The organism is Promicromonospora sp. NPDC110617 (assembly GCF_055598465.1).
In genome coordinates, this window is sequence record NZ_JBVKBM010000002.1 from 513,007 (window position 1) to 569,720 (window position 56,714).

The 56,714-nt window shown below is 72.8% G+C and carries 51 protein-coding genes and 1 pseudogene (2 of these 52 only partly in view); 18 read left to right on the plus strand and 34 right to left on the minus strand.

Features of this window, described 5'->3' with window-relative positions:
- The 4 genes from ACZ7LE_RS13035 to ACZ7LE_RS13050 form a co-directional block, all read right to left on the minus strand.
- On the minus strand, window positions 1-1,796 hold the 5' portion of the coding sequence (locus ACZ7LE_RS13035; protein ID WP_470403692.1) for an amylo-alpha-1,6-glucosidase. It extends 799 nt beyond the left edge of the window; only the first 1,796 of its 2,595 coding nucleotides appear in the window; the start codon lies at window positions 1,794-1,796; its stop codon lies off the left edge, out of view.
- A gap of 126 nt (window positions 1,797-1,922) precedes the next feature.
- Window positions 1,923-3,164 (minus strand): DUF4190 domain-containing protein, encoded by a 1,242-nt coding sequence (locus ACZ7LE_RS13040; protein ID WP_470403693.1) that lies wholly within the window; start codon window positions 3,162-3,164, stop codon window positions 1,923-1,925.
- Window positions 3,165-3,307: 143 nt separating this feature from the next.
- Window positions 3,308-3,760 (minus strand): GNAT family N-acetyltransferase, encoded by a 453-nt coding sequence (locus ACZ7LE_RS13045; RefSeq protein ID WP_470403694.1) that lies wholly within the window; start codon window positions 3,758-3,760, stop codon window positions 3,308-3,310.
- Window positions 3,761-3,909: 149 nt separating this feature from the next.
- On the minus strand, window positions 3,910-7,305 hold the full coding sequence (locus tag ACZ7LE_RS13050) for a CARDB domain-containing protein (protein ID WP_470403695.1): 3,396 nt from the start codon (window positions 7,303-7,305) through the stop codon (window positions 3,910-3,912).
- Window positions 7,306-7,597: 292 nt separating this feature from the next.
- Between ACZ7LE_RS13050 and ACZ7LE_RS13055 the strand changes: the two genes are divergently transcribed.
- On the plus strand, window positions 7,598-8,026 hold the full coding sequence (locus ACZ7LE_RS13055) for a hypothetical protein (protein ID WP_470403696.1): 429 nt from the start codon (window positions 7,598-7,600) through the stop codon (window positions 8,024-8,026).
- A 115-nt stretch (window positions 8,027-8,141) separates the two neighbouring features.
- Window positions 8,142-9,266 (plus strand): class I SAM-dependent methyltransferase, encoded by a 1,125-nt coding sequence (locus tag ACZ7LE_RS13060; protein ID WP_470403697.1) that lies wholly within the window; start codon window positions 8,142-8,144, stop codon window positions 9,264-9,266.
- A gap of 48 nt (window positions 9,267-9,314) precedes the next feature.
- On the opposite strand, the gene ACZ7LE_RS13065 is transcribed toward ACZ7LE_RS13060, so the two are convergent.
- Complete coding sequence (locus ACZ7LE_RS13065; protein WP_470403698.1) at window positions 9,315-12,413, minus strand: alpha-mannosidase; 3,099 nt, start codon at window positions 12,411-12,413, stop codon at window positions 9,315-9,317.
- Window positions 12,414-12,506: 93 nt separating this feature from the next.
- Between ACZ7LE_RS13065 and ACZ7LE_RS13070 the strand changes: the two genes are divergently transcribed.
- From ACZ7LE_RS13070 to ACZ7LE_RS13080, 3 genes are all read left to right on the plus strand, one after another.
- On the plus strand, window positions 12,507-13,145 hold the full coding sequence (locus tag ACZ7LE_RS13070) for a TetR/AcrR family transcriptional regulator (RefSeq protein WP_470403699.1): 639 nt from the start codon (window positions 12,507-12,509) through the stop codon (window positions 13,143-13,145).
- Between the two features lie 125 nt (window positions 13,146-13,270).
- Window positions 13,271-14,563, plus strand: a complete 1,293-nt coding sequence (locus tag ACZ7LE_RS13075; RefSeq protein ID WP_470403700.1) for an MFS transporter — start codon at window positions 13,271-13,273, stop codon at window positions 14,561-14,563.
- Between the two features lie 76 nt (window positions 14,564-14,639).
- On the plus strand, window positions 14,640-15,164 hold the full coding sequence (locus ACZ7LE_RS13080) for a 2'-5' RNA ligase family protein (protein ID WP_470403701.1): 525 nt from the start codon (window positions 14,640-14,642) through the stop codon (window positions 15,162-15,164).
- Between the two features lie 96 nt (window positions 15,165-15,260).
- Here the strand turns inward: ACZ7LE_RS13080 and ACZ7LE_RS13085 are convergent, their stop codons facing one another.
- From ACZ7LE_RS13085 to ACZ7LE_RS13095, 3 genes are all read right to left on the minus strand, one after another.
- Window positions 15,261-18,053 (minus strand): glycoside hydrolase family 30 protein, encoded by a 2,793-nt coding sequence (locus tag ACZ7LE_RS13085; RefSeq protein WP_470403702.1) that lies wholly within the window; start codon window positions 18,051-18,053, stop codon window positions 15,261-15,263.
- A 205-nt stretch (window positions 18,054-18,258) separates the two neighbouring features.
- Window positions 18,259-19,032, minus strand: a complete 774-nt coding sequence (locus tag ACZ7LE_RS13090) for a hypothetical protein (RefSeq protein ID WP_470403703.1) — start codon at window positions 19,030-19,032, stop codon at window positions 18,259-18,261.
- A gap of 115 nt (window positions 19,033-19,147) precedes the next feature.
- Window positions 19,148-20,149, minus strand: coding sequence for a squalene cyclase (locus ACZ7LE_RS13095; RefSeq protein ID WP_470403704.1), 1,002 nt, complete (start codon window positions 20,147-20,149; stop codon window positions 19,148-19,150).
- 99 nt (window positions 20,150-20,248) lie between these two features.
- Between ACZ7LE_RS13095 and poxB the strand changes: the two genes are divergently transcribed.
- A complete protein-coding gene (poxB, locus tag ACZ7LE_RS13100) occupies window positions 20,249-21,982 on the plus strand; it encodes a ubiquinone-dependent pyruvate dehydrogenase (RefSeq protein WP_470403705.1) in 1,734 nt (577 codons plus the stop codon).
- A 346-nt stretch (window positions 21,983-22,328) separates the two neighbouring features.
- On the opposite strand, the gene ACZ7LE_RS13105 is transcribed toward poxB, so the two are convergent.
- Together ACZ7LE_RS13105 and ACZ7LE_RS13110 are read right to left on the minus strand one after the other, a co-directional pair.
- Entirely contained in the window at window positions 22,329-23,108 is a 780-nt protein-coding gene (locus ACZ7LE_RS13105) for a tetratricopeptide repeat protein (RefSeq protein WP_470403706.1), read from the minus strand.
- Between the two features lie 289 nt (window positions 23,109-23,397).
- Window positions 23,398-23,910: a cupin domain-containing protein gene (locus ACZ7LE_RS13110; RefSeq protein WP_470403707.1), complete on the minus strand. Its 513-nt coding sequence runs from the start codon at window positions 23,908-23,910 to the stop codon at window positions 23,398-23,400.
- 97 nt (window positions 23,911-24,007) lie between these two features.
- On the opposite strand from ACZ7LE_RS13110, the gene ACZ7LE_RS13115 reads away from it, so the two are divergent.
- A complete protein-coding gene (locus ACZ7LE_RS13115; protein WP_470403708.1) occupies window positions 24,008-24,970 on the plus strand; it encodes an ArsR/SmtB family transcription factor in 963 nt (320 codons plus the stop codon).
- A gap of 119 nt (window positions 24,971-25,089) precedes the next feature.
- A complete protein-coding gene (locus ACZ7LE_RS13120) occupies window positions 25,090-25,572 on the plus strand; it encodes a cold shock domain-containing protein (RefSeq protein WP_470403709.1) in 483 nt (160 codons plus the stop codon).
- A gap of 33 nt (window positions 25,573-25,605) precedes the next feature.
- Here ACZ7LE_RS13120 and ACZ7LE_RS13125 read toward each other — a convergent pair whose 3' ends face one another.
- Window positions 25,606-26,361 carry an SDR family oxidoreductase gene (locus ACZ7LE_RS13125; RefSeq protein ID WP_470403710.1) on the minus strand — a complete coding sequence of 252 codons (756 nt, stop codon included), beginning with the start codon at window positions 26,359-26,361 and terminating at the stop codon, window positions 25,606-25,608.
- Between the two features lie 206 nt (window positions 26,362-26,567).
- On the opposite strand from ACZ7LE_RS13125, the gene sigJ reads away from it, so the two are divergent.
- Window positions 26,568-27,503, plus strand: coding sequence for an RNA polymerase sigma factor SigJ (gene sigJ / locus ACZ7LE_RS13130; protein WP_470403711.1), 936 nt, complete (start codon window positions 26,568-26,570; stop codon window positions 27,501-27,503).
- Window positions 27,496-27,987, plus strand: a complete 492-nt coding sequence (locus ACZ7LE_RS13135) for a hypothetical protein (RefSeq protein ID WP_470403712.1) — start codon at window positions 27,496-27,498, stop codon at window positions 27,985-27,987. Before sigJ ends, ACZ7LE_RS13135 begins: the two co-directional genes overlap by 8 nt.
- Before the next feature lie 8 nt (window positions 27,988-27,995).
- Here ACZ7LE_RS13135 and ACZ7LE_RS13140 read toward each other — a convergent pair whose 3' ends face one another.
- From ACZ7LE_RS13140 to ACZ7LE_RS13150, 3 genes are read right to left on the minus strand one after another with little or no spacing between them, the layout of a single operon-like run.
- The gene (locus ACZ7LE_RS13140; RefSeq protein WP_470403713.1) at window positions 27,996-28,358 is read right to left on the minus strand and encodes an L-rhamnose mutarotase; all 363 of its coding nucleotides are present in this window, start codon (window positions 28,356-28,358) and stop codon (window positions 27,996-27,998) included.
- Between the two features lie 40 nt (window positions 28,359-28,398).
- Window positions 28,399-28,941: an NUDIX domain-containing protein gene (locus ACZ7LE_RS13145; RefSeq protein ID WP_470403714.1), complete on the minus strand. Its 543-nt coding sequence runs from the start codon at window positions 28,939-28,941 to the stop codon at window positions 28,399-28,401.
- A 48-nt stretch (window positions 28,942-28,989) separates the two neighbouring features.
- Entirely contained in the window at window positions 28,990-29,985 is a 996-nt protein-coding gene (locus ACZ7LE_RS13150; RefSeq protein WP_470403715.1) for an AraC family transcriptional regulator, read from the minus strand.
- Between the two features lie 80 nt (window positions 29,986-30,065).
- Here ACZ7LE_RS13150 and ACZ7LE_RS13155 point away from each other — a divergent pair, with 80 nt between their 5' ends.
- Entirely contained in the window at window positions 30,066-30,983 is a 918-nt protein-coding gene (locus tag ACZ7LE_RS13155) for an NAD(P)H-binding protein (protein ID WP_470403716.1), read from the plus strand.
- 17 nt (window positions 30,984-31,000) lie between these two features.
- On the opposite strand, the gene ACZ7LE_RS13160 is transcribed toward ACZ7LE_RS13155, so the two are convergent.
- The 5 genes from ACZ7LE_RS13160 to ACZ7LE_RS13180 form a co-directional block, all read right to left on the minus strand.
- A complete protein-coding gene (locus ACZ7LE_RS13160; protein ID WP_470403717.1) occupies window positions 31,001-31,780 on the minus strand; it encodes a DUF899 family protein in 780 nt (259 codons plus the stop codon).
- A 91-nt stretch (window positions 31,781-31,871) separates the two neighbouring features.
- Window positions 31,872-33,587 carry an ABC transporter transmembrane domain-containing protein gene (locus ACZ7LE_RS13165; RefSeq protein WP_470403718.1) on the minus strand — a complete coding sequence of 572 codons (1,716 nt, stop codon included), beginning with the start codon at window positions 33,585-33,587 and terminating at the stop codon, window positions 31,872-31,874.
- A complete protein-coding gene (locus tag ACZ7LE_RS13170; RefSeq protein ID WP_470403719.1) occupies window positions 33,584-34,282 on the minus strand; it encodes an ATP-binding cassette domain-containing protein in 699 nt (232 codons plus the stop codon). The genes ACZ7LE_RS13165 and ACZ7LE_RS13170 overlap by 4 nt, the downstream gene beginning before the upstream one ends.
- A gap of 9 nt (window positions 34,283-34,291) precedes the next feature.
- Window positions 34,292-35,344 (minus strand): ABC transporter transmembrane domain-containing protein, encoded by a 1,053-nt coding sequence (locus tag ACZ7LE_RS13175; protein WP_470403720.1) that lies wholly within the window; start codon window positions 35,342-35,344, stop codon window positions 34,292-34,294.
- Window positions 35,345-35,690: 346 nt separating this feature from the next.
- Window positions 35,691-36,347, minus strand: a complete 657-nt coding sequence (locus ACZ7LE_RS13180) for a GntR family transcriptional regulator (RefSeq protein ID WP_470403721.1) — start codon at window positions 36,345-36,347, stop codon at window positions 35,691-35,693.
- A gap of 43 nt (window positions 36,348-36,390) precedes the next feature.
- Between ACZ7LE_RS13180 and ACZ7LE_RS13185 the strand changes: the two genes are divergently transcribed.
- The 3 genes from ACZ7LE_RS13185 (at window position 36,391) to ACZ7LE_RS13195 (ending at window position 39,854) form a co-directional block, all read left to right on the plus strand.
- Window positions 36,391-37,656 carry an amidohydrolase gene (locus tag ACZ7LE_RS13185; RefSeq protein WP_470403722.1) on the plus strand — a complete coding sequence of 422 codons (1,266 nt, stop codon included), beginning with the start codon at window positions 36,391-36,393 and terminating at the stop codon, window positions 37,654-37,656.
- A gap of 127 nt (window positions 37,657-37,783) precedes the next feature.
- Window positions 37,784-39,163, plus strand: coding sequence for an enolase C-terminal domain-like protein (locus ACZ7LE_RS13190; protein WP_470403723.1), 1,380 nt, complete (start codon window positions 37,784-37,786; stop codon window positions 39,161-39,163).
- Window positions 39,150-39,854 carry a FadR/GntR family transcriptional regulator gene (locus tag ACZ7LE_RS13195; protein WP_470403724.1) on the plus strand — a complete coding sequence of 235 codons (705 nt, stop codon included), beginning with the start codon at window positions 39,150-39,152 and terminating at the stop codon, window positions 39,852-39,854. The genes ACZ7LE_RS13190 and ACZ7LE_RS13195 overlap by 14 nt, the downstream gene beginning before the upstream one ends.
- Window positions 39,855-39,888: 34 nt before the next feature.
- Here the strand turns inward: ACZ7LE_RS13195 and ACZ7LE_RS13200 are convergent, their stop codons facing one another.
- The 4 genes from ACZ7LE_RS13200 to ACZ7LE_RS13215 form a co-directional block, all read right to left on the minus strand.
- Complete coding sequence (locus ACZ7LE_RS13200; protein WP_470403725.1) at window positions 39,889-40,872, minus strand: substrate-binding domain-containing protein; 984 nt, start codon at window positions 40,870-40,872, stop codon at window positions 39,889-39,891.
- Between the two features lie 70 nt (window positions 40,873-40,942).
- Window positions 40,943-41,932, minus strand: coding sequence for an ABC transporter permease (locus tag ACZ7LE_RS13205; RefSeq protein ID WP_470403726.1), 990 nt, complete (start codon window positions 41,930-41,932; stop codon window positions 40,943-40,945).
- On the minus strand, window positions 41,929-43,488 hold the full coding sequence (locus ACZ7LE_RS13210; RefSeq protein ID WP_470403727.1) for a sugar ABC transporter ATP-binding protein: 1,560 nt from the start codon (window positions 43,486-43,488) through the stop codon (window positions 41,929-41,931). The genes ACZ7LE_RS13205 and ACZ7LE_RS13210 overlap by 4 nt, the downstream gene beginning before the upstream one ends.
- 149 nt (window positions 43,489-43,637) lie before the next feature.
- Complete coding sequence (locus ACZ7LE_RS13215) at window positions 43,638-44,669, minus strand: aldo/keto reductase (protein ID WP_470403728.1); 1,032 nt, start codon at window positions 44,667-44,669, stop codon at window positions 43,638-43,640.
- Between the two features lie 121 nt (window positions 44,670-44,790).
- On the opposite strand from ACZ7LE_RS13215, the gene ilvD reads away from it, so the two are divergent.
- The 3 genes from ilvD to ACZ7LE_RS13230 all read left to right on the plus strand — a co-directional run bounded on the left by ilvD (window position 44,791) and on the right by ACZ7LE_RS13230 (window position 48,861).
- The gene (ilvD, locus tag ACZ7LE_RS13220; RefSeq protein ID WP_470403729.1) at window positions 44,791-46,500 is read left to right on the plus strand and encodes a dihydroxy-acid dehydratase; all 1,710 of its coding nucleotides are present in this window, start codon (window positions 44,791-44,793) and stop codon (window positions 46,498-46,500) included.
- Window positions 46,501-46,559: 59 nt separating this feature from the next.
- Window positions 46,560-47,786, plus strand: a complete 1,227-nt coding sequence (locus ACZ7LE_RS13225; RefSeq protein ID WP_470403730.1) for an MFS transporter — start codon at window positions 46,560-46,562, stop codon at window positions 47,784-47,786.
- 85 nt (window positions 47,787-47,871) lie between these two features.
- Window positions 47,872-48,861, plus strand: a complete 990-nt coding sequence (locus tag ACZ7LE_RS13230) for a hypothetical protein (protein WP_470403731.1) — start codon at window positions 47,872-47,874, stop codon at window positions 48,859-48,861.
- A gap of 51 nt (window positions 48,862-48,912) precedes the next feature.
- Here the strand turns inward: ACZ7LE_RS13230 and ACZ7LE_RS13235 are convergent, their stop codons facing one another.
- The 11 genes and pseudogenes from ACZ7LE_RS13235 to ACZ7LE_RS13285 all read right to left on the minus strand — a co-directional run bounded on the left by ACZ7LE_RS13235 (window position 48,913) and on the right by ACZ7LE_RS13285 (window position 56,201).
- Window positions 48,913-49,356: a hypothetical protein gene (locus ACZ7LE_RS13235; protein WP_470404566.1), complete on the minus strand. Its 444-nt coding sequence runs from the start codon at window positions 49,354-49,356 to the stop codon at window positions 48,913-48,915.
- Window positions 49,357-49,368: 12 nt separating this feature from the next.
- Window positions 49,369-49,449: pseudogene (locus ACZ7LE_RS13240) on the minus strand (MerR family DNA-binding transcriptional regulator); the annotation flags it as partial.
- 172 nt (window positions 49,450-49,621) lie between these two features.
- Window positions 49,622-50,203: an AAA family ATPase gene (locus ACZ7LE_RS13245; protein ID WP_470403732.1), complete on the minus strand. Its 582-nt coding sequence runs from the start codon at window positions 50,201-50,203 to the stop codon at window positions 49,622-49,624.
- Window positions 50,204-50,259: 56 nt separating this feature from the next.
- Window positions 50,260-50,892, minus strand: coding sequence for a LysE family translocator (locus ACZ7LE_RS13250; RefSeq protein WP_470403733.1), 633 nt, complete (start codon window positions 50,890-50,892; stop codon window positions 50,260-50,262).
- 53 nt (window positions 50,893-50,945) lie between these two features.
- Complete coding sequence (locus ACZ7LE_RS13255; protein ID WP_470403734.1) at window positions 50,946-52,490, minus strand: peptide MFS transporter; 1,545 nt, start codon at window positions 52,488-52,490, stop codon at window positions 50,946-50,948.
- A 64-nt stretch (window positions 52,491-52,554) separates the two neighbouring features.
- On the minus strand, window positions 52,555-52,941 hold the full coding sequence (locus ACZ7LE_RS13260; RefSeq protein ID WP_470403735.1) for a VapC50 family PIN domain-containing toxin: 387 nt from the start codon (window positions 52,939-52,941) through the stop codon (window positions 52,555-52,557).
- Window positions 52,938-53,102 (minus strand): PIN domain-containing protein, encoded by a 165-nt coding sequence (locus ACZ7LE_RS13265; protein WP_470403736.1) that lies wholly within the window; start codon window positions 53,100-53,102, stop codon window positions 52,938-52,940. The genes ACZ7LE_RS13260 and ACZ7LE_RS13265 overlap by 4 nt, the downstream gene beginning before the upstream one ends.
- Before the next feature lie 4 nt (window positions 53,103-53,106).
- Window positions 53,107-53,625 (minus strand): helix-turn-helix domain-containing protein, encoded by a 519-nt coding sequence (locus ACZ7LE_RS13270; protein ID WP_470403737.1) that lies wholly within the window; start codon window positions 53,623-53,625, stop codon window positions 53,107-53,109.
- A gap of 94 nt (window positions 53,626-53,719) precedes the next feature.
- Entirely contained in the window at window positions 53,720-54,391 is a 672-nt protein-coding gene (locus ACZ7LE_RS13275) for a cytochrome b (protein WP_470403738.1), read from the minus strand.
- Window positions 54,392-54,401: 10 nt separating this feature from the next.
- Entirely contained in the window at window positions 54,402-55,514 is a 1,113-nt protein-coding gene (locus ACZ7LE_RS13280; RefSeq protein WP_470403739.1) for a GlxA family transcriptional regulator, read from the minus strand.
- A gap of 33 nt (window positions 55,515-55,547) precedes the next feature.
- Window positions 55,548-56,201 (minus strand): HD domain-containing protein, encoded by a 654-nt coding sequence (locus tag ACZ7LE_RS13285; protein ID WP_470403740.1) that lies wholly within the window; start codon window positions 56,199-56,201, stop codon window positions 55,548-55,550.
- A 142-nt stretch (window positions 56,202-56,343) separates the two neighbouring features.
- On the opposite strand from ACZ7LE_RS13285, the gene ACZ7LE_RS13290 reads away from it, so the two are divergent.
- Window positions 56,344-56,714, plus strand: partial view of a TetR/AcrR family transcriptional regulator gene (locus tag ACZ7LE_RS13290; protein ID WP_470403741.1) — the 5' portion only. The gene runs 304 nt beyond the window's last position; the window shows 371 of its 675 coding nt (coding positions 1-371); the start codon lies at window positions 56,344-56,346; the stop codon falls past the right edge of the window.

Sequence of the window (56,714 nt, forward strand, 5' to 3'; positions counted from 1 at the left end):
ACCGTGCCCGTCACCACGTCTCCCCAGCGGCCGTCGAGGTGCCGGTCGAGGTACATCCCCCGCTCCTCGTTCCACAGGGTCTCGTTGGCGGCCCGTTTCACGTCGTCGAACAGCGCCTGGTACCGCTCCGCGTCCGCGTCCCGGCCCAGGGCGTCGGCGAGCTCGGCCATCGTCTGCGCCATCAGCGCGTAGTACGAGGTCAGGGCGACGTCGGTGAGGTCGGTGTTGTCCCGCTCGTCGCCGCTCCCGCCCTCCTTGGGGATCCGGTTCGCCGACCAGTACGACGGCAGGTCGTCCAGGCCCAGGTGGTTGCCGACCTTGCTCGGGTCGGCGTCGTAGGGCGCCTCCAGGAGCCCGTCGCCGTCGACGTCCCACTCCGGCAGCTTCTGGATGAAGTCGGCGAGCGCCGGGTAGGCCTCGCGCACCAGGTCGAGGTCGCCCGTGGCCCCGTAGATCCGCTTGACGGCGTACGCATGCATGGGCCCGGAGTGCAGCTGGTCGTAGCGCGGACCGCCGGTGTCGAAGAGGTCGCGCTCGTGCTCCCGGGCCAGCTCGGGGTCGACGGTGAGCGCGATGATCGCGTCCCACGCGGAGTCCCAGCCCGTGAAGATGGTGTCGTTCTCGGCGCCGCCGCGCCCCCAGCCCCACACGAGGAACCGCTGACGGAACCGTTCGTCGTAGTTGGCGTTCAGCCCCATGGCGGTGCGCATCGCCGTCGCCGACCGCCCGGCGGGTCCGCTCCCGCTGAGCGTCCCGACGTCGGCCCGGGCCCTGCCCCGCGCGAGGGCCGCGAGGATCGCTCGCTCACCGGCCCCGCCGGTCGCGGCGGTGCTCGCCGCGGCGCTCGCCGGGGTGTCCGAGACGGTGCTGGTGAAGGTGATGGTCTCGTCCTCGTCGAGCGTGTAGCGCAGCGCCGCGGCGGCCGAGCCGGCGGCGGCGTCCTCGCCCTGCATGCCCGCGACCAGGTCGCTGACCGAGGCATAGGACGCGCCGGCATCCGGGCGTCGCGTGGGGGTCAGCGCGAAGTGGCCGGTCAGGTCCGGGTCGTCGAGGCCGGGGCTGGAGGCGCGGATGCCCTGGTCGGTGACGCGGTAGCTGCTCGGCTCGCCCCACGGCGGGGCGGCCTCGAGGAACACCGTGGTGTCGTCCTGCAGTGCGGTGACGGCGCCGACCAGCGTGTTGGGCGCGGTGCGCGCGAACCGGACGACGATCTCCTGCTCGTCGCGCCGTGTCTGCTCGTACCGGGACTCCAGGGATGGCAGGAGCTCACGCGCCTGGTCGACCTGCTCCTGCGGCCAGTCGGCGGGGTGGGCGAGGATCTCGCGCATCGCCCCCAGCCGGTCCGGGGTGATGGTCCGGTCGTCGCTGCTGATCCGCACCTCGTAGTACGAGCCGTCCACCGTGACGGGCCCGACGTCCGCCACGTGGGCCAGCAGGCCCTGGTTCTCGCGGATCAGCGTGCCGCCCGTGGTCCGCAGGTTCACGCGCAGCGCGAACCGGCTCTCGCCCTCGCCCACGTACAGCGCGCCGTTGTCGTCGCGCTCGACGTGGCCGGGCAGGGCGAACGGGCGCTGGAGCCCGGCTTGGCTGTCGCCGGTGGTGTCGTTGTCGCTGCCGGCGCCGCCCGCGTCCGCGTCGGACGCCGCCGTGCGCACGGAGCCGAGGCCCGTGCCGGCGAGCCCGGCCGGGGGCACACCTCCGGCAGGGACCATCGACGCCGCCAGGACGGCGGCCGCGAGGCCGAGGACGAGCGGGCTTCGGCGTGCTGTCCGGATCACGCCGCTGTGATCGGTCATGGCTGCTCCTTCATTGTGAGCGCTAACATGCCTGGCCGACACAGACTAGTAAGATGTATGACGAATGACAAGATGGCGCTGCGTGGGCGCCACGGAACCCGGCCCCCGCAGCGTCCGGCGGGTCTGCTACCCGGGGTACCGCTCCACCAGCTCGGCCCGGACGACGGCGTCCGCCGGGAGGTCCACGAAGAAGTCGACGGTCGTCTCGGCCGTCCGTCCGGGCTTGACGCCCTCGACCACGGCCATGCTCGTGTCGTACGTCGTCTTGCCGTCCTTGCTCTCGACGACCACGTCGATGAAGTAGTCGAACGTCCGCGCGCCGCTGTTCGTCACGGTGACCGGAACCCGGTTGATACCGGGTGCCATGGGGTCGATCGCCCCGAACTCGACGTCCTTGCTCAGGTCGGCCATACCCACGTCTTCGAGCTTCGCGACGGTCAGCGCCGGCACCGTCGAGACGCCACCGATCTGGTTCTCGTAGGTGAAGCCCCCCTGCACCACGGCGTGGATCTTCAGCACGTCGCCGGACTCCACGCCGTCGAGCAGGGCCTCCTCGCCGATGAAGACGGCCTTGGTCTCCAGCTCGTACTCGGTGCCCGGCTGGTTCACGCCCGCGCCGGCCAGGAACCGGTCCGGACCCGTGCTGTTGTCGAACTGCACGACCACGGCGTACAGCACGACGGCCCGCCCCTCGGCCTCGTCGGGGTTGTCCGCGACGGCCGCCCACTGCGCCGCGTCGAGCCGGACGAACTCCTCCAGGTCGGGGGTCGTGGCGCCGTCCTCCTCGTCCGTCGGGGTAGTGGCACTCTCCTCGACGATCGTCCGCGCCGTGTCGGACACGAAGTCCGTCACGGCCGCCGCGGCGAACACGCCGAGCACCGCTCCGGCCAGCGAGAGCACGATGCCGGTGATCGCCACACCCCGCCCGACCGGCGGGTCGGTGCGGCGCGAGCGCGCGACCCCCACGATCCCGAGGATCACGCCGAGGATCGACGGCACGAAGAGCAGGCTGAGGAACAACGAGACGATCCCCAGCACGAGGCTCGCCGTCGCCTGCGGGTTGGTCGGCGCCACCGGCCCGGCGCCGTGCGCGCCCGGCGACTGCACGTACGGGGCCTGCGGATACGGCGACTGCACGTACGGGGCCTGCGGATAGGGCGCCTGCTGGTGGGGCGACTGCGGGTACGACTCGTACGGTCGCGGCACCACGGACGGCGGGGCGGACCCAGGGGCGGCGGACGACGGCGGCGCCATCGGCCGCGTGTCCCCGATCGGCGGCTCCGGCGCGGTGAACCGCAGGTCCTGAGTCTCTTCCGACTCCCGCTCGTCCACCCGTGTACCCCCGTCGCCGTGTCGCACGTCTGTCACCGGCACCCGCCCCGTCGGAGCGACCGGCGCCCTCTCTGGCTCAACATCGTATGGGTCAAGCCCGGACAAATGTCGGAAAAAGCCCGGTCAAGACCGAGCGGCCGGGGTGAAATCCCCGGTCGGCTCACGCCCGTCCGCCCGCCTCACGTCCGCACGTCGAGCTCCCCGACCACCTCGCCCAGCAGCTCACCCGTGGGCCGGAACCCGCACCTCAGGTAGAACTGCTCGGGGCTCCTGGCGTGGGTCGCGTCCCAGAGCACCGTGATCCGGTCCACGCCGCGGCGTCGCGCCTCGGCGGCGACCTGCTCGACGGCGAACCGCCCCACGCCGCGCCCGCGGGCATCCGTCGCGACGTTCAACCGCCAGATGCCCGCGCGGAAGGCCGGCTCCGGCTCCTCTGGGCTCCAGTTGGCCATGACGAAGCCGACCACCACGCCGTCGTCGGTCACCGCCCGGGGCCACGCCGTCGGGTGGACGTACGCCTCGGCGACCGACCAGACCGTAGGGGCGACCGGCTCGTCGTCACCGGCCTGCGGCGGCAGGCGCAGGACGTCGCCCAGGTTGTCGACGCTCAGTTCCTCGAGTCGCAGCACCATGGTTCCTCCCGTCGCAGGGCCGTGGTTCCGAAGGTACGCGGAGCCACTGACACCGCCTGCCGCCGACCGACCAGGGCGGGGCGCCGGCACGTCGTGCCGACACCCCGCCGTCGTCGTCTCCGCTCAGGGCGGCGAACCAGCCGGGCGACCTACTGCCCGGTGAACACGAACTGCGAACCCGGCTCCTTCTCGACGTCCCCCTCACCGGAGTTGGTGACGGTCACGTTCGACAGGATCGCGTTGCCGCGGGCGCCGCCCATCGCAAGGATGCCGGAGCCGTTGTTCGACTGGTCGATCCGCACGTTCGTGATGCGGACGTCGGGCATGTTGCCGCCGCCGTTCTTGAACTGGATGCCGTCGTAGGTGGAGTCGACGATGTCCGTGTCGCGGATGGTGACCCCGGTGATGTCGTGGGTCTGCGGGAAGATCGTGATCGCCCCGAACTCCTGGTCCTCGTTCCAGAACGCCCCGCCCGTGCGGTACAGGCCGTTGTTGGCGATCAGCGTGGTCCCCGAGAACGGCAGCGGGTCGTGGTCGGTCGCCAGCATGATGCCGGGGTAGTTCATCGTGTCGTAGACCAGGTTGTTCTCGATGGAGTTGTCGTAGCCGCCGTAGATGGCGATGCCGTTGGCGCGCCACGGGAGCTGGACGGTGTTGTTGCGGAACGCGTTGTCGTGGCCGATGTCGACGGTGCGGTCCTTGACGTACGGGTTGGCCCAGACGGCGAGGGCGTCGTCGCCGGTGTTGCGGAACGACGAGTTGAACACGAGCGAGTTGCGCGTGCCGTTGCTGAAGTTGATGCCGTCCGCGTAGGTGTTGCGGATGCGCATCCCGGAGAACTCGACGCCGTCGCCCGGCCCCCACAGCTCGGGGATGTTGGTGTAGTCGCGACCCACCCACACGCCGACGTTCGCGTGCTCGATCCACACGTTGGTGATCTTGGTGTTCTGCCCGAACCGGCCGTTCAGGCCGACGCCGCCCTCCTCCTGGCCGTTGTTGCCGCGGATGTCGCCGGAGCCGAAGATCGCGATGTCGGAGATCTGGACGTTGTCGTCGATGTCGAACCCGAAGTTGCCCTCGTGCGGGTGGTTGATGACGCCTGGGGCGAGGTGCGGCTTGATGAGGCTGTAGAGCTGGGAGTGCCACATGCCGGCGCCACGGATCGTGACGTCGCTGATGCCCACCTGGTTGTGCGTGCCGCGGTTGAGCGGGTCGTCGGTGAGGATCTTCTTCTCCTGGCGCCACTGGCCTGCCGGGATCCACACACAGTCGATCTCGCCCTCCTGGTTCGCGGTGACGGCGGCCTGGATGGCGGCCGTGTCCTCGAGCCCGTCGTTCGGGATCGCGCCGTACTCGGTGATCGACGTGCACTGCGCGGGCTTCGAGGTGGGCGGTGCCACCTGCTCGAGCTCGACCAGGTCGATGATGTAGAACGCGGCGTCGTCCCCGGCGTCGCGCTGGAGCTTGAACACCGTGCCTGCCGGGAAGGACCGGTTCAGCAGCGCGTGCGACTCGTCGAACAGGCGGCGGGCGTCGCCGCCCGGGGTGTTGACGAGGCCCTCGGGCTGGTCGGTGGTCCCGTACAGCCAGGAGTGCTTCGACGACAGCGTCAGCTTCTGCGCGAACTGGCCGTCCGCGTAGAGGCTGATCGTCTTCTCCTGTCCCCCGCCGCCGGCGGCGTCGGGGATGGAGTTGCGCACCACGATCGAGTTGGTCGGGTTGGTGGACGTGAACTGCACGTACTGGCCCGTGCTGTTCAGCCGCACCGACTCGCGGCCCGACGACTCGGTCGCGAAGTTGGTGTGCCCGAACGTGCGCAGCGGGTCGGTCTGCAGCAGCGCGCCCGTGTACTGGCCGGCCTCGGCCTCGTAGGTCGTGTACGGCACGGCGGCGCCACGGCCCACGGTCACCGCGAGCGTGCCGGTGTTGTTGTCCTCGTTCGTCTCGTCGACGACGTCGGTGGCGTCGGCCGTGGCCGTCACGGTGACGCCGCCGTTGGTCGCCGTCCACGTCGCCGACGGGGTGACGGTGACGGTGCCGCCCGCCGGGACGGCCGGCGTCGTGCCGTTCAGGGTGGTCGAACCCGCCACCACGCGGGTGACGGAGCCGGCCGCGACCGCCTGGTTGCCGCGGTTGCGCACCTGGACGCTGAAGGACACGGCGGCGCCGACGGCGGGGTTGGCCGGGGTGGAGGAGACCGAGACGACCTCCAGGTCAGGCCCGGGCGCCTCGCCGACTACGAGCTTGGCCGTGGCCGTGAACGCGTTGTCGGTCTCGTTCTGCTCGGCCACCGTGTCGGCAGGGTCGACGACGGCGCCGACCGTGTACTCACCGGCGGGCTTGGTGCCGGCCGCGACCTGCACCTGGGCGGTCGCGCCGGGCTGGAGCGCGGCGACGTCCGCAGAGCCGGCCGTGCTGCCGCCGATCTTCCCGTCCAGCGACGTGGCCGCCGAGGCCCGGTCGCCCGTGTTCTTCACGGTCGCGGTGAGCGTCAAGGGCGTGGTCGCGGTCGGCGACGCCGGGGACGCCGTCACGGCGGTGACCGTGAGGTTCGGGTTGGGCGCCGGGGCGCCGTAGACCTCCAGCTCGGCCACCTGGCCGTTGCCCGCGCCGGTGTTGGCCGTGAAGCGCAGGCGGACGTCGGTGACGGTGCCCGTGACCGGGATGTCCACGAGGTTGCCGCTCGCGGGCGCGAACGCGTACCCGGCGGACGCCTTGAGCTCCTGCCACGCACCCGTCCCCGAGCGCCCCCAGACGGAGAACGTCTGCGTGCGCGCACCCCAGGCGGCGTCCGGGTTGACCCGCACCCGCACGCTGCTGACCTGCGTGGGCGCGGCCAGCGAGGCGTCGAGCGTCGACGGGTACTGCCCGCCGGCGCCCTCCCAGTACGTGCCGGTCTGTCCGTCCACGGCGTTCGCCGCGACGTAGGTCCACTCGGTCGACGACGCCGCGGCCGGACGGTTCAGGGCGTAGTTGGTGCCGGTCGGGTCGGTCGGATCGGTGGGGTCCGGCGGATCGGTCGGGTCGCCCGTGGGCGTGCCCCAGACCTGCAGCTCGGAGACCTGGCCGTTGCCCGCGCCGGTGTTGGAACTGAACGCGAGGCGCACCTCGTCGGCCTCGCCGTCGAGCGGGATCTCGACCGTGTTGCCGCTCGCCGGGTCGAAGGAGTAGGCGGCGGAGGCCTTGAGCGTCCGGTACGACGACTCGCCGTCGGACCGCCCGAGCACGCTGAACGTCTGCGTGCGCGGGGACCATGCGGCGGGCGGCGGCAGCTTGACGACGACGCGCTCGACGTCGGCCTCCTGCCCGAGGTCGACCGTGAGGTGCGCCGGGTACTGCCCGCCCGCGCCCTCCCAGTAGGAGCCGGTGCTCCCGTCGTTGGCGTTGCCCGCGACGTAGTTCTGCGTCACGGACGAGGCCGTGATCGGCTTGCCGAGGGCGAGGTTGGTGGCGTCCGCGGCGTGCGCCACGGCGGCCAGGCCGAGCGGCGCGACGAGCGCCAGCGCGGCGCCCGTCACGACCGTGTGCTTCCAGGGGATTCTCATGAACGTCCTCGTTCTCCCGCTCGTGGCGGGCTCGGCCACCCGCGGGCAACGGCGCCCGACGACGGCGCGACCGGCTGGTGCGTCGACGTCCTGGGTGGGTCGGGTCGGCGCCACCGAGGCAGCCCGAGCAGGGCTGCGTGCCGGGGGCGAGAGTGCAGAGTTGCAGTACGTGCACTGCTTTGTGCTCGTTGTCTGTCAAGTTCTTGCAGTCTTGCGGTTCGGATATTACGAGGGCGAAACCTGGGACGTCAAGGGTCCGCAGCCACCCGGAAGCGCTGGCATCATGTCCGGCATGTCCGACGCCGCACGCCTCACCTGCCCGTTCTGTCACCGGGCCGTCTCGCGGGCCTCGCTCCGCCTGCACAAGTGGTGGCACCTGCGGCGTCGCCGGGACGGCCAGCAGAAGGAGCACGTGACCCTGACGCCGGACGCCCGGTACGAGGGCTCGCTCGACGGCGTCCCCCAGGCCTACCGCCACCTGGTCTGCGGGGCGGGCACCGGCATGCCCGAGGAGATCGTCCGCAGCTACCTCGCCAACCCGTTCCTCTACGGCGACCGCTCGTTCTGCACCGGCTGCGGCGACTACGTGTCCAAGGCGGAGCTGCGCTGGATCGAGACCGGCCAGCCCCTGCGCGAGTACTTCGACGCGCTCCGCGCGGCGGCGACGCCGGAGCTACGGGCGCGGGCGCACGCGCACCACCGGGGGTCGGCGGGGCGGTAGGACGTCAGGGGTTCGCCGCCGACCGAGACCTGACAACCGTTGACCTGCCGCACGTCCCGAAAAATCCCCCGCTCCCGCAGTGGTGCGTCCGACCGAGCGGGCGGACCGTGGAGACGTGGACCCCAGCACCAACCCAGCGCCGACCGGCCCGGCACCGACCGACACTCCCTCCGCCGACGCCGTGGCCGAGCGCCTCTTCGGCGCCGTCCTCGGCACCGTCGACCTGCTGTCGGTCTTCCTCGGCGACCGCCTCGGCTGGTACCGCTCGCTCGCCGACGACGGCCCCGCGACCGCGCCCCAGCTCGCCGGGCGCACCGGCACGGACGCCCGCTACGCCCGCGAGTGGCTGGAGCAGCAGGCCGTCACCGGCCTGCTGCGCCTCGACTCCGACGGCACCCCCGACGCACGGGTCTTCAGCATCCCGCCGGGCACTGCCGAGATCCTGACCGACCCGCACCACCTCGACCTGCTCGCTCCGGTCGCCCGGATGTTCGGCGCGGTCGGTGCCGCGCTCCCCCGGCTGCTCGACGCCTACCGCACCGGCGGCGGCGTGAGCTGGGACGACCTGGGCGACGACGCGCGGGAGGGGCAGTCCGACATGAACCGGCCGTGGTTCGAGCACAGGCTGGCCGACGCGCTCACCGGCGTCGCCGACCTGCACGAACGGCTCGCGCGGCCCGGCGCCCAGGTGCTCGACGTCGGCTCCGGCGGCGGCTGGTCGAGCATCGCGCTCGGCCGGGCGTACCCCGGCGCGACGGTCCACGGGATCGACATCGACGCGCCGTCGGTGGCCATGGCCACGGAGAACGCGCGCGCCGCCGGCCTCGGCGACCGGGTCCGCTTCTCCCACGGCGACGCCGCCCACCTGCCCACCGGGCAGTACGACGCGGCCTTCGCCTTCGAGTGCGTCCACGACATGCCCCGGCCGGTCGAGGTGCTCGCCGCCGTCCGCCAGACCCTCGCGCCGGGCGCCCCGCTCATCGTGATGGACGAGGCGGTGGCCGAGACGTTCGCGCCGGACGGCGACGACGTCGAGCGCCTCATGTACGGCTACAGCATCTTCATCTGCCTGCCCGACGGCCGCTCCAGCCGGCCGAGCGCGGCCACCGGGACGGTGCTGCGGCCCTCCCTGCTGCGGGAGTACGGCGCGGCCGCCGGGTTCAGCGAGTTCGAGGTGCTGCCGATCGAGGACTTCGCGTCCTTCCGCTTCTACCGGCTGAAGGAGGCGGGGACGTCCTAGGGAGCCGCGCGCCGGACGGCGTTCCGCTTCTCCCCGTGGTCCGACGGCTCAGGACGCCGGCCGCACGCGGACCGTCACGATCTGGAACGGGCGCAGCTCCAGGCCGATCGCCTCCCCCGCCTGCCAGGTCTGCTCGCCCAGGTCGTGCTCCAGGAGGTCGGTGCGCCACGCCGCCGAGAACGGCGTGCCGAGCCCGAGCGTCACGGCGGTCCGCGCACCGCGCGCCTCGTACAGCCGCACGACGAGGTCACCGGACCGGTCCTCGGCGAGCTTCACCGACTCGACCAGCACCCCGGGCGCCGAGACCGTCACGACCGGGTCGACGACGGCGCCGGAGGCACCCTCGACGACTCGCGCCGGGAGATTGAGCCGGTAGCCGGCGGCCGCGGCGTCCAGCACCGTGGCCGCCGGACCGATCGTGGTCCGGAAGACGTGGGTCCCCTGGTCGGCCTCGGGGTCCGGAAACTTCGGCGCCCGCAGCAGGGACTGCCGGACCAGGGTGGTCGTGCCACCGTCGGCGCGCGTGGAGCGGGTCACGTCGTGCCCGTAGGTGGACGCGTTGGCCACGACCACCCCGAACCCCGGCTCCCCGACGTGCACCCACCGGTGGGCGACGGTCTCGAACCGCGCGGCGTCCCAGGAGGTGTTCGTGAAGGTGGGGCGCATGACGTGCCCGAACTGGATCTCGGAGGCGAAGTCGTCGGCGCGCACGTCCACGGGGAAGGCGAGCTTGAGCAGCTTCTCCTGCTCGTGCCAGTCGACCTCCGTCTCGACCCGCAGCTCCGCGGCGTCGGCGGCCAGCCGGTAGCGCTGGACGATCGTGGAGCCGCCGTGGGTGTGCGTCACGGTCAGGACGTCACCCTCGAGCCGGACTGCGTCGGGGGTGCGCAGCTCGGTGACGACGTTGGCGTAGGAGCGGTCGATGTCCCACGCCTCGAACATGTTCGGGCGGTCCCGGAAGACCTGCAGCAGCGCCGCCGTCTCGCCGGGAGCGACGAGGTCACGGCCCGACGCCAGGTCCACCAGCGAGACCAGCAGCCCCGCCGCGTCGAAGCGTGCGGCGACGCGGCCGTTCTCGAGGCGGTACCCGCCGGGGACGGCGACCGGGGTCACGTCCGGCGTCGCGCCCTGCCCTGCGCCGTCCGCCTCCGGGGCGCGGACTGCGGCGCCCAGCGCCGGCGTGTCCCGGTGGGCGAAGGGTGCCGCGTTGAACACGACCGTGGCTTCCCCGTCGCCGGCGAGCGCCCGCTGGGCGGTCGCGATGATGCCCTCCAGCTCCTCGCCGACCTGCCGGTAGGCCTCCTCGGCCTCCTCGTGGACCCACGCGATCGCCGAGCCGGGGAGGATGTCGTGGAACTGCTGCAGCAGCACCGTGCGCCAGATCGTGTCGAGCCGCTCGTAGGGGTAGTCGAGCAGGCCGCGGACGGCGGCCGTCGCGCTCCACAGCTCGGCCTCCCGCAGCAGGTGCTCGCTGCGCCGGTTGCCGAGCTTGGTCCGGGCCTGGGAGGTGTAGGTGCCCCGGTGGGTCTCCAGGTACATCTCCCCGGTCCAGACGGCGGGCGCGGGCAGGTTCTCCCTGGCCGCCGCGAAGAAGTCGGCCGGCGAGCCGAGCGTGACCCGCGGGGAGCCCTCGAGGTCCCCGGTGCGGCGCGCCGCGGCGATCATCTCGCGGGTGGGTCCGCCACCGCCGTCGGACCAGCCGAACAGGGTGATCGAGGTGTTCGACGTCGCCTTCTCGGCGTGCTGCCGCTGCGCCTTGGCGAGGTCGGCGGCGCCGAGGTCCGACCCGTAGGTGTCGTTCGGCGGGAAGTGCGTGAACAGCCGGGTGCCGTCGAGGCCCTCCCACAGGAAGGTGTGGTGCGGCATGCGGTTGGTGTCGTTCCAGGACATCTTCTGGGTGAGGAAGCTGTCCGTGCCGGCCGAGCGCGCGATCTGGGGGAACGCCGCGGTGAACCCGAAGGAGTCGGGCAGCCACGCCTCCCGGGAGAGCGTCCCGAACTCTCGGAGGAAGAAGCCCTGCCCGTGCAGGAACTGGCGCACCAGCGCCTCGCCGCCCGGCATGTTCGTGTCGCTCTCCACCCACATGCCGCCCACAGGGACGAACCGCCCGTCGGCGACCCGGGCCCGGATCCGTTCGAAGAGCTGGGGGTAGTACTCCTTGACCCATGCGAGCTGCTGCGCGCTGGAGCAGGCGAAGACGAAGTCGGGGTCGGCGTCCATCAGGTCGAGCACGTTGGAGAACGTGCGGGCGGCCTTGCGCACGGTCTCCCGCGTGGGCCACAGCCAGGCGGAGTCGAGGTGCGCGTGGCCCACGGCGACGATCGAGTGGGCGGTCGCGTGGGCGGGGGCGCCGAGCACGGCCGCGAGCTCGCGCCGGGCGGCGACGACGGTCGCCGCGACGTCGTCCGGGTCGATCGCGTCGCACGCCCGGTCCAGCGCGCGGACGATCTCGGCCCGGCGCGGGAGCTCCGGCTCGAGCTCGCGCACGAGCCCGACGAGGGCGGTGATGTCGCTCAGCAGCGCGTCCACGTCGAGGTCGCGCTCGACGAGCGTGACCTCGCGCAGCGTGTAGACGGGCTCGGAGCCGGCCGTCGCCTTGTGCCCAAGGCGCGCGATGCGCGAGGTGCCGGCGGGCAGGAAGGTGCCCGGGAGCGCCGCCGCCATCCCCGCCGCGGGGGTGGGCGGGGCCGAGGCGAAGAAGTGCTCGAGCATGTTCGGGTTGGACGCCGCCTCGACGTAGAGGTCGACCGTGTCGCCCTCCACCTCGACGACGTGGTTGAAGGGCTCGACCCCCTTGATGATCGAGCCGTCCGGCCGGTACAGGAGGCCCTCGGCCTGGAAGGCCGGCATCAGCCGCGAGAACCCGAGGTCCACGAAGAGCTGCACGACGGCGCCCGCACGGCCCCAGCCGTCCGGGACGGTGCCCGTGACGTGGAACCACGTGGTGCCCCAGGGCTTGCTCCACGGCTGCCCGACCTCGAACGGCGTGAACTCGTGCCGCACGGCCTCCGCGAAGGGGACAGGCTCGTCGGGCACCTCCCAGGCCGTGATGCGGACGGGCGCCCTGCGCGGGAACAGGGCAGGCACGAGGAGGTCGCGGACCGTGTTGTTCACCCGGTGCTCCACCTGGACGGCGTTGTCGTTCATGGGTGAACCGTAACAGAAAAGCTCCACGTGGAACTTTTAGCGCTGATAGGTTGAGGTCCGGCGAGCAACGTGCGAACAACCTGGAGGTAGGACGTGTCGCAGAGCGAGCGCGCCGAGGCGCCCGTGAGCACGGAACCGGAGACCCGGTCACGACCGCGCGGCAGGTATCCCAAGGGGATCCTGCGCCGGCAGCAGATCCTCGACCGCACCATCGGGGTGTTCGCCGAGCTGGGCTCCGAGGGCACCAGCCTGCGCGCCATCGGCGAGGCGATCGGCGTGAGCCACGCCGCTCTGCGGCGGTACTTCGACACCCGCGAGGAGCTCTTCCTCGAGGTGCTCCGCGAGAAGGACCGCCAGGCCCTGGCCGACGCCCGCGAGAGCGGTGCCGCCCCGACCGACTTCACCGCGCACCTCGAGGCCTACGCCCGGCGGACGCCGGGCCTCATGGCACTCCGGCACAGCATGGTGGCCCGGGCGCTGGAGTCCGACCACGGGCACTCCCGCACGTTCTTCGTCGAGCGCTACCGGTCGCTGCGCGACGAGGCGCTGGCGATCCTGCGGGTCGCCCAGGCCGCGGGCACCGTGCGGTCCGACATCTCGCCGCAGGTCGCAGCCTCCCTGGTGATCGCCGCCATGGACGGGCTCTCGACGCAGTGGTTGCTCGACCCGGACGTGGACATGCTCCAGGGCATGGCGCTCCTGGAGGAGCTCCTGAGGCCGGTCGACGGGTAACACCCGACGGGGGACGGGACGAGCGACGAGGTCCGGCACCAAAAAGTTCCACGCGGAACTTTTTGGTGCTACGTTGACGTCTGCCCGGGCACCGCAGCCCGGAACGCTCGCAGAGAGAAGTCGACGTGGACGAGAACCCCCATCCCGTGCCCACCGACGCCGGCCCGACCGCCGTCGCCGCTCCCCCGACCCCGGCGTCGAACGTCGGCGGGACACTGCGCTCGCGCTATCCCCAGGTCGCGATCCCGCTGGCCATCCTCGGATTCTCGATCGCCCTGGTCCCGCCGCTCGTCGTCACCATCGCGCTGCGGCTGCGCGAGCTGGACCTGGACAACGCCGCCGCCGACCTCGGCCTGATCCTCGGCGTCGGCGCGGTCTTCTCGCTGATCGCCAACCCCCTGGCGGGGCGGTTCTCGGACCGGACGACCAGCCGCCTCGGCATGCGCAAGCCGTGGATCTTCTCGGGCGCCGCCGTCGGCTACGCCGGGATCGTCATCATCGCCTTCGCCCCGAACGTGCCGCTGGTGCTCGTGGGGTGGAGCGTCGCGCAGGTCGGCCTCAACTTCGCGCTCGCGGCGCTGGTGGCCATGCTCCCGGACCAGGTCGGCCCCGAGCGGCGCGGCCGCACGGCGTCCTTCATCAGCCTGGCGCAGAACGTCGGCGGCGTCGCCGCGACCTTCCTGGTGCAGCTCTTCCCGTCCGGGCTCGTGCAGTACCTGCTGCCCAGCCTGATCGGTGTGGTCCTGATGGTCGTCATGGTGGCGCCCGTCAAGGACCGGGTGCGGACGGAGCGGACTCAGGAGCCCTTCGGCCTGCGCGCCATCCTCGGGTCGTTCGTCTTCGACCCGCGCAAGAACCCGGACTTCGGCTGGGCGTGGCTGACGCGGTTCTTCCTGACCACCACGCAGTTCACCGCGACCAGCTACCTCACCTACTTCCTCATCGCCCAGTTCGGGGTGTCCGACGCCGAGGCACCCACCCTGGTCTTCCAGGCCATCCTCGCCAACGCGGTCGGGATCGTCCTTGTCGCGCCCCTGCTCGGCTGGCTCTCCGACCGGCTCCGGCGCCGCAAGCCGTTCGTGATCGTCTCGGCCGCCATCGCCATCGTGGGGCTGACGGTGATCGCACTGGCGCCGTCGATCGAGGTGGTGCTGCTCGGCGAGCTCGTGCTCGGTGCCGGCCTGGGGGCGTTCTTCGCCGTCGAGCTGGCCCTGATCGCCGACGTGCTGCCCAGCTCGGACACCGCGGGCAAGGACCTCGGCGTGGCCAACCTCGCGCAGTCGCTGCCCCAGTCGCTGATTCCCGTCGCGGCGCCCAGCCTGATCGCCGCGTTCGGCTATCCGGGCCTGTTCCTCAGCGGGGCCCTCCTCGGCGTCCTGGGCGCGCTCAGCGTCACCCGGGTCAAGCAGGTGCGGTAGCGCCCGCGGCGGGCATGGCCCGCGCCAGACGGACGGCGGGCGCGGCCGCGCGGCGGCGTCAGCCTAGGCTGTCCTCGTGGCGCTGGCCGTCTGCCTGCTCTTCGACAGGCCCACCGAGCGGGTCCTGCGACGGCTGTGGCAGCGACTCGAGGACCAGGGCGTGCCCACGCTCGCGAGCCACACCCACCGCCGGCACGTGCCGCACCTCTCCCTGGCGGTGCTGCGCTCCTGGGACCTGGACAAGGTGCGCGCGGCCCTGGAGACGCTGCCCGACGCCGGCCCCACGACCGTGCGGTTCGACGCCGTCGCCGCGTTCCGCCGGGGCCGGATGAGCCTGGTCCCGGCGGTCACGAGCACGCTCGCGGCCCGCCAGGAGCGGGTCGTCGAGGCGCTCGGCGCGACCGACGACGAGCTGCACAAGCACTACGTGCCGGGCGTCTGGACGCCGCACGTCACCGTGGCGACGCGTGCCCGGCTCGACCAGACGCCGCTGGTGCTGGAGGCCGTCTACGAGATCGTGCCGCTCACCGGCACGCTGAGCCGGGCCGCTCTGGTGGACGCCGGGACGGGGATCGCGTACCCGCTCAGCAACGTCCCCTGAGAGGTCAGGACCTCCGAGCTCGGTCGGTCGCGTCGAGACCGGTCGGTTGTCCGACCGATCTCGACGCAACCGACCGAAGTCACTCCGTAGCGCCGTTCACGACCGCCCCCGGGTCAGCACGTCCACGCCGTCCAGGGTGAACGTGCCGCCGACCACGCGGACCGTGACCGTGTGCGACCGCTGCTGCAGGTCGCGCAGCCAGTACGACGTCTCTCGGGTGCCCACCGGCCCGACCTGCACCGTCGTGGGCGTGCCGCCGTCCACGACCACCTCCAGCGTCGCGGCCGCCGTCGCGCCGAACAGGTCCAGGCCGGTGCCGGTGAACGCCACGTCCACCGACTGCCCCGTGCGGAGCACGTGCTGCGTCCGGTTGAGGTGCGCGTAGCCCGCCTGGGTGAACGTGAAGCCGTCCGGGTAGGCCAGGCGTGCGTCCGAGTCGTCGATCTTCTCCGACGCCCAGGACTGGCCGGGCACCGCGGTGACCGCGAGGTTGTCGTACTGCGTGTTGTAGAACCCGCTGGTCAGGGCGATCCGGCCGGTCAGCACGGGGTTGGCCGCGGCGTCGGTCCACCGGGCGAGCCGGCTGCCGTCGAGGGTCGCCGTGACGACGTTGCCCCGTGCCTCGACCCCGAGCCGATGCCACCGGCCGCCGTCGAACCCGGCCACCGTGCCCGAGGCCACGACCTGGTCGAGCTTGCGGAGCTGCCAGCGGCCGTCCTCGTGCACACGGACCGCGTAGGTGGCCTGGTCGCCGCCGCGGGCGTAGACCTGGCGCACGCCGAGCCCGGCGAAGTTCTCCAGCGCCGCGTCGCGGTCCACGGCGTCGAGCCGGAAGTCCACCGCCGCGGTGTAGTCGGCCCAGCGGTGGTCGCCCAGCACGGTCGACGGCGCCGCCGTCTGGAGCACGTCCTGGCGCCCGTTGCCCCAGACGTTCCAGGTGAACCCGCGGTTGCCCGCGTTGATCTGCTGCTGCAGCACGTGGCCGCGCCGCCGGTCGGCGTCGACCACCTCGAACGCGCCGTCCTGGTCCGCCGTGTACCGCGGGGTGCCCCCGCGGCGCTCCAGGTAGGTCATCTTCTTGCCGCCGACCTTCGTCACCGGGTACCCGGCGTACTCGAAGTCGTCGCGGTACGGCAGCGGCAGGATCGTGTCCTCGGTGTCGGGCGCGAGGTCGCCCGGCTCGTACGCCTCGGTGGCGCCCTCGACGCCGTGCGCGAGCGTCGACAGCGTGACGATCGAGTACGCCGGCACCTTCACGCGGTAGACGTCATGCTCCACGCCCCCGACCGTCTCGGTCCGGACCGGCTCGTAGACGCCGGTGTTCTGGAAGTAGTTCGCGTCGTAGGCCTCACCGGCGTCCGGGCCGCGCGTCTCCCACGCGTACAGCGGCCGGTCGGCGGGGCCCAGGTCCGCGACCTTGACCTCGAAGTACCGGGCGGTGCGGGTGTTGTTGGCGTGCACCTGCGACCACTGCGCCGCGCCGTCGGCGTCGGCGGGCGTGCGAGTGGTCAGGACCGTGCGCGTGGAGGTGTCCACGTTGGTGCCGCCGTCGCCCTTGGTGCCGTCGCCGCCCGTGGCGCCCTCGACGTACTCCCAGCCGTCGCCGACGAACTGGTGGAAGTGCCGCACGGCGACCAGTCCGACGTCGCCCTCCCAGTAGCCTGACCACGGGTCGGAGGCCCGCACCAGGTGCTTGGGCGAGTACTGCGTGCCCTCGTACATCGCGCTGACCGCGGGCTGGAACAGGAACGTGGTCATGTGCGCGGGGTCGCTCCCGGCGCCGCTCCAGCGGTAGGCGTTGATGAACCGGTCCGCGATGTCCGCGGCCGAGACCGTGCCGCCCACGCCGCCGCGCGACGGGTCGGCCGCGACCCGGTACTGCGGGTCGATCATCGGCGCAACGCCCTCGGAGTACAGGATCTCCTTGCCGAACTCCTTGTTCAGCCGCGTGACGTTCGGCCCGCCCACGATGTCGTAGTGGTAGGCCAGAGCGTCGACCTGCTCCAGCGCCGCCGGGTCGGCCAGGATGCGCGCCGCGACGGCGTCACCCTCCCGGTACGAGTCCAGCGCCACGATCTTGATGTGCGAGTAGTCGTACCGGGCGTCCGGCGCCGCGGCATCCCGCTCCAGCCACTGCGCGAACGTGACCGTCCACGCCAGCTCCGAGGCCTGATAGGTCGCGCCGCGCACCTCGTTCTGCGACGGGCTCAGCCAGTCGAGCTCCACCCCGTACGTGTCGTACGCGGCGTCGATCGTCTCCTTGTACCACTGGTACCGCTTCACGGGGTCGTTCCCGGTCCAGGACGGCTCGCCCCAGCGCAGCGCCTCGGTCTCGATGTCCGGATTGATCGTCAGCGCGTCCGCGATGAAGTGGAAGCCCGCGCCGCGCAGCACGTTCGCGGGCTCGTCGGCGCTGCGCTTCGTGGCGGGCTCCGCCCCCGACGAGCTGTTGCTGTCCGCGCCCAGCTCCACCTTGATGTGCTTGAGCCCCGCGCCCGTGACCGGGTCGAAGAGCATCCGCATGATCCGCCAGTACGCCTCCGGCTGCTCCTCCTTGTAGTCGAGCAGCAGGTTGGAGGTGTTGTTGCAGGACACCGACCCGAACCCGCCGAACGTGTTGTACGCGTCGCCGTCGGCGCGGCGCTCCACGTCGTCGCCGTCGACCAGGAGCTCGCGCCAGTCGATCGAGGGGTCGTCCAGCCGGAGCACCGGCAGGGCCGGTTGGCCGGCGGTCGTGGCACGGGCGGCTTCGGTGGCCGACGACGGCGTCGTGGTCGCGTCGCGCGGTGCGCTCGCGCTCGCGCTGGGGGCCAGCAGGCCGCCCGCGGCGAGAACGAGGACCGCGGCGACCGCGGTGGATCTGGCCGTGCGGCGGTGGGGACGTGGCATGGGGCACTCTCCGTCGTCGATGTCGTCGTTGACTGGACCGGGCGCACGGGGCGACGATCAGCGATGATCGTTCGTGATCGTTTTGCACGACCACTTCGCGCCCTGCTCAGGCCGAACGTAGGCCGGGGCGCCCGGTGGGGTCAACATTCTGATCGATAATGATCGAATCGGCGGCGCGGGCCGACGCAGCAGGCGGTGTCCGGGGTCAGCCGCGGATCTCCAGCCACGAGAAGTCGCCCAGCCAGCTCTCCACGGTGACCTCGATCGCGCGCACGCCGTCCATGCCATCGAGATCGCAGGTGAACACGTTGCCGGCCCGCAACGCAACAGTGCTCGGGCAGTGCGCCTCGACGGGCGTGCCCTCGCTCGCGTAGGTGTCCTCGATGATCGACTCCGCGTCCGGTCCGGGGATCTCCAGCCCCTGGCCGAACAGGATGGTGAGGACCGCGACGGCACCGCCGACGATCAGTGCCCCGACCCAAGCGGCCAGCAGCCACCACGACCGACGCGTCATTCGGATCCGCAGGATCAGGTAGAGCGGAACGATCAGGAGTCCGCTGATGTACAGGTACCAGGGCACGCGGTACCCCGCACGGCGCAGTACCACTACATCGACGGCGAAACAGACAAGGTTGACCAGGCCGGCGGTGGCACCAGTGATCGCCGGGCTGTCGACCGGCATGATCGTGTCGAGCAGGCTGATGAAGAACGCGGCACCGACGAACATCCAGAGCGGCCAGACAGGTGCGACCAGCGCCGGCGCGCCGTGCTGACGTGGAACCCAGGGCCCCTCGACGGGACGACCGGCGCCGTCGGCCCAGAAGGCCCAGTTCTTGGGCGCGGTCGGCCATCCTGGCTGCGGCTGCCAACCGGCGGGCGGTGTCCAGCCCTCCGGTGGCGTGGGCCAGCCAGGAGGCGAGCGGAAGATCAACGGGGCGGCCCCATCAGGGGCAGTCGTGCTCGTGGCCTCAGCGTTCACGACGGTGAAGATACGGCGCGCACCAGGCTGGAATCCCCAGAACCGGCCGGGACGTAGGAGTCACCCGGGTGAAGTCCGGCGGCGGCGAAGAGATCGTGGCGGGGATGACGGAGTCTCAGCAGCTCCCGTGGGCCGCGTCGTCCCACCAGGCCAGCACCCGCGCGGCGTGGAACGTGAGCCACTTCGACGGCTGCCCCGCGTCGACGTCGACCTCGAACCACACGCGGCCCGGGTGCCGCCGCGCCTGCAGCCAGGTGCCGTCCGGCTGCCGCTGCGCGCGGACCAGCTCGACCGCCTCCGCGACCCGCGCGTCGGGCGGCGTGCCGCGGAGCTCGGAGGCCGCGCGGAAGTAGTCGGTCGCGCTGAGCACGTCGTAGAACGACCGGAACGGGTAGGCGAGCCGGAACACCCAGTCGGCGACGGGCTCCCCCGTCGTCAGGCGCCGGATCAGGTGCCGCTCCAGCAGGTACTCCTCCGCCCGCTCCTGCGCCTGGCGGACGGCGTCCGTGCCGCCGGTGACCTCCTCGTAGGCGAGCAGACCCTTGAGGGAGTTGAGCGTCGACCTGACCGAGGCGCGGGTCGACCCCTCGACCCACTCGCAGTTCCAGCCGCCCTCCTCCATCTGGTGCGCCACGAACCAGTCGGCGATCCCCTGGACGTCCGCCCCGAGCCACACGCCGTTGGCCAGCGTGAACCCGTTGATGCAGGCGTCGACCTCGCCGCCCCAGTAGGGCAGGTCGTCGTACTCCCACCGGGCGTTGGCCGAGATCAGCGCCACGGTGTCCCGGTCGTGCAGCACCGCGGCGTCCAGGCCCCACTCCCGCAGCGTGTTGAGCGACCACGTCGTCGCCGTCCACGGCTGCCCGGCACCGGGCTGGGCCTCCGGTCCGGAGAAGTCGAACCCCGCGGGGAAGAACGCCCCGCCGGCCCACGTCCCGGCGTCGTCCTGCCGGGCCAGCAGGCCGGCCCCGAGGCCCTCGGTGGCCACGCGGTCCCGGGTGGCCCGCCAGACGGCGTCGGGGGCGCGCACCAGGTCCCGCTCCACCTGCCAGCGCAGCGCCGGGTCGCTGTCGAGCAGCCAGGCCAGCACGTCGTCGGACACCCGCGAGGAGGTCATACGCCGAGACTAGAGCGCGACGGTCGCGCGTTCCGGGCAAGTGCGGGTGACCTGCCGCCCGGCGTTGCGACGTCATTCGACCCGGCATACGTTCGCGCCATGACCAACGTTGCCGAGACCATCGTCGAGATCATCGAGGACGCGGGGGTCGAGCGGGTCTACGGCCTGCCGGGCGACTCGCTGAACGGGTTCACGGACGCCATCCGGCGCAACGACGCGGTCACCTGGCAGCACGTGCGGCACGAGGAGGCCGCGGCGTTCGCGGCGGCCGCCGAGGCAGCGCTGACCGGCGAGCTCGCGGTGTGCGCGGGAAGCTGCGGGCCCGGCAACCTGCACCTGATCAACGGGCTCTACGACGCCAACCGGAGCCGGGTGCCCGTGCTCGCGATCGCGGCGCACATCCCCGGGGCCGAGATCGGCAGCACCTACTTCCAGGAGACGCACCCGCAGGAGCTGTTCCGCGAGTGCAGCGTCTACACCGAGCTGGTGAGCATGCCCGAGCAGCTCCCGCGGGTGCTCGAGATCGCGATGCGCACCGCCGTGGAGCGGCGCGGCGTCGCCGTCGTCGTCGTGCCGGGCGAGGTGTTCCTCGCCGAGAGCGCAGGCCGCAAGAAGTCGGCGCCGATCCGGGCGACCCAGCCGGTGGTGCGCCCGGGCGAGCACGAGCTGGGGATCGCGGCACAGATCCTGAACGAGGCGAAGAAGGTGACCATCCTCGGCGGCGCCGGCACGGAGGGCGCGCACGAGCAGGTGGTCCGGATCGCCGAGAAGCTCAAGGCGCCGGTGGTGCACGCGCTGCGCGGCAAGGAGTTCCTGGAGTACGACAACCCGTACGACGTCGGCATGACGGGGCTGCTCGGCTTCGCCTCCGGCTACCGGGCCATGGAGAGCTGCGACGCCCTGCTCATGCTCGGCACCGACTTTCCCTACCAGCAGTTCTACCCGTCCAAGGCGCAGATCGTGCAGGTCGACCTGAGGGGTGAGCAGCTCGGCCGGCGCACGCCGATCGACCTGGGCCTGGTGGGGGACGTCGGCGACACGATCGAGGCGCTCCTGCCGCGGCTCGACGATCGCGGCAACCGCCGGCACCTCGACTCCTCGCTCAAGCACTACGCGCGGGCCCGCAAGAGCCTCGACGAGCTCGCCGACAACGACCGCAACCGCGAGCCGATCCACCCGCAGTACGTCGCGCGGCTGGTCAGCGAGCTGGCGAGCGACGACGCGGTGTTCATCCCCGACGTCGGCTCCCCCGTGGTCTGGGCGGCCCGCTACCTGACGATGAACGGCCGGCGCCGGCTCATCGGGTCGTTCAACCACGGGACCATGGCCAACGCCGTGCCGCACGCGATCGGCGCCCAGTCGGCGTTCCCGGGGCGCCAGGTGGTCGCGCTGGCGGGCGACGGCGGGCTCGCGATGCTGCTGGGCGAGCTGCTGACGATCCGGCAGAACAAGCTGCCCGTGAAGATCGTGATGTTCAACAACTCGTCGCTGAACTTCGTCGAGGTCGAGATGAAGGCCGCCGGGTTCGTGAACTTCGGCACCCACCTCGACAACCCGAACTTCGCGGACGTCGCGAACGCCATGGGCATCCACGGCCGGCGGGTCGAGAAGCCTGACGACCTGGAGGGCGCCCTCCGCGCCGCCTTCGAGCACGACGGCCCGGCGCTCGTCGACGTCGTCACCGCGCAGCAGGAGCTGTCGATCCCGCCCGCGATCAGCGCCCAGCAGGTCAAGGGCTTCACGCTGTACGCGATCCGCACGATCATGTCCGGCAAGGGCGACGAGCTGGTCGACCTCGCCGACACGAACGTGTTCCGGAGGCTGTTCGACTGAGTGCCGGGCGCGTCGCGGGGCCGGGCGCGTCGCGGGGCGGGCGCGTCGCGGGGCGGGCGTGCCCGGCCACCGTCCTGGACCGTCGTGTACTGGTAGGCCGAGGACTCCCAGGTGCCGTCGAAGGTGCGCCAGTGGAACTTCCACGGGATCTCGTGGCCCTCGGGAAAGTTCTTGTTGCAGGCGGTCCAGCCCGCGTCCACGCTCTGCCGCTTGGTGCAGTTGCCCCACCGGTCCCCGTCCATGTCCTTCCAGCTCACGTACGGCGAGTAGGGCGCTCTCAGCGCCCGGTCACACCGTAGGAAGGCCCGGTTGCAGAAACCTTGTGCGTCGCTTGTGGGACGACGCCTCAGGGCCGAGCGCCCGGCTCCGTGCCCGGCTCCGTGCCTGGCTCCACGCCTCGCTCGACCGCGAGCGCCAGCGTCTCCCACGGGTCCAGGCCGGCCCCGGCGCTCTGCTCGGCGTCGGCCCGTGCCGGGCCGAGCGCGGCCCGGACGGCCTTCTCGACGGCGGCGAGCTCCTCGGCGTCGTCCGGGTCGGGCACCTGGCCCAGGTCGTCGAACGCGCGCCGGGCGAGGCCGAGCAGGCGGGCCGCCCGGACCAGGTCGGTGTCGGCCACGGCGGTCGCGGCGGCCCCGACGTAGGCGTACGGGACGAAGTCGCGGTACCGGCCGCCGACGATCCGGGACCGGCTCGTCGCGAACCGCGCGCGGGCCGCGGCGGTCTCGCCGAGGCTCAGCTCGGTGAACGCCAGGTTGTGCAGCTCGGAGGTGACGGTGTCGTCGTTGCCCAGCGCCTCGTTGAGGTCGATGCTCTCCTGGTAGAGCTCGCGGGCGCGGGGCAGGTCGCCCGCCATGCGGGTCACGCCGGCCAGCACGTGCCGCGGGCGTTCCTCCAGGCGGCGGTCGCCGGTGCGGACGGCGACCGCCAGCGCCTCCGAGGCGATCCGTGCCGCCGCGGTCAGGTCGCCGCCGCGGATCGCGAGCCGGGACCGCATGTAGAGCGCCTCGACGAGCGCGGGCAGGTCGTCGGCCGCGCGGGCCCGCTCGGCCTCGTCGTCCGCCAGGCGCGCGACGGCGTCGTCGTCCCCACGCCGGAACGCGGCGCGCGCGGTCTCGCTGAAGCTCATCCGGGTTGCCTCTCTCGTAGCCCCGGCGAGCCTAGCCGGGCGACGTCGTCGGCCAGGCAGCAACCGGGGCGACGCCGTCAACCGGGCGGCGCCGTCAACCGGGTGCTCCAGCTCACCTTTGAGGCCCGGGTTTCTTCGCTTTGGACGACTTCAAAGAGAAGAAACCCGGGCCTCAAAGGTGAGTCGTGCCAGCCGGCCCGACCAGCCGGCCCGACCAGCCGGCCCGACCAGCCGGCCCGACCGGCCGGCCTGCTCCGTCAGGCGGCGACCCCCACGATCGCGACGCCGGTCAGCCCGGCGAGCCGGCGACGTCGGCAACCAGCACACCGGTAGGCGTGGCCGTCACCAGTTCCTCGTCGGCGAAGTGGTTGTCGTGCGCCTCGTGCAGCCGGTCCAGGTCCGCCTCCTGCGCGGAGGTGTGCTGAAGCGTGGCGAGCTGCGCGAAGTAGTCCTCCCGGCGCACGCCCGGCGCGAGCACCATGAGCAGGGTGGCCGGCTCGTCGCTCTCCTTGCGGAGCCCGTGCACGGTGCCGCGCGGGGAGTGCGCGGTGTCGCCGGGGCGCAGGGTGCGCCACGCGGTCCCGTCGAAGTAGTCGATCTCGCCCTCCTCGACCACGAAGGTCTCACCGAACGTGGTGTGGAAGTGCGGGGCCGGTCCCCTGCTCGTGGGCGCCAGGCGCCAGCGGTAGAGGCTCACGGCCCCGTCGGTCTCCGCGGCGGTCGCGAGGACCTCGATGGTCGAGCCGCCGGCGCCGAGGTGGATCAGCCGTGCTTCGGTCTGCTGTGTCGTGTCCTGTGTCATGACCCGAGTCTCGGCAGCGGGACCACCCACCCGCGCTCGATTCGGCCGTGGCCGAACGGTCTGGTCCTGCCTGCGGCGACGGGCCGACAATGGGGCGGTGATCCGCTACCGACTGGGCGCCGGCGCCGCGAGCGTGCGGTGGGCGATGTCGCCGGTCCACGAGGTGGTCAGCCTCGCCCGGCTGCTCACGGAGCCGCGGCGGCACCCCGTGTTCCAGCCGTGGCTGCGCCGCCGCCGGCAGCGCCTGGTGGGCCTGGACCTGTCGGCGCTGACGGTCTTCATGGCCGACGGCGCGTACCGCCCCGACTTCCTGGACCCGTCGCCCATGTCCAGCGAGCCCACCTTCGACGACGGCCTGGCTGCCCTGCTCGCCGCGCCGCTCGACCAGGTGCACGCCGAGCTGGTCGACGCCACGGCCGGGCAGGACGACGACGTCCGCCGCCGGCTGCTCGACGACCCCGCCCGCGCCCGCGCCGACGCCGCCGCCGCGGTGCGCCGCCTCTGGCGGGCGGCCGTGGAACCGGAGTGGCCGTCGATGCGGCAGGCGCTGCGGACCGAGATGCTGGACCGGGCCGTGCAGGTCAACCGCGAGGGGCTGCGCGCCGTGGTCCCGCGGCTGCACCCCTCCGCGAGCGCCGACGGCGACACGATCACGATCGCGACCGCCGTCGACGTCGCCGTCGACTGCCCGGACGGCCTCATCCTGGTGCCGTCGCTGTTCATCACCGACCGCGTGCAGTGCACCACCTCGGACCACTGGTCCCCGGCGATCTGCTACCCCGCGACGGGCCGGTACCTCTGGTCGGCGCCCGTGACGCCGGGGTCGCTCGACCGGCTGCTGGGCGCCACCCGGGCACGGATCCTGGCCGCACTCGTCACGCCGCTGCAGACCTCGGTGGTGGCCGACCTGGTCAGCGTCACGAAGCCGACGGCGAGCGAGCACCTGACGATCCTGCGCGACGCCGGCCTGATCGACAGCACCCGGGCCGGGCGCACGGTCACCCACGAGCTCACCGCGGCCGGCCGCGCCCTGCTGGGGGCGGCCCCCCACCGCGGCTGACGAGGCCACCGACCCGGCCCCACTCCCCACGCTGCCCCGGCCGGCCCGGCCTCCTTGTCGCCGCCCCGCTCCCCCGCTACGGTCCTGGCCAGACGACCACACAGCACAGGGGGCACGTGATGGCCGAGGGGACCGTGTCGGCGTACGACGCCGGGACCGGCTGGGGCGTGATCGTGCCGGACGGCGGCGGGCCGCCCGTGCGCGTGCACCAGGTCGAGATCCGGTCGCACGGCGACCAGTCGCTGGAGCGGGGCGAGCGGGTCGCCTTCACGCTGGAGCAGCACGACGACGGCCCGCGCGCCGCCGCCGTCAGCCCGCTGGGGCCGATCCTCACCGAGGAGGAGCTGACCGGGCGCGGGCTCGTACCGGAGCCCGAACCCGCGACCGCCCGGGCAACGGTGCCGGCGCCGCCGTCCGACCAGCCGACCACGCTCCCCACCTGGATGCGGGCCGTGATCGCGCTGGTCGCCCTCGCGGCGCTGCCCAGCCTGGTGATCGGCGTGATCCAGGTGGCGAACGGGCATGCGGAGTGGACGCCGCTGCTGATCAGCGGCATCATCCTGCTCGTCGTGCTGCGGTGGATCCCGCACGATCTCTGGTGAGCGGGCGCCGGACGGCGTCAGGACGGGCGGCCCTCACCGAAGCGGCCGGTGGTCCTCGCTCGCCAGCCAGTCGTCGAACGTGATCCGGCCCTCGACGCGCTCGCCGGTGCCGCGCAGCGCGCCGGAGGCCAGGCCCCGCGTATAGGTGCCCGGCAGCCGGACCTCCCAGACCCTCCGGCGGATGCCCTCGTGGGCGAGCTGGCGTCGCGCGACGTCGGCGAGCTTCTCGTCCCGCGGCCCCACCAGGTCGGTGGCGCGGCCCACGGGACCGCCCTCGGCGACGGTCACGAGGTACGCGCCGACCTCGCGCGCCGCGACCGGGCGCATCGGCGCCGTCGGCATGACCACCACGGGCCCCCTCTGGCTGTGCAGGAGCTGCCCGACGAACTCGTGGAACTGCGCCGCGCGCGCGATCGTGTACGGCACGTCGCCCGCCATGACGGCGCGCTCCTGCGCGATCTTGCCCGCGTAGTAGGAGGCGTCGATGTCGTCGATCCCGACGATCGAGAGGGCCACGTGGTGGCGCACGCCGACCTCTCGCTCGGCCGTGAGCAGGTGGTGCGTCGCGGTCTCGAAGAACTTCCGCGCCGTGGACGCGAAGAACGTGGTGGTGTTGGTGACGTCGATGACGGCGTCGGCACCGGCCAACGCCGCCGTCAGCCCCTGGCCCGTGGTGACGTCCACGCCGTCCGACCGCGAGAGCACCACGACGTCGTGCCCGCGCTCACGCGCCGCCGCGACGACGTGCCTGCCGACCGTTCCCGTTCCACCCGCGACTGCGATCCTCATCGCTCTTTCCTCCGGTCCTTGCCTCATTGTCTCCCTGGAGGACCGGCCCCGCCCGGGCGCGGCCGAGCCCTCCGGCGTGCTGACGAGACAGCCGCGGAAAGTGTGAGGTCGCCCGCGGGCCGCACACCCGCCCTCACACTCCGCGGGGCTGTGTCGTCAGGGTGATGATGAACGAGACACCACCGCACCGAAGGCCGGGATCGCCGATGAACGAGGGGCTGGACGACGTGTTCGCCGAGCGCCGCCGCCTGCTGTCGCTGGCATACCGGATGACCGGCACCCTCGCCGACGCCGAGGACATCGTGCAGGAGACCTACGTGCGCTGGTACCGGCTGGAGGAGGCCGAGCGCGCCGAGATCGCCAACCCCGCCGGGTGGCTGACGCGCGTGGCCAGCCGCATCGCCCTCGACCTCCTGGCATCGGCGCGCCGACGGCGGGAACGGTACGTCGGGCAGTGGCTGCCCGAGCCGGTGCCCGCCGACCTGTTCGACGGCACGCTCGACGGCGCTTCCGGCGGCACGGCCGACCCGGCGGACCGCGTCACCCTGGACGACGCCGTGAGCACGGCCCTGCTCGTCGTCCTGGAGGCGATGACCCCCGCGCAGCGCGTGGCGTTCGTGCTGCACGACGTGTTCGCCGTCCCGTTCGACGAGATCGCGCGGATCGTGGGGCGGTCGCCCGCCGCCGTCCGGCAGCTCGCGACGGCCGGACGCCGGCAGGTTCGCGAGAACCGGACCGCCGCCGTACCCCGCGAGGAGCACGACCGCGCGGTGCGGGCCTTCCTCCGCGCCGCCCAGGCGGGCGACGTGCGGCAGCTCGTACGGGTGCTCGCGCCGGACGTCGAGCTGCGCACCGACGCCAACGGGCTGGTCACCGCCGCGCGCAACGTCATCGAGGGCCCCGACCGGGTCGCCCGCCTGGTGCTGGGCGTGGGCACGAAGATGCCGGAGCTCGTCCCCCGCCTGGAACCCGTGGGCGACGCGCTGGGCGTCGTGTTCCGCACCGGCGACGTCGTGACCGGCGTGATGACCTTCCACGTCGAGCACGAGCTGGTCACCGACGTCTGGATCATGCTCAACCCCGCCAAGCTCACCGGCTGGCTGCCGGCCCCCGCCACGAACCGAGGATCCGACGATGCCTGACACCACGATGCCTGAGACGACCAACCACGGGTCCACGCCCGCGCGTCCCGTCAGCCGCCTGCAGCTCGGGGCGCTCGCCGCAGCCGTCGTGCTCGCCGGCGTCGTCGGCGCCTGGGCCTACTTCTGGCCGCTGGGCTTCTACGACCACTTCCCGTGGGTGCTCGGCGAGTGGGTCTCCACGGACGGCCCCTACAACGAGCACCTGGTCCGCGACCACGGCGCGCAGTACCTGGCGCTCGGTGCGGCGAGCCTGTACGGGCTCGTCCGGCCGTCCCAGTTCGGCTGCCGGCTGCTCGGCGTCGCGTGGCTCGTCTTCGGGGTGCTGCACTTCGCCTACCACGTCACCCACCTCGACCATCTCTCGACGAACGACGCGATCAGCCAGGTCGTGGTGCTCGCCGTCGCGGTCCTCCTGGCCGTCATGCTGCTGATCCCGGGCCGCCGCCCGCAATCGACTGCGGGCGTCCCGGGAAACCGGGCCTAGGGGCAGCCTCAGGCCAGGTGCCAGACCTCCTGCATGTCGCGCCAGCCCTCGCCCGGCGCGGCGTCCTTGCCGAACGCCGTCTGGCACGGGTCGGTGTGCGTCCACCACTCCTGGGTCACCGGGTCCTCTGCGATCCGGGCCATGTCGGCCTCGTGGTCGTCGCCGGTGTACTCGTAGTAGGCGAACAGTGTGTTCTCCAGCACGAAGATCGTGTAGTTGTGCACGTTGCAGGCCTGGAGGGTCGCCTCGACCTGCGGCCAGACGGCGGCGTGCAGGCGCAGGTACTCCTCGCGCTTCTCGGGCACCACGTCGACCACGAGGCCGTGCCGCTCGACCTGCTGCTCGACCTGCTGTTCTACCTGTCGGTTCACGGGTCGGGACGGTACCAGGTACCGCCGACGACGCGGCCGGTCACAGCCCGATGCTGACCGGCACGTCCGGCAGGGTGCCCGACCGTTCGTCGGCGAGCAGCGCGGCGAGCAGGGACGGCAGGTCGCGAGGTCCGAAGAACTCCTCCTCGCCCGGGGCCGCCAGGTCGGCGCGGGACCACCACCGCGCGTCGATGATCCCCTCGGTGTCCGGGTGCCCCGGGGCGCCCGGCGCGAGGCCCGACGTCGGCTCGAAGGCCGCGGTGCGCACGAGGTAGAAGTCCTCGTGCACGCCCCGGAAGTCGGACCGGGCCAGCCCTGGGTACTCGACCTGGCGGGTCCACACCGGCGCGAGCGGTCCGTCGGGCACGACGAGCCCCACCTCCTCGAAGAGCTCGCGGCGCAGGGCCTCCTCGACGGTCTCCCCGGCCTCGACCCCGCCGCCCGGTCCGATCCAGACGGTGCCCTCCTCGATCGCGTGCGCGACGAGCAGGATGCGGTCGTCGGCGTCGAGGACGAGCCCCCGGCACTGCCGGCGCAGCGGACGCGAAGGGCCAGGAAGCGGCGGATCCGGGAGCGCGGGCATCCGGGGACGGTATCGCGGGGCGCCCCGCGCGGCCAGCGTATTCCGGGCTCAGCCGCCCGCAGCCGTCCCGCGCGCCGCCCCGACCGGCCGCGGACCCTCCGCGAGGCGACGTCGGTACGCGGCCGGGCTGACGTCGAAGGCGCGCGTGAACGCCGTGCTCAGCGCGAAGCCGCTGGAGTACCCGACCCGCTGGGCCACGGCGTCGAGCGTGAGCGCGCGGTCGACGAGCAGGTCGCGTGCGAGGGCGAGCCGCCAGCTCGTCAGGTACCGCAGCGGCGGTGTGCCGACACGCTCGGTGAACCGCGCGGCGAGCGTCGCGCGGGACACCGCGGCGCTCCGGGCGAGGTCCGCGACGGTCCAGGAACGTTCGGGCTCGGCGTGCATCGCCCGGAGCGCAGCGCTCACCGCGGGGTCGCCGACGCCGCCCAGCCAGCTCGGCCTGGTCGGCGGGTGCGCCGCGGTCCAGGCGCGGATCGACTCGATGGTCACCACGTCGACCAGGCGGTCGAGCACCACGCTCTGGCCGAGGTCGTCGCGCGCGATCTCCCGCGCCAGGTGCCCGACGAGCGCCGGATCGAGCGCGCCCGCCTGGACCACGGCGGCGTCGGGCAGCACCTCGGTGACGAACCGGCCGACGCTGCCGACGTCGGCGTAGGACGCGACGATCATCCGGTCCGGACCGTCAGCGTCATTGCCCCAGTGCCGCAGCCCGTGCGCGAGGGCCAGGTCGAGCGGGGCGCCGTCCGGCGTGACGCAGCGCTGGCCGGGCTCGATGATCGCGACGGTCGCGCTGCCCGCGGCGTCGGCCACCCGGTAGGGCAGCGGGCCGCGGACCAGTGCGACGTCCCCCGCGCGCAGCTCGTGCACCGCGTCACCGGCCTCCGGGTCGCCGGTCTCCAGCAGCCCGCCGCCCGCCGTGACGATCACGACCGTGAGCGCGGCCTCGTCCTCGACCCGCACGGCCCAGGGCGCGCGCATCGACATCAGGAGCGTGAAAGCACCCTCGGCGTGCGGGTGCGCGAGGAGCTGCGACAGCGGGTCCATCTCCCCACTCTAGACGCTGAGACATGAGTTGCGGATCCTGAGCCATTCAGAGTCCAGGCGCCCCGGGCTTCGATGGGCCCATGACCACTTCAGAGACCACCACACAGCCCACCACCACGCCGATCCTCCTCACCGGCGGCACCGGCCGCACCGGCCGCCGCGTCGCCGACCGGCTCCGCACGCAGGGCCATCAGGCCCGCATCGCCTCGCGCTCCGGCGCGGCTCCCACGGTCGTCAGCTCGGGCGCCGGCTCGGCCGGCAGCCCGGCCGGCAGCCCGGCCGTCCCGTTCGACTGGCACGACGACGCCGGCTGGGACGCCGCGCTGGACGGCACCTCCGCCGTCTATGTCTGCTACTCCCCCGACCTCGCCCTGCCCGGCGCCGACGCGGTGATCGACGCGTTCACGGCGCGCGCCGTCCGGCACGGGGTGGAACGCATCGTCCTGCTCTCCGGCCGCGGGGAGGACGGCGCGCGGGCCTGCGAGGACCTCGCGCTCGCCGCCTCGGCCGCCACGACCGTGGTGCGCTGCTCCTGGTTCCAGGAGAACTTCAGCGAGCACTTCCTGCTCGACGGCGTGCTCGCCGGCCGCATCGCGGTCCCGGCCGACCAGGTCCGCGAGCCGTTCGTCAGCCTGGAGGACGTCGCCGACGTGGCCACGCTCGCGCTCACGAGCAACACCCACGCCGGCGAGGTCCTGGAGCTGACCGGCCCCGGAGCCCTGACCTTCACCGAGGTCGCGCGCGTGCTGAGCGCCGCGACCGGCCGGACGGTCGAGCACGTGCCGCTCACGCCCGCCGACTTCGTCGCCGAGCTCACCGCCGCGGGTGTGCACCCCGAGGAGGCCGAGGGCCTCGCCTGGCTCTTCCAGGAGGTGCTCGACGGGCGCAACACGGCGACCACGGACACGGTCGAGCGCGTGCTCGGCCGCCCCGCGACCCCGTTCGACGCCTTTGCCCGCCGCGCCGCGGCGGCCGGCGCCTGGACGCTCCCGGCCTGAGGAGGCGGGTGCGACCGTCAGTGGTGGTGCCCGTGCCCGTCGGCGGGCACCACCGGGGTCGCCCCGGGCCGGGTCCACTGCGGCGTGGGCCGGCTGGTCGGCCCCCAGGTGGCTGCGCCGTCCGCGTCGGTGGCCCAGTACCAGCACGAGGTGTGGCCTGCGGGCCAGCCGTCGGGCACGTCCTCCCAGGCCTCGCCGCGCCCGTAGGGCGTCATGTCGAGCAGGCCGAAGATCCCGGCGGCCGGCTCGTTGCCCCGGCCCGTGGTCCGGTAGGTGAGGTAGACGCGGTCACCGTCGCGCAGGAAGGAGGCGATGTGGCCCATGTCGACACCGAGGGGCGCGGGCAGGTCCCGCACCGAGTACCAGGGCTCGGTGTAGCCCATGAACTCCACGAACGGCGCGACCTCGGCCCAGGGCCCCTCGGTCAGCATCGCGAAGGAGACACCGCGGGCGCGGAGGTACGGGGCGGACTGCTGGACGTGCCAGGAGTTCATGGTGCAGCCGGGGCACTGGCCGCTGATCGGGTCGCCGTCGTGCCACATGTGCTGGTAGACCATGAGCTCGTCGCGCCCCTGGAACAGGTCGGCGAACGGCACCGGGCCGTCGGCCCCGGTGACCGGGACGGTGCCGTCGAGCTCGAACATCGGCAGCCGGCGGCGGGCCGCCGCGAGCGCGTCGCCCGCACGGGTGTGCGCCTTCTCCAGCGCCAGGAGCTCGTCGCGGGCGGCCTGCCAGGCGTCCCGGTCGACGACGGGCGGTCGGGCGGGAGCGCTGGTCGTGACGGGCGTCTCGGTCATGATGTCCTCCACAGGATGCGGGCCTGGCGCCCCGGACGGGCGCCCCGGGAGTATCGACGGCGACGGCGGCACGGACTCATCGCCCGGCCCGTCACCTCCGGTCGAGGTCGATCACCTGTGTGGCGTACCCGCGCAGCAGCGGCCGGTTGGAGACGACGATCAGCACGCCGTCGCCGCTCCGCTCGACGACCCGCCGCACCAGCAGCCGCTCGGTCTCCACGTCCAGCGAGGCGGACAGGTCGTCGATGACCCGGACGGCCGCCGGGTGCGCGAGCATCCGCGCCGCCGCGAGCCGGTGCAGCTGGCCGCCGGAGAGCCGGTGCCCGCTGGGTCCCACCTCCGTGTCGGCGCCGTCGGTAAGGTGTGGCAGGTCGCGCGAGAGCGTGCTGGCCTCCAGGGCGGCGTCGAGGTCGCCGCGCGGCCGGTCCAGCAGCACGTTCTCGTGGAGGGTGCCGCTGAACACGTGCGGCACCTGTGGCGTGTAGGCCGCCAGCGGCGGCGTGAACGCCTCACCCGGACCGCGCTGCTCGCCGAGGATCGTCACCGTCCCGGCCGACCTGGGGAGCAGCCCGAGCACGGTACGCACCAGCGACGTCTTGCCCGAGCCGACCTGCCCCGTGATCAGCACGATGTCGCCCGCGGAGCCCGTGAACCCGACGCCCGAGAAGCAGGGTGTCCCGTTCGGGTGCACGTAGGCCAGGTCGTCGACGACGATCACCGGCGCGGCCTTCCCCGCGTCGCCGGACGGCTCGGGACGCGCCGCGCCGTCGGGCACGGGATGCGCCGCACCGGGGTACCGCGCCGGCTCCGCCACCGGAGCGACGACGGCGCGCGCCGTGCCGCCGGGCGTGAGCTCCGCGAGGCGGCCCCGGGTCACGGCGAAGCGCTGGTACCGGCTGACGAAGTTGCCGATCGCGGCGACCAGCGTGCCGAGGTTGCCGAGCGTGTAGACGAACAGCGCGAAGTCGCCGACCAGGAAGGTGCCGTCCTGGATGCCGTCCGCGACGACGATCATCACCAGCGCGGAGCCCAGCAGCGTCACGAACCCCTGGGTCGAGGCGAGGACGCCCCCGAACACGCCGTCGCGCACGGCGGCCCGACGGCGGGTCGTGTTGAGCTCCCGCACCCGGCCGCCGATCGCGTCCGCGGCGCCGGAGATCTTGATGGTCTCGATCCCGGCGAAGCACTCCCGCAGGAAGGCGGACACGCTGCTGGCGGCCGCGAGATTGACCGCCCTCAGCCGCTTGATCTCCTTGCTCACCACGAACGCGATCACCGCGAGCGCCAGCGTGGGCAGCACGGCCAGCACCGTCACCCGGACGTCGATGACGAACAGCACGGCGAGCGAACCACCGCTGAGCACGAGGGCCGAGGTGACGAGCTGGAACCCGCGCTTGCCGAGCACCTCGGCCACCTCGACGGTGTCCTCGCGGAACCGGGTGAGCACGTCGCCGGCGGGCACCTTGAGCGGCAGTGCGGCCGGCCGGGCGAACATCTGCCGGAGCAGGGTGGTGCGCACGTCGGTGTAGACGCGGTAGCGGAAGACCGTGTCGACAGCCATCCACGCGGCGGCGCCGAGCGCGTTGGCGACCTTGAAGCCGACGTAGGCGAGCAGCGGCGCCAGGGGCACGCCCCAGAGGGCGTCGGTGCCGGGGAGCTGGTTGAGGAAGTCCCGCAGCGCCAGGCCGGGCACCAGGGCGCAGAGGAAGAAGATGATCCCGACCAGCACGTCGCCCACGAACAGCCAGAGGTGACGGCGCGTGACGTGCACGAGGATGCCGAGCCGGCCCAGGTCCCGCCGGGTCATACCGTCGCCTCCCGGAGCAGCGCGGCGAAGCGGGACCCGCCGTCGGCCAGCAGCTCGACGCGCGGGCCGTACTCGACGACCCGGCCGTGGTCGACCACGAGGATGCGGTCGACACGCGCGAGGGTGCTGAGCCGGTGCGCGATGACGAGCGACGTGCGGCTGCGCACCAGCGGGGCGAGCGCCTGGTCGAGGCGTTCCTCGGTCGTCGGGTCGAGCCGGGCCGACGCCTCGTCGAGGACGAGCACCGCCGGGTCGCGCAACAGGGTGCGCGCCATCGTGAGCAGCTGCGCCTGTCCGGCCGACAGACTGTGCTCGGTGATCTGCGTGTCGAGGCCCTGCTCGAACTCCGCGAGCCACGGCCCGAGGCCGAGCTCGCCGAGCACCGCGAGGATCCGCTCGTCGGCCACGTCGGGGTCCAGCAGCGCGATGTTGTCGCGCACCGACGCGTCCAGCACGAAGACGTCCTGGCTGACCAGCGCGACGTGCTCCCGGACCGAGCGCAGGCTCAGGTCCTCGACGGACCGGCCGCCCAGGCGCACCGTGCCGGCGTCGGGCCGGGCCAGCCCGACGAGCAGCCGGGCGATGGTCGACTTGCCGCTGCCCGTGTGCCCCACGATGCCCACGCTGGTGCCGGCGGGCACCGCGAAGCTCACGTCCCGCAGCACGGGGTGGCCCGGGGTGTAGCCGAAGGTCACGCCGGAGAGCTAGACGTCCAGGGGTTCGCCCGCGGTGCCGCTCGGGTCGCTCGTGCCGAGCAGGGCGCCACCGCCCTCCGGCTCGACGTCGACCGCGAGCAGCGCCCGGGTGCGCTGCACGCCCGCCATGGCCCGCTGGTAGTCCTGGAGCTGCGTGGACAGGCTGATGAGCGGCTCCTGGATCTGCTGCGCGAAGGCGAAGATCAGGTAGACCGTGCCGATCGTCATCGCGCCCGTGCCGAACCGCCAGCCGCCGAGCGCCATCGCCAGGGCGGTCACGACGGCCGTGAACACCGAGGCGGAGGCCCACACCAGGCTGCTGCCGACGAGGGCGGCGCGCAGGTCCCCGCGCAGCAGCGCGGAGTTCAGGGTCTCGTACCGGCGCAGCGTGTGCCCGACGGCGCCGAAGGCCTTGAGGTCCTCCAGCCCGGAGATGCGCTCCTCGACGAAACCCATGAACCGGCCCATCGCGGCGCGGTACCCGACGTGCGCCCCGCGGCCCAGCACCGCGATGCGCCGCAGCAGCAGCACACCGAGCACGAGGCAGACCAGGAACAGCAGCCCGATGCGCCACTCCACGGCGAACATGGCCACGACGACCCCTACCACGAGCAGCGCCTCACCGGCCACGGCGACCACGAAACGGGAGAAGAGGTTGCTCAGCAGCCCGATGTCGCCGTCGACCCGCTCGACCATCTCCCCCGGTGTGGTGCGGTGGTGGAACGCGACGGGCAGCCGGAGGCAGTGGTCCAGCACGTGCTCCCGGAGCCGGTTGGTCGAGCGCCAGGCCACGGACTCCGCGAGGCCAGCCTCCGCTGCCTGCAGCGCGAACCGCACGACGCCGACGAGCAGGAACAGGCCCACCAGGTGCACCGCCGGTCCGGGGCCTGCAGCGCCGGCTGGCCCGGCGTCCGCAGGCCCGGTCACGCTGTCGACGAACGCCCGCACGACGAACGGGCTGGCCAGGCCGCACGCCGTGCCTCCGAGGAGCACCACCCCGAGCAGCGCGGTCCGACGTCGCTCACGCCGCAGGTAGGACCACAGAAATCCCCAGTCACGCATGAACCATGAGCCTCACTCCGTCGGGCGCCCACCACGGCCTGCAACCTGCCTTCACCCTGCCTGTACCCCCGCCGGAACCGTCACAAACCGGCTGGTACAACGTGGACGCTACCAAACGGCACATCGAGGGTGCTAGCCCCGGGCAACCCGGGAGGCCGGGCAGCCGACCCCTGCCGGAAGGCCCTCGCGCGGGGAGTGTGTTGCCCTGAGTACACACTGTCTACGCAGGGCAACAGGCTCCGGAGCCGGACCGTCTCCCCGCGGACCTCCTCGGGACGACCCGGCTCGGCGGAACAGCCGGGCGACCCGGCTCGGCAGAACAGCCGGACAACTCAGGCCGAACGACTCAGGCCGACGGCTCCGCGCGGCGCTCGGCCGCCGCCGACCGGCTCGTGCGCAGGTGCTCGCGGGCGAGCCGCGCTGCGGCCTCGGCGTCCCGGTCGCGGACGGCGCCCAGCAGCGCCCGGTGCTCGTCCGCGATGCCCGTCAGGTCGGAGTGCTGGGCCAGGAGCCACCGCACCCGGCTGGCGGTCACGGCGTGCAGCTCGGCGAGCACCGGGTTGCCCGCCGCCGCGACGACCGCCTCGTGGAAGTCCGCCGCCGCCCGCCGCGCCGCCGGGGCGTCACCACGCCGCGCGGCGGCGTCCTCGCGCTCCCACGCCTCAGTCAGGTCCGCGAGCTGCTCCGCCGTCCGCCGCTCCGCGGCGAGCCGGAACTGCGTGGGGTCGGTCGCCTCACGCACCTCCTGCAGGTGCGCGACGTCGGCGTCGGTGAACTCCCGCACCACGGCCCAGGTGCGCGGACGCGGTGTGACCAGCCCCTCCGCGACGAGCGAGCGCAGGGCATCCCGCACGGGGATGCGGCTCACACCCAGCTCCGCGGCGAGGTCGCGCTCGACCAGGCGGCTGCCCGGCGCGCGCGTGCCGTCCACGATCTGCTCGCGCACGACACGCGCCACACGCACCGACTCGGGCTCGAAGTCGCCGTCCGGCGGCATGCTCATGGGCGCCATCCTGCCAGGACCCGAAATGGGATACCATTTTTCCATGCCCTTCCCCAGCCCCGCCACGCCCGACCCTGCCAAGCTCAGCACCGTCGTGCCCGGTCCCGCCGTCGGCCCGGTCACCGTCCTGCGCGACGTGCGCCCCTGGGGCGGGGAGCGCAGCGACCTCCACGTCGCCGACGGTGTGCTCACCGCCGTCGTCCCGCACGACCCGGCGGCAGCGGCCGAGCACGCACCCGGCGCCGTCGACGGCGGCGGCCTGCTCGCGCTGCCCGGCCTGGTCAACGCCCACGCACACGTCGACAAGTCGTGGTGGGGCAAGCCGTGGGTGAGCTACGGCGGGGAGCCGGGCACGCAGGGCCGCATCGCGCACGAGCGCGCGCACCGCGACGAGCTCGGCATCCCCGGCGTCGACGTGACGCTCGCCGTGCTGCGCGAGTCGGTCCGCACCGGCACCACCGCCGTCCGCTCGCACGTCGACGTCGACCTGGGCGTGGGGCTGCGCGGCATCGAGGTGGTGCGCGAGGCCGTGGCCGCGCTGGGCGGCGCGGTGCACGCCGAGATCGTGGCGTTCCCGCAGGACGGCGTGCTGCGCCGCCCGGGCGTGCTGGACCTGCTCGACCAGGCGGCGGCCGCGGGGGCCGAGCACATCGGCGGCCTGGACCCGGCGTCCATCGACCGCGACCCCGTGGCCCAGCTCGACGGGCTGTTCGCGATCGCGGAGCGGCGCGGCGTCGGCATCGACGTGCACCTGCACGACGGCGGCGAGCTCGGCGCGTTCCAGATCGAGCTGATGATCGACCGCACCCTACGCACCGGCCTGCAGGGCAGGGTGAACGTGGCGCACGGCTTCGCCGTCGGCCAGCTCGCCGGGTCCCACCAGGCCGACCTCGTCGCGGCGATGGGCGAGGCGGGCATCAGCATGACGACGGTCGCACCCATCGGCGCCGCTCCCCTGCCGCTGCACGCGCTGCGCGCCGCCGGGGTGCCCGTCGGCCTGGGCACGGACGGGATCCGCGACCTCTGGTCCCCGTACGGCACCGGCGACCTGCTCACGCTGACCACGCAGCTCGCCCGCCTGTCCGGCTTCCGCCGCGACGAGGACCTGGTCACCGCGGCACGGATCGCCTCCGCGGACGCCGCCCGGTTCGTCGGCCGCGCGACGCACGACCTGGTCGTCGGCGCGCCCGCCGACGTCGTGCTGGTCGACGCCCAGAACGTGCCCGACGCCGTGGTCCGCGCCCCGCGCCGCGCCCTCGTGGTCGCGGCGGGCCGCGTCGTCGCCCAGGACGGCGAGGTCCTGGTCTGACCTCCAGGCCGGCACGACGCACCCATTGATCGAACCAATCGCCCCCTCGACGCCACCCCAACCTTGACCCGCGGCACCTCCATCCGTAGATTGCAGGCATTTCATCGGATGTTTGCGAAGGAGCGGCATGGCCACGATCACCGGAGTGCGCGTCGAGGACGTGCGGTTCCCGACGTCGGCCACCGCCGACGGCTCGGACGCGATGAACAAGGACGCGGACTACTCGGCGGCCTACGTCGTGCTGGAGACCGACGCGCCGAACCCCGGCGCCGACCCGGCCGGATCGGGCGGAACCCTGGGCGGCTACGGCCTGACGTTCACCATCGGGCGGGGCAACGACATCGTCGCGGAGGCCGCGCGCCAGCAGGCCGCGGTGCTGGTGGGCCGCGACGTCGACGAGCTCGCCGCGGACATGGGCGCCGTCTACCGCGACCTGACCGCCGACAGCCAGCTCCGCTGGCTCGGCCCGGAGAAGGGCGTGGTGCACCTGTCGCTGGCGGCCGTGCTCAACGCCGCCTGGGACCTGGTGGCGCGCCGCGCGGGCAAGCCGCTGTGGCGCCTGCTCGTGGACATGACGCCGGAGCAGCTCGTCGACGTCGCCGACCTGCGCTACCTCTCGGACGCCCTGACCCGCGACGAGGCGCTGGCCCTGCTCAAAGCCAGGGAACCAGGACGACAGGAGCGCCTGGCCCACCTGGAGCGCACCGGCTATCCCGTGTACACGACGTCGGCCGGCTGGCTCGGCTACAGCGACGACAAGCTGCGGCGGCTGTGCCAGGAGGCCGTGGACGCCGGGTACCAGCACGTGAAGCTGAAGGTCGGGGCGAACCTCGCCGAGGACGTGCGGCGGCTGACCATCGCGCGCGAGGTGCTCGGTCCGGACCGGAACCTGATGATCGACGCCAACCAGGTCTGGGACGTGCCGCAGGCGATCAAGTGGATGCGCGAGCTGGCGCGGTTCGATCCCCTGTGGATCGAGGAGCCCACCTCGCCCGACGACATCCTGGGGCACGCCGCGGTGCGCCGCGCGGTCAAGCCGGTCGGTGTCGCGACGGGCGAGCACTGCCACAACCGCGTGATGTTCAAGCAGCTCATGCAGGCCGAGGCGATCGACTACTGCCAGCTCGACACCGGCCGGCTCGCGAGCATCAACGAGATCGTCTCCGTGCTGCTGCTCGCGGCCAAGTTCGGCGTGCCGGTGTGCCCGCACGCGGGCGGCGTCGGCCTGTGCGAGATGGTGCAGCACGTCTCCGTGCTGGACTACGTGGCGATCGGCGGCGACCTCACCGGCCGCGTGACCGAGTACGTGGACCACCTGCACGAGCACTTCACCGACCCGTGCGTCGTCGAGGACCGGGGCGCCGGCACGGCGTACGTGCTGCCGTCCCTGCCGGGCTACTCCACACAGATGTACGAGGAGTCGCTGGAGCGGTTCCGGTTCCCGGGCGGGACGTACTGGGTCGGCGGCTCCTCGGTGCGGGATACTTCGGGGCATGTCCCGCACTGACGAGGTCGTCGACGGCATCCGCAGGATGATCCTCGACGGCAGGCTGCGACCCGGCGACCGCCTGCCGGTCGAGAAGGACCTGGCCGACGAGCTCCAGGTCTCCCGCGGCTCCCTGCGCGAGGGTGTGCGCGCGCTGTCGATCCTCGGCGTGCTGCACACCCGGCAGGGTGACGGCACGTACGTCACCTCCCTCGACCCCGCGCGTCTGCTCTCCCCCATGGCCCTGGTCCTCGACCTGCAGGACGAGGGCGCCATGCCCGCGTTCCACAGCGTCCGCCGCGTCCTGGAGACGGAGGCCGCCGGGCTGGCCGCGACCCGGATGACCGACGCCGCGCTCGCCGAGGCGCGGGCCGTCCTCGACCAGGTCGCCGAGGTGCTGGACGGCGCGGAGGTGGACCACGACCGGTTCATCGAGGTCGACATCGCGTTCCACCGCGTCATCGCGGCGCACACCGGCAACCCGGTGCTGGAGGCGCTGATCGAGTCGTTCGCCGGCCGCACCGTGCGGGCACGCCTGTGGCGCGTGCTGCACGCCGAGGGCATCGAGGCGCGCACGCACGGCGAGCACGAGGCCATCTGGCGCGCGCTCGCCGCACGTGATCCCGAGGCCGCCCGGATCCGGATGGCGGCCCACCTCCTGGGCGTCGAGGACTGGCTGCCGAAGCCGGAGAACCTGGACGAGGACGCCTGACGATCGCTGGTCCAGCTCGACCAGCGGCGTCGTCCTACTCGTACAGGACCGCGGCGATCTCCTCGTCGTCGATGTTCGTCTCGTCGTACCAGTAGAAGCCGGAGTCGATGACCGGCTCGACCTCCTCGCCGTCGATCGCGGCGACGGCCGCCTTCACCGTCTCGTAGCCCATCTTGATCGGGTCCTGGGTGATCGCCCCGGCCATGAGCCCGTCGCGGATCGCGTCGGTCTGCGCCTTGCCGGAGTCGAAGCCGATCACCGTGAGCTCGCCGGCCCGGCCGGACTCCTGCACCGCCTTGACGACGCCGATCGCCGACCCCTCGTTGGTGCCGTAGATGCCCTTGAGGTCGGGGTGGGCCTGCATGATCGCCTTCGCGGCGTCGGCCGACTTGAGCTGGTCGCCCGCGGCGTACTGGGTGTCGACGATCTCGATGTCCGGCGCGTTCTCCTCGATGTACTGCGTGAACCCCTCGACGCGCTGCTGGCCGGTCTGGGACGTCTGGTCGTGCCCCACGATCGCGATCTTGCCGCTGCCGACCAGCTCGGCCATGTGCTTGGCCGCCTCGGCCGACGCGGCCAGGTTGTCCGTGGACACCGTGGTCACGGGCACGTCCGAGTCCACGCCGGAGTCGAAGGCGATGACCGGGATCCCCCGCGACTGCGCGTCCGTCATCATCGGGATGGACGCCTCGGAGTCGAGGGCCGCGTAGCCGATCGCGTCGGGGCTCTTGTCCAGGGCCGTCTGCAGCATGGTGAGCTGCTTCTCCACCTCGGTCTCGGTCTCCGGCCCCTCGAACGTGACCTCGACGTCGAGCTCGGCCGCGGCGTCGTCGGCCCCCTGCTTGACCGCCTGCCAGAACTGGTGCTGGAAGCCCTTGGAGACCAGGGCGACGTAGGGCTTGTCGCCCGTCCCGGGCGCCCCACCTGCCGAGCCGCCCGAGGCGCACGCCCCGAGGGCGAGCACGGCAACGGTGGCGGCGAGCGCCGCGAGGCGCCTGCGTGGTGTGCTGCTGTTCATCCGGGTCCAGCTCCTTCGATGGTCGGGTCGAACGGGTCAGGTCGTACGGGTCGGTCGGAACGTGGGTCGATCAGGCGTCCTTGCCCCGCCGGAGCATGTCGGCGTACACCGCCAGCACGATCACGATGCCGACGGCGACCTTCTGCCACTCCTGCGGGATCGACATGATCCGCAGGCCGTTGGTGAGCGTCGCCATGATCAGCGCGCCGATGACGGTGCCGAGGATCGTCGCCTTGCCGCCGCGCAGCGAGGTGCCGCCGATGACGACGGCGGCGATGGCCTCCAGCTCGTACCCCAGCCCGAGGCCGGGCTGCGCGGAGTTGAGCCGCGATGCCATGACGACGCCGGCGAGCCCCGTGAACAGGCCGGCCACGACGTAGATGACCACCTTCCAGCGCCGCACGTCGACGCCGGAGATCGCCGTCGCCTCCTCGTTGGAGCCGATGGAGAGGGCGTAGCGCCCGGTGAGCGTCTTGCTGAGCGTCACGCCCGCGAGGACGGCGGCGACGAAGAAGATGAGGACGGCGTTCGGCAGCCCCGGCAGCAGCTCGCCGCCCGCGAGCTGGCCGAACCCGGGCACGTCGCTGAAGTAGATGGGCTTGGTCCCCGAGATGACGAGGGACAGGCCCTGCGCCACCATCATCATCGCGAGCGTCGCGATGAACGGCGGCAGTCGCAGGTACGCAACGTTCAGACCGTTGAGCAGGCCGATCAGCGCCCCGATCGCGAGCCCGCCCAGCACCCCGACGACGAGCGGCAGGCCGAGGTTGGCCAGGAACACGCCGGTCATCACCGAGCACAGCGTCATGCCGGTGCCGACCGAGAGGTCGATCCCGCCCGTCGCGATGACGAGCGTGGCGCCCAGCGCCATGATCCCGGTGACGGCCGTGGCCAGCAGGATGCCCTTCACGTTGGCCCAGTCCAGGAAGTACGGGCTGGCCACCGAGAAGAACACGAAGATGACCACCAGCCCGCCGAAGGCGAGGAGCTGCTGGAGCTGCTGGCGGTTGCCGAGGCTGAGCTTGCCCAGCCCGGCTCTGCCCAAGATGGTCGTCGTCATGCGTCGCCTCCGGTCGTGACGAGCGAGCGGTCCGCACCGAACCGCGTCGCGAGCTCCATGATGTGGTGCTGGGTCGCGTCGGCGTTGGCGAGCGTCCCGGTGACGCGGCCCTCGCACATGACGACGATCCGGTCGGCCAGCCGCAGCACCTCCGGCAGCTCCGAGGAGATGACGACGATCGACTTGCCCTGCGCGGCCAGCCCCGTGAGCAGCGTGTAGATCTCGTCCTTGGCGCCGACGTCGATCCCGCGGGTCGGCTCGTCGACGATCAGCACGTCGCAGTCCCGCACCAGCCACTTGGCCAGGACCACCTTCTGCTGGTTGCCGCCCGAGAGGTTCCTGGCCCGCTGGTTCACCGACGGCGTCCGGATCGAGAGCCGGTCCACCATCCCGGCGGCGACCCGGCGCCCGTCGGCGTCCCGCACGAACCCGCCGCGCGTCATGCCGCGCAGCGAGGACAGCATGACGTTGCGCACCACGTCCTGGTCCAGCAGCAGGCCGTAGCGCTTGCGGTCCTCCGAGAGGTAGCCGATGCCGTGCCGGACGGCGTCGGCGGGGCTGCGCACCGTGACCGGCCGCCCGGCCACCTCGACCACGCCCGTGGACCGGTCCGCGCCGATGATCGCCCGGGCCACCTCCGTGCGTCCGGCACCCATGAGCCCCGCGAGGCCGAGGATCTCGCCGCGGTGCAGCTCGAACGACACGTCCTTGAGGAGCGAACGGGTGCTCAGGCCGCGCACCGCGAGCGCCACCTCCCGCGGTTCGGCGGAGGTGGTGCCGGAGGTTGTGTCCGCCGGCGGGTCGGGCCGCACCCCGGTCGCGAGCTGCCGTCCCACCATCGCGGCGATGACGTCCCGGGTCTCGGTCCCCGCCGTCGGCAGCGTGTCGACGTACCGGCCGTCGCGCAGGACCGTGATGCGGTCGGAGATCTCCTTGATCTCGTCCATCCGGTGCGACACGTAGATGACGCCGGTGCGCGGCGAGACGAAGTCGCGCACGATGCGGAACAGCGTGGCGACCTCGGTCTCGGTCAGCGCCGCCGTCGGCTCGTCCATGATCAGCACGCGGGCGTCGAACGAGAGGGCCTTGGCGATCTCGACCATCTGCTGGCCGGCGACGCTCAGGTGCGCCACGGGCTGCCGCGGGTCCAGCGGGATGCCGAGCCGCTCGAACAGCTTGCCGGCGCGGCGCTCCAGCTCGTCGTCCCGGATGAGCAGCCCGGCGCGCCGGGGCTCGCGGCCGATGAAGATGTTCTGCGCGACCGTGAGGTCGGGCATGAGGTGGAACTCCTGGTGGATCACGCTGATGCCGAGCTCGTTGGCCTGCCGGGGGCCGGCCGGGCTCATGGGCACGCCGTCGAGCTCCATGGTCCCCGCGTCGGGCCGGTGGATCCCGGACAGGAGCTTGAGGAGCGTGGACTTGCCCGCCCCGTTCTCGCCGACGAGCGCCAGCACCTCGCCGTGCCGCAGGTCGAGGTGGACGTCGTCGAGCGCGCGCACCCCGGGGAAGGACTTGCTGATCCCCGCGGCGCGGAGTAGTGCCGGGCTGTCCGTCACGTGAGCTCCCTTGCGTACGTGCCTCGCATCCAAACGCTGGCATTCAACCGCAGACATCGGATGCATCTCAAGGGTTTACGCAAGATCCGCGCGATTTTGCCCTGTTCGACGGGCGGTCGGCGCAGATAGATCGGACGTTTGTCGTCCGGTCAGTTCCCGGCGTCCGGCACTGCGTCCGATGCAGCGTCCGACGCAGCCTCGGGTACAGCGTCCTGCGCGAGCAGGCCGGCGTCGGCGAGCGCCTGCCACAGCCCCGCCGGGGCCCGAACGGCGGCCCGCTGCGCGGCCTGGCGCGCGTGCCCGGGCTCTCCCAGCCCCACGACGGTGCTGACCACCGCCGGGTGCGTGCGCACGTAGGCGAGCGCCGCCTGGGGCAGCGTGACCCCGTGCTCCTCGCACACCGCGGCGATGCGCCGGGCCCGGTCGAGCAGCCCGGCGGGGACGGGCGCGTAGTCGTAGGTCGCGTCCGACGGCGGCCGGTCGTGCGCCAGGAGCCCCGAGTTGTAGACGGCGGCCGCGACGACCGCCACGCCGCGCTCGGCCGCCGCGGGGAGCAGGTCGGCCAGCGCGGGCTGCTCCAGGAGCGTGAACCGCCCGGCACACATGACCACGTCGACGTCGGTCTCGCGCACGAACCGGGTCAGCATCGCGGACTGGTTCATCCCGGCGCCGATCGCGCCCACCATCCCCTGGTCACGCAGCTCGACGAGCGCGGGCAGCGCCTCGTAGGCGGCCTGCGCCCAGTGCTCGTCGGGATCGTGCAGGTAGACGACGTCGAACCGGTCCAGACCGGTGCGCTCCAGGCTGGCCTCGATCGAGGCCAGCACGCCGTCGCGGGAGAAGTCCCAGACCCGGCGCGCGGTGGCGGGCACGTCGAACATCTCGGGGTCGGTGCGGTCGGCGGTCTCGGGCGAGGGGACGAGCAGTCGTCCGACCTTCGTGGAGACCACCACCTCGTCCCGCGGCCGCGTGCGCAGGTAGGCGCCGAGCCGCCGCTCGGACAGGCCGAGGCCGTAGTGCGGGGCCGTGTCGAAGTACCGGATCCCGGCGTCCCACGCAGCCTCGAAGGTCGCGTGGGCCTGCTCGTCCGTGGTCGCCCGGTACAGGTTGCCGGCCGGGGCGGCACCGCACCCGAGCGGGGTGAGCCGGACGCCGGTGGCGCGCACCTCGGTGGTCAGCATGGGGGTCCTCCTCGACAGCACCGGCGAAAACATCAGATGTATAGCACACCGGCCGAACCAGCAGAATTGACACAGCAGTCCCTGGTCCCGCACGCCGCGCAGGGCTGAGGCACAATGCAGGATGACCACTGACGAGAACCCCCCGGTCGACGTCAAGCCCCGCTCCCGACAGGTGACCGACGGCCTCGAGGCGACCGCGTCGCGCGGCATGCTCCGCGCCGTCGGGCTGGGTGACGACGACTTCGCCAAACCGCAGATCGGCGTCGCGAGCTCGTGGAACGAGATCACACCCTGCAACCTCTCGCTGGACCGGCTCGCGAAGGCGAGCAAGGAGGGCGTGCACGCCGCGGGCGGCTACCCGCTGGAGTTCGGCACCATCTCCGTCTCGGACGGCATCTCGATGGGGCACGAGGGCATGCACTTCTCGCTCGTGTCCCGCGAGGTCATCGCCGACTCCGTCGAGACCGTCATGCAGGCCGAGCGCCTGGACGGCTCGGTGCTCCTGGCCGGCTGCGACAAGTCGCTGCCCGGCATGCTGATGGCCGCCGCCCGCCTGGACCTGTCCAGCGTGTTCCTCTACGCCGGCTCGATCATGCCGGGCTGGGTCAAGCTGACCGACGGCACCGAGAAGCAGGTCACGATCATCGACGCCTTCGAGGCGGTCGGCGCGTGCTCCCGCGGGCTGATGAGCCAGGAGGACGTCGACCGCATCGAGCGCGCGATCTGCCCCGGAGAGGGCGCGTGCGGCGGCATGTACACCGCCAACACGATGGCGTCGGCGGCCGAGGCGCTCGGCATGTCGCTGCCCGGGTCCGCGGCGCCGCCCGCCGCCGACCGCCGCCGTGACACCTGGGCGCACCGGTCGGGCGAGGCCGTGGTGAACCTGCTCCGCCAGGGCATCACGGCGCGCGACATCCTGACCAAGGAGGCGTTCGAGAACGCCATCGCCGTCGTCATGGCGTTCGGCGGGTCCACCAACGCGGTGCTGCACCTGCTCGCCATCGCGCACGAGGCCGAGGTGGAGCTCACCCTCGACGACTTCTCCCGCGTCGCCGACCGCGTGCCGCACCTGGGCGACCTCAAGCCGTTCGGGCAGTACGTCATGAACGACGTCGACCGGATCGGCGGCGTGCCCGTGGTGATGAAGGCGCTGCTCGACGCCGGGCTGCTGCACGGGGACGCCCTGACCGTCACGGGCCGCACCATGGCCGAGAACCTCGCCGACATCGCGCCGCCGGACCCGGACGGCAAGATCCTGCGGGCCATGGACAACCCGATCCACCGCACCGGCGGCATCACGATCCTGAGCGGGTCGCTGGCCCCGGGTGGCGCCGTCGTGAAGTCGGCGGGCTTCGACTCCGACGTGTTCGAGGGCACCGCGCGCGTCTTCGAGCGCGAGCGGGGCGCGCTCGACGCCCTGGAGGACGGCACGATCCAGGCGGGCGACGTCGTCGTCATCCGCTACGAGGGGCCCAAGGGCGGGCCTGGGATGCGCGAGATGCTCGCCATCACCGGTGCCATCAAGGGCGCGGGCCTCGGCAAGGACGTGCTGCTCATCACCGACGGCCGTTTCTCGGGCGGCACGACCGGCCTGTGCGTGGGGCACATCGCGCCCGAGGCCGTGGACGCCGGACCCATCGCGTTCGTGCGCGACGGCGACCGTATCCGCCTCGACGTGGCCGCCAAGACCCTCGACATCCTGGTCGACCCGGCCGAGCTGGAGGCCCGGTCGGCGGGCTGGGCGCCGCTGGCCCACTCCTACCAGCGGGGCGTGCTCGCCAAGTACTCGAAGCTGGTCCAGTCGGCGTCGAAGGGGGCCGTGCTCGAGTAGACCAGCCCACACTGCGGACCAGGTCGTTGCCGAAGGTAACTATCTGGCACGATGGCGGTGTGACGAGCGACGGCGGTAGCGGCGGTTCAGGGGACGATCGGGACTTCCGCTTTCGCGACATCGCCGTCGTCGCCTACCTGCCGTCCGTCGTCAGCTCGATCGGCCACGGCGCGGTCATGCCCGTGCTCGCGATCCACGCCGGTGACCTGGGCGCGGGCACGGCGCTGGCGGCGTTCGTCGTCGCCCTGCTGGGCATCGGGCAGCTCGCCAACTCCCTGCCGTCGGGCGCGCTCGTGGCGCGGCTCGGCGAGCGCCGCACCCTGGTGATCGCCGGGCTGGTCGACGCGGTGGCGATGCTGGTCGCGTACTTCGTGCCCTCGGTCTGGCTGCTGTGCGTCTGCGTCTTCGTCAGCGGCATGAGCTGGACGGCGTTCCTGCTGGCCCGGCAGGGGTTCCTCATCGACGCGGTGCCGGTGAGCCACCGGGCGCGCGGCATGGCGCTGCTCGGCGGGTCGATGCGCCTGGGCATCCTGGTGGGCCCGCTGCTGGGCGCGCTGCTGATCCACCTGTTCGACGTCCGCTCGGTGTTCCTGCTCGCGGCGTGCGCGTCTGTCGCGTCGGCGCTGATCGTCACGCGGATGCCGGACTTCGGCAGGGTGCGCCGGGGCGCCGTCCCGCTGCCGGTGCACTCGGTCCTGTGGGAGCACCGCCGCACCCTGCTCACCCTCGGCGTGGCGGTCATCATCATCGGCGCGTCGCGCTCGGTGCGCACCGGCCTGCTGCCGCTGTGGGCCGACCACGTGCACATCTCCGCCGCCGTCGTCTCCCTGCTGTTCGCGGTCGCGGCGACGATCGACATCGCGCTCACCCTCCCGGGCGGCTGGCTGCTCGACACCAAGGGCCGGCGGGTGGTCGCGGTGCCCGTGGTCCTCGCCGTCGGCGTCGGCTGCCTGCTGCTCCCGCTGGCCGACTCGGCGCTCACCGTCGGCCTGGTGATGGCGCTCATCGCGCTCGGCAACGGGCTCGGCTCGGGGATCGTCATGACCCTGGGCGCCGACGTCGCCCCCGAGGAGGGCCGGTCGCAGTTCCTCGGCGGCTGGCGGCTGTGCGGCGACATCGGCAACACCGGCGGGCCGTTGCTCGTCTCGGCCGTCGCCGCGATCGCGCCGCTGGCCGCGGCGCCGGTCCTCATCGGCGTGCTGGCCCTGCTCGGCGCCATCTGGGTGGGGCACTGGACCGGCCGGGCCGACCGGGACCGGCGCGCCGGGGGCGGCGAGCCGGCATAGTCGGCGTAGTCGGCGGCGACGCGCCGACGCAACAGGGCTGCCGGGCTGTCGGGCGGAACGCCGGCGGCCGTGCCACGGTGAGACCGTGACAGCGCCGCCCGAACCTCCTGATCTCGAACCCGCGGATCTCGACGCGATGGTCGACGCCCTGTACACGCAGCCGCTCGACGGCTTCGTGGCCGCCCGCGACGCCGCGGCCCGGCAGGTGGCGGACGGCGGCGACCGGCTCGGCGCGGAGCGCGTCAAGCGCCTGCCCAAGCCGTCGGTCGCGGCGTGGGTGATCAACCACGTGGTGCGGGAGCACCCGGACGACGTCGCGGCGCTGACCGCCGTCGGCGACGAGCTCCGCGCCGCCACGCAGGACCGCGACCGCGCCCGCATCAAGGCGCTGGACCACCTGCGCCGGGAGCGCACCGAGGCGCTGGTCGGCGCCGTGCGCAACGCCGGCGAGGTGGGCGGGCGACCGGTGTCGGCCGCCGTCCTCGACCGTCTGACCGAGACGCTGACGGCCGCCGTCATGGACGCGGACGCCGGCGCGGCCGTACGCGCCGGACGCCTCTCGCGCGGCCTGCAGCACGCCGGCTTCGGGATCGTGGACGAGCTCGGCGAGGAGGCGGACCTCGTACCGCTGCGCCCGGACGCGGCGGAGGCGGACGCGGACGCGCAGGCGGAGGCGGACGCGCAGGGGGCCGCCACCAAGCCGAGGGCGGCAAAGGCTGAGCCCGACGCCGCGCCCGACGCCGAGCCCGATACGGCCGCGGCCGTAGAACAGGCCGTCGAGGAGACCTCCGCGCAGGTGGACCGGCTGGAGGCCCGGCGCGACGACGCGAGCGACCGCCTGGACGCCGCGGACACCGCCGTCGAGCAGGCGAAGGGCGAGGCCGCGCGCCTGGACGAGGAGCTCGCGCGGCTGACCGCCGAGCGTGACGCGGCGCACCGGGCCCTCGACGAGGCCCGTGCGCAGGCGGACGAGGCACGCGCCGACCTGACCGCGGTCGAGGACGAGCTCGACGACGCCGAGGACCGCGCGGCGCAGGCCCGCCGCCGTCGGCGGCGCGCGGCACGAGGACACTGAACCCGGCACGAGAGGCAGGACCCGGCGCACGAGCGCGCGCGAGGCCCGGCGTCAGTCGCCCGGCCCGCGCTCCTCGACCGTGTGCAGCACACGGACATGCCGGCCGTCGTGGACGGGCGCCGCGCCAGGAACCTCACCCGGCGGCAGGCTGGTCGCCGCGACATGCGGCAGATCAGACGGCAGGTCGGACGGCAGATCGGACGACAGATCGGGCACGCCCCCGTGCTCCCTGAGCACGGCGATCACGGCCCGTCGGCAGGTGAGCCGCCTGATCTCGGCGGCCGCCTCCCGGTCGAGCCGGTCCAGCAGGTCCGCGGCGGCGTCGGGATCGTCGAGCACGTCCGGCAGTACGGCCAGCGGTACGCCCAGCTCGGTCAGGCGGGTGATCCGCAGCAGCCGGGCCAGGTGTCGCACCCCGTACTCGTGCTCGTCGTCTGCGGAAACGCCGTCGGCGGAAACGTCGGCTGCGGAAACGCCGGCGTCGTCGTCAACCACGCGGCCCGGCTCCTCGAGCAGCCCGATCCGGTGATAGTGCCGCAGGGCACGGACCGTCACGCCGGCGAGGGCCGCCAGCTCGCTGGTGCGCAACGATCTCCTCCTTCGCCGGGACGGAGGGCTGGTCTGCCCCTCCGCAGGGGCCCGCTGCGGAGGGGTTCGCTCGATAGCCCCGTCCCAGACACGGGAACTACCTGTTGCAACGTATCAGGTGGGATTTAGCCCTCACCCGCAAGAATGCGCCGAAAGTCGGCAATGGTATAGATCAATTCATCCCCTGCTGGCGCGCCCTTCCCACCGGTGATTTCTCATCGCGAACCCGGCCGCCACCAAGCGCCGTCAACAGCTTCCCGACCGTCTCCTCGGCCGGCGACTCCTGCCCCACGACGAACTCCTCCTCGACGCGCAGCCGGTCGTCGAGGGTGAACCAGTCCGCCATCTGCTCGGGCGTGAAGTCGGCGGCCTGCGGCCGGGTCGTGTGCCGCCGGATCGTCTCGTCGAACGGCACGTCCAGGTACGCGCACGCCGTCGTCCCGGCGTGGTCGGCGACCAGGGTGGTGAGCATGGGCCCGTAGTGGTCGTAGGCCAGGATGCCCTCCAGCACCACCGAGTAGCCGGCGTCGAGCGAGTGGCGCACCACGGTGTCGATCAGCCCGATGTTGACCCCGCCGGGCACGTCCTTCTCCCACAGCAGGATGCGGCGCAGGTAGTCCTGCTGCACGAGCGCCGTCCCCCGGCCCATCCTGCGACGCAGCTCCGCGGCCACGGTCGACTTGCCCGCCCCGGACGGTCCTCGGACGACGGCGAGGCGGGTGTCGGCACTCCCGGTCACACTCTGCCCGCTCACACTCTGCCCATTCCTGCCCTGCCCGCTCACGCCCTGCCCGCTCACGCCCTGCCCGCTCACGCCCTGCTGCCGGTGAGCGCGAGCGTGCCGCCGAGACCGATCATCATGCCGCCGCCCGTGGCCCGGATCGCCGACAGACGCCGCGGCGACGACGCGAACCACGTGCGCGCCGCACCCGCGAGGAGCGCCCACAGGCTGTCGAAGACCAGCGCGACCAGCGTGAAGACCAGGCCGAGCACCATCATCTGCAGCGGCACCTGTCCCGCGCGCACGTCGACGAACTGGGGCAGCGCGGCCACGAAGAACACGATCGTCTTGGGGTTGGTCACGCCCACCACGAAGCCCTGGCGCAGGATCGCCCAGTGCGACGGCGCCCGGCGCCCCGCTGCGGCCTCGGGCTCCACGCCGTCGCGCCGGTGCCGGATCGCCTGCACGCCCAGGTAGCCGGCGCCCAGCAGCTTGAGCACCGTGAACGCCACGATCGACTCGGCCACGACCGTGCCGACGCCCAGCGCGACGGCCGCGACCAGCGGCAGGGCGCCGAGCTCGTTGCCGAGCACGCTGAGCAGGCCGCCGGGGCGGCCGAGGGAGAGCGAGCGTCCGACGACGAACAGGACGCTCGGCCCGGGAATAACGATGAGGATCACGGACGCCACGACGAACGCGACAAGGGTCTCGATGGTCGGCATGCGGTCACTCTACGACCGGGGGTGCAGGGCGGGGCCAGCCGTTTCCGGCGCGGCTACTCCCCGCTCGTGTGCACCCCTTCGAGCTGGTCGGCGCGGCGCACGTGCCGCGTGACCCACGGCCCGAGCAGCGCGAGGACGGCCGCGAAGCCCAGGGCGACCAGGCCGATGCCGCCGAAGTACGCGGTGTCGGACGCGCCCTCGGTCGCCTGGACGAGCTGCGCCGTGATGGCCTGCCCGGCGGCCGGCGCGAGGAACCACAGCGCCATCGCCTGACCCTGGTAGGCGCGCGGCGCGAGCAGGGTCGTGGCGGCCAGCCCCACCGGCGAGAGGCACAGCTCGCCGAGCGTCTGGATCACGTACACGACCACGAGCACCCAGCCGGGCGTGAGGTCGTCGCCCGCGATGGCGGACGCCGCCGCCAGCACCAGGAACGAGAGGGCCGCGAGCGCGAGGCCGATCGCGAACTTGTACGGCGTGGGCGGCCGGTCCTTGGTACGGACCCACAGCCAGGCGAACACCGGGGCCAGGATGATGATGGAGGCCGGGTTGATCGACTGGAAGAACTCGGGGCTGACGGTGAACCCGAGGACCTCGCGCGAGGTCCGGTCGGCCGCGAAGGTCGCGAGCGTCGTCGCCGCCTGCTCGAAGATCATGAAGAAGAGCATGGCCGCCACGAACAGCGGGATGTAGGCGACCAGGCGGGGGCGTTCGGCGTCGGTCACGCGCGGCGACCGGTACATCATGATGAAGAACGCGATGGGGGCGAGGAACGCGATGTAGCTCAGGGCGTCGATGAGGGCGTGCACGCCCCAGCCGCCGGCCACGAGCACGGCCACGAGGTACACCACGACCACGGCGCCGAAGATGATCGCGAACATCCGCGCGAGTGCCGGCCGCTCCCCCGGCAGGATGGGGTTGGGGACGACGTCGCCGGCGCCGTGCAGGTTCTTGCGGCCCAGCACGAAGAACACGAGCGCGATCCCCATGCCGATCGCGGCCACGGAGAACGCGGCGTGGTAGCCCCAGACGGCGCGCACGGCGCCGACGATGATCGGCGAGAAGAACGAGCCGATGTTGATGCCCATGTAGAAGATCGAGAACGCCGACTCGCGGCGCGGGTCCTGCCGGTCGTACAGGGAGCCCACCATCGAGGACACGTTGGGCTTGAGCAGGCCGGTGCCGAGGGCCACGAGCACGATGCCCAGGTAGGAGAACCCGGCGGCGGGCACCGAGAGGCACACGTGGCCCGCGGCGATGATGATGCCGCCGTAGAGCGTGGAGCGCCGGGCGCCGATGACCCGGTCCGCGAGCCAGCCACCGACCACGGACAGCAGGTAGACGCCGGTCCCGTAGATCGAGACGACGGCCTCGCCGAGCGTCTGGTCGAGGCCCAGGCCGCCGTTGGCGATCGTGTCGGTCAGGTAGTAGACCAGGATCGCGCGCATGCCGTAGTAGCTGAAGCGCTCCCACAGCTCGGTCGTGAACAGCGTCATCAGACCGAGGGGATGGCCGAAGAACCGCCGGTCGCCCGCCACGGCGGCGGGAGGTGTCGGGTCCGGTCCGGTTCCTGACGGCGGTGTCGCCGAGCCTGTGCTCATCCCCCGATCGTCGGTGCCCTGGGGGCGGGACGCACGTCGGGCGGCAAATCGACCCGGCCGGCCGCTACTCGCCGCTCGTCGCGTCGCGGATCATCGCGACAGCTTCATCCATGCGATACCGCCGGGCCAGCAGGTCGAGCAGGTCCTCCACGGAGCGGGGTGGGTTGCCGTAGCGACGGCTGATCTCCTCCAGCGCATGTCGCGCGCTGTGCGGGGAGACCGACACGGCGTCCGCGGCGAAGCGCGCCGCAGGCACAACATCCAGCCCCGCAGGCAGGAGCTTCGCGGGGAGATCCTTGACGTTGTCGCTCACGATCACCCCGGCACCACCGATCACGGCGGCCGCGACCAGGTGCTCGTCGTTCGCGTCAGGCAAGCCGTAGGAGCCCTCGAGCGGCTCCCAGCCGGTGACCCGCGCATCGTCGAACGCCCACTCCATCTGCTCGATCAACCGCCGTGCGGCATGCTCTGCCTGCTCAGGTTCCGCACCAGCTCATCCAGGATGGCCTGGGACCAGATCGGCCGGTAGATGTTCTGTACGGCCAGGCTGAGCAGGAAGTCACGCTGCAGGCTCGGCCACAGGACCGACGTGTCCAGAAGTGCGGTGAACATACACTCACTTCCGACGGTCGGCTGCGACCTGGGTCCGCGCCTCGCGCAGTCGCTCGATCATGACGGCGGGCTCTTCCTCGTCGTCGAGATCCACCGCGGTCGCGGCGAGAAAGGCGTACTGCCGGGCGCGACGTCTTTCGCGATAGGCAAGCACATCACCCAGGGCGAGCCGACGCCGGTTTCCGTTGCGCTCCGCGGCGAGCTCACCGGACTCGATCAGCCGCACGACCGTCGGCCGAGAGACGCCGAGCAGGTCAGCTGCTTGCTGAGTGGTCAGCTGCGGCTCGGTAGGCGAGATGGTGACCGCCTTGCCCGCTGCGAGCGCGTCAACAACCTGAACGAGCACCTGGTAGACGGTCTCCGGCAGCTCGATCTGCTCGCCTTCCTCGGAACCCACCAGGAGGAACCGCGGTTCGGGCGTCGGCCCCCGCCGTTCCGAGTGCGCCGTGAGAAAGCTGTGCACCTCGGCAAGCCCGGCCGTGGACTTGTCGGGGACAAACGTCTGCGCTGTCAGTGCGGTCATTTCCAGGCTCCTGTCGCCGCTGTACGAACAAAGTGTACGCAGTTTCGGAACGTTCGAAAAGTGCCGGCGGTCTGGGTCGTATCCGGCCGGCGACTCACCGCCCGGCGGCCGACCGCCCCCAGAGCATCCGGCCCACCACCCGCCGTCGGACGACCACGCCGACGTGTGCCACCAACGCGGCGTAGAAGCACAGGTGCGCCGCGATGTGCAGCGGCAGGAGGTCGGTGCTGCCCACCACGAGCGCGATCCCGGTCGCCGGTACCACGAAGAGCATCGCGAGCAGGATCCGCTCGGCGCGGTGCAGCACCTTCCGGTCGGTCCGGGTCAGCCGCGGGTCCCAGGGCGGCAACGGCGTCGTGCTGCGCCACACCACGCGGAGCACGCCGATCGCGATGATCGCCAGCCCGAGCAGGACGTGCCACGCCGGCAGCGCCAGCCCGCCGGTGCCGTCACCGAGGCCGCCCGTCCAGTCGCCCGTCCACAGGTCGGACCACGCGGAGCCCACGGCGTCGTCGGCGTCCTGCTCACGCAGGTCCTGGGCCTGCTCGCAGGCCTCCTCGAGCTGGTCGAACCGGTCCTCCTCGGCGTCGGTGGTGTCGCCACCGCTACGGTCCTCCCCCGGCGGGTCGCAGTCGACGTCGGGCACGTCGCCGTCGTCGTCCATCGCGTACCCGACCGCGAGCTGGGCGGCCAGGAGCACGACCGTCAGCCAGTGCAGGACCTTCGTGACGATGCCGTAGCCCTGCTCGCCGTTGCGCCACCTCATGCGGGTTACCTCAGCGCAGGCGGGTGATCCTGTCCAGCCCTGGGGTTGTCCCGTCCGGCCCTGGCGTTGTCCTGTCCGGCCCTGCGGTGGTCCGGTCCAGCCGGGCGGTCGCCCGGCCCGCACGACCGGCGAAGCGCGCGCGGTACTGGCTCGGCGACGTCCCCAGGCGGGCGAGGAACCGGCGCCGCATCGTCTCCGGGCTGCCGAACCCGGCGGCGGCCGCGGCCTGGGTCACCGAGTGCCCGGCGTCGAGCAGCGACCTGGCCCGGTCCAGCCGCGCGTCCTCGACGAGACGCGCCGGCGAGGTGCCGAGCTCGGCGCTGAACAGCCGGGCGAGGTGCCGGGGCGTCACACCCGCCACGGCGGCGAGGGACGTCGTGGTGTGGTCGAGCGCCGGGTCGGCCGACACGAGGTCGACCACCGTGCGCAGCGCCGACGACCGCGGGGCGGACAGCTCCAGGGGCGCCGAGAACTGCGACTGGCCGCCCGGCCGCTGCATGAACATCACCAGACTGCGCGCGACGTCCCGCGCGACACCGGAACCGTGGTCCTGCTCGACCAGGGCCAGAGCGAGGTCCATGCCCGCAGAAACACCGGCCGACGTGAACACACCACGGTCCTCGACGAACAGGGCGTCGGGCTCGACCGACACCGCGGGATACGCCCGGGCGAGCAGCCGGGCGTGCCGCCAGTGCGTGGTGGCGCGGCGATCGTCGAGGACGCCCGCGGCGGCGAGCACGAAGGAGCCCGTGCAGATCGACACCAGCCGCCGGGACGCGGCCCGGGCGGTACGCACGGCGTCGACGAGCTCCTGCGGGACGGGGCGCCGGACGAGGTCGTCCCCGCCCGCGACGACGAACGTGTCCACCTCGCCCAGCTCGGCCACCGCGCCGTCGACCGGCAGGCGGGTGCCGATCGACGTGCGCACCGGCCGCCCCGACACCGACGCGTACACCAGGTCGTACCAGGCGCCGAAGCTGCCGGCCTCGGCAAGGACCTCGGCAGGCCCGGAGACGTCGAGCATCTTCACCCCGTCGAACACCAGGAACAGGACGCGGCGCCCGGGCGGGTGGGTGTCGCGGACCGGGTTCGTCGGGCCCGTGGGCGGCTCATTCGGCAGCACGTCGACACTCAAGCACGACCGGGCGGTCCGTGGTCACTCGGACCAGTCGTTGTCCTGGATGATCCGCACGAAGTCCTGCCGCCGGAACGTGGGGTCGAAGTGGGCCAGCACGTCGTCGTTCATGGTGCCGAAGGTGGTGCCGGGCCGGTCGGCCATACCGTCGTAGAAGGCTCGCAGGATGCGCCTCTTGAAGTCCGGCCGCGGATGGGCGGCGAGCGTCTCGTCACGCTGGCGCGGCGTGATCTGGTCGAGGTCGAGGCCCAGCACGTCGGTCTCCACGCCCAGGGTGACCACCGCGACCTCCGGTGCGAGCAGCAGCGGGATCTCGGGCGTCGTGTGCAGCGCGATCGCGAGCCAGACGGCGTGCGCCTCCTCCGCCGGACGGCCGTGGTCGAGCAGGAACGCCGACGCCGCCTCCGCGCCGTCCACCTCGAACCGGCGGCCCGTGGTGCGGTAGTCCGTCGTCAGGCCCAGGTCGTGGAACATGGCCCCCACGTAGGCGAGCTCCGGGTCGACCACCAGGCCCCGGGCGGCCGCCTTCAGCATCCCCCAGACGAAGACCCGGCGGGAGTGGTCGAAGACGAGGTCGTCGGCGGCGTCCCGGACCAGGGCGGTCGCGTCGCGGGCCAGCTCGGTGTCCGGGACGGTGATCCCGGCGATGCTCTCAGGGGCGGTGGTCTCCGGCATGGTGTCTCCTCGGGAGGTGTGGGTCGAGGGGGCGACCGTGCGGCGCCCCCCGGCTTCTCCCACCCTCCCGGGCCGGCCACGACCACCGCGCCGTCCGAAGCGACCAGTACCCCACAGATCCGGACTACCTAGGCTGAGCCGCATGACCTCTCGCCCCTACCGCTCCGCCGTCCGTGACCAGGCGGCGGCCGCGACGCGCGCCGCGATCCTGGACGCGGCCGAGGCGCTCTTCGCGCAGGACGGCTACGCGCGGGTGACGATCGGCCGCATCGCGCAGGCGGCCGGGGTGTCCCCGAACACCGTGTACGTGGCGTTCGGCACCAAGCTCGGCCTGGTGCGCGGCCTGACCGAGCGGGCCTCGGGCGAGGACAGCATCCAGGAGACGCTGGCGGCGATCGCGGGCTCGGACGACGCCCACGAGATCGTCGACCTCACGCTGCGCAGCACGGGCGACGTCGTCCACCGGCACAGCCGGCTGATGACCGTGCTGATCGCCAACGCGTCGGCGGACCC

Bases quoted from the DNA above. Each gene is read 5' to 3' on its own strand.
- ACZ7LE_RS13270 (WP_470403737.1), bottom strand. From the start codon at position 53,625: ATGACCGCACTGACAGCGCAGACGTTTGTCCCCGACAAGTCCACGGCC.
- ACZ7LE_RS13180 (WP_470403721.1), bottom strand. From the start codon at position 36,347: ATGAGCATGCCGCCGGACGGCGACTTCGAGCCCGAGTCGGTGCGTGTG.
- ACZ7LE_RS13175 (WP_470403720.1), bottom strand. From the start codon at position 35,344: ATGCGTGACTGGGGATTTCTGTGGTCCTACCTGCGGCGTGAGCGACGT.
- ACZ7LE_RS13055 (WP_470403696.1), top strand. From the start codon at position 7,598: ATGTCCGACGCCGCACGCCTCACCTGCCCGTTCTGTCACCGGGCCGTC.
- ACZ7LE_RS13215 (WP_470403728.1), bottom strand. From the start codon at position 44,669: ATGCTGACCACCGAGGTGCGCGCCACCGGCGTCCGGCTCACCCCGCTC.
- ilvD (WP_470403729.1), top strand. From the start codon at position 44,791: ATGACCACTGACGAGAACCCCCCGGTCGACGTCAAGCCCCGCTCCCGA.
- ACZ7LE_RS13195 (WP_470403724.1), top strand. From the start codon at position 39,150: ATGTCCCGCACTGACGAGGTCGTCGACGGCATCCGCAGGATGATCCTC.
- sigJ (WP_470403711.1), top strand. From the start codon at position 26,568: ATGAACGAGGGGCTGGACGACGTGTTCGCCGAGCGCCGCCGCCTGCTG.
- ACZ7LE_RS13120 (WP_470403709.1), top strand. From the start codon at position 25,090: ATGGCCGAGGGGACCGTGTCGGCGTACGACGCCGGGACCGGCTGGGGC.
- ACZ7LE_RS13125 (WP_470403710.1), bottom strand. From the start codon at position 26,361: ATGAGGATCGCAGTCGCGGGTGGAACGGGAACGGTCGGCAGGCACGTC.
- poxB (WP_470403705.1), top strand. From the start codon at position 20,249: ATGACCAACGTTGCCGAGACCATCGTCGAGATCATCGAGGACGCGGGG.
- ACZ7LE_RS13065 (WP_470403698.1), bottom strand. From the start codon at position 12,413: ATGAACGACAACGCCGTCCAGGTGGAGCACCGGGTGAACAACACGGTC.
- ACZ7LE_RS13110 (WP_470403707.1), bottom strand. From the start codon at position 23,910: ATGACACAGGACACGACACAGCAGACCGAAGCACGGCTGATCCACCTC.
- ACZ7LE_RS13190 (WP_470403723.1), top strand. From the start codon at position 37,784: ATGGCCACGATCACCGGAGTGCGCGTCGAGGACGTGCGGTTCCCGACG.
- ACZ7LE_RS13145 (WP_470403714.1), bottom strand. From the start codon at position 28,941: ATGCCCGCGCTCCCGGATCCGCCGCTTCCTGGCCCTTCGCGTCCGCTG.
- ACZ7LE_RS13045 (WP_470403694.1), bottom strand. From the start codon at position 3,760: ATGGTGCTGCGACTCGAGGAACTGAGCGTCGACAACCTGGGCGACGTC.
- ACZ7LE_RS13165 (WP_470403718.1), bottom strand. From the start codon at position 33,587: ATGACCCGGCGGGACCTGGGCCGGCTCGGCATCCTCGTGCACGTCACG.
- ACZ7LE_RS13150 (WP_470403715.1), bottom strand. From the start codon at position 29,985: ATGGACCCGCTGTCGCAGCTCCTCGCGCACCCGCACGCCGAGGGTGCT.
- ACZ7LE_RS13105 (WP_470403706.1), bottom strand. From the start codon at position 23,108: ATGAGCTTCAGCGAGACCGCGCGCGCCGCGTTCCGGCGTGGGGACGAC.
- ACZ7LE_RS13275 (WP_470403738.1), bottom strand. From the start codon at position 54,391: ATGAGGTGGCGCAACGGCGAGCAGGGCTACGGCATCGTCACGAAGGTC.
- ACZ7LE_RS13285 (WP_470403740.1), bottom strand. From the start codon at position 56,201: ATGCCGGAGACCACCGCCCCTGAGAGCATCGCCGGGATCACCGTCCCG.
- ACZ7LE_RS13095 (WP_470403704.1), bottom strand. From the start codon at position 20,149: ATGACCTCCTCGCGGGTGTCCGACGACGTGCTGGCCTGGCTGCTCGAC.
- ACZ7LE_RS13205 (WP_470403726.1), bottom strand. From the start codon at position 41,932: ATGACGACGACCATCTTGGGCAGAGCCGGGCTGGGCAAGCTCAGCCTC.
- ACZ7LE_RS13250 (WP_470403733.1), bottom strand. From the start codon at position 50,892: ATGCCGACCATCGAGACCCTTGTCGCGTTCGTCGTGGCGTCCGTGATC.
- ACZ7LE_RS13135 (WP_470403712.1), top strand. From the start codon at position 27,496: ATGCCTGACACCACGATGCCTGAGACGACCAACCACGGGTCCACGCCC.
- ACZ7LE_RS13255 (WP_470403734.1), bottom strand. From the start codon at position 52,490: ATGAGCACAGGCTCGGCGACACCGCCGTCAGGAACCGGACCGGACCCG.
- ACZ7LE_RS13155 (WP_470403716.1), top strand. From the start codon at position 30,066: ATGACCACTTCAGAGACCACCACACAGCCCACCACCACGCCGATCCTC.
- ACZ7LE_RS13085 (WP_470403702.1), bottom strand. From the start codon at position 18,053: ATGCCACGTCCCCACCGCCGCACGGCCAGATCCACCGCGGTCGCCGCG.
- ACZ7LE_RS13160 (WP_470403717.1), bottom strand. From the start codon at position 31,780: ATGACCGAGACGCCCGTCACGACCAGCGCTCCCGCCCGACCGCCCGTC.
- ACZ7LE_RS13265 (WP_470403736.1), bottom strand. From the start codon at position 53,102: ATGTTCACCGCACTTCTGGACACGTCGGTCCTGTGGCCGAGCCTGCAG.
- ACZ7LE_RS13200 (WP_470403725.1), bottom strand. From the start codon at position 40,872: ATGAACAGCAGCACACCACGCAGGCGCCTCGCGGCGCTCGCCGCCACC.
- ACZ7LE_RS13185 (WP_470403722.1), top strand. From the start codon at position 36,391: ATGCCCTTCCCCAGCCCCGCCACGCCCGACCCTGCCAAGCTCAGCACC.
- ACZ7LE_RS13050 (WP_470403695.1), bottom strand. From the start codon at position 7,305: ATGAGAATCCCCTGGAAGCACACGGTCGTGACGGGCGCCGCGCTGGCG.